This window comes from uncultured Chitinophaga sp., assembly GCF_937898475.1.
GTDB lineage: Bacteria > Bacteroidota > Bacteroidia > Chitinophagales > Chitinophagaceae > Chitinophaga.
The window spans coordinates 1-57,671 of sequence record NZ_CALEJS010000035.1 but is presented as its reverse complement, the minus strand read 5'-3'; the positions used below and the strand labels follow the sequence as shown (position 1 = coordinate 57,671).

42 protein-coding genes and 1 tRNA gene (1 of these 43 running past the window's edge) are annotated in these 57,671 nt (G+C 51.1%); 23 read left to right on the top strand and 20 right to left on the bottom strand.

Annotated features, from left to right (window positions below):
• The 3 genes in view from Q0577_RS21460 to Q0577_RS21450 are tightly spaced (at most 11 nt apart) and all read right to left on the bottom strand, a layout consistent with a single transcriptional unit that may run on beyond the window.
• On the bottom strand, window positions 1–2,140 hold the 5' portion of the coding sequence (locus Q0577_RS21460; RefSeq protein WP_298740015.1) for a response regulator. It extends 1,460 nt beyond the left edge of the window; only the first 2,140 of its 3,600 coding nucleotides appear in the window; its start codon is at window positions 2,138–2,140; its stop codon lies off the left edge, out of view.
• Between the two features lie 11 nt (window positions 2,141–2,151).
• Entirely contained in the window at window positions 2,152–3,351 is a 1,200-nt protein-coding gene (locus tag Q0577_RS21455; protein WP_298740014.1) for a response regulator, read from the bottom strand.
• The gene (locus tag Q0577_RS21450) at window positions 3,335–3,784 is read right to left on the bottom strand and encodes a response regulator (protein WP_298740013.1); all 450 of its coding nucleotides are present in this window, start codon (window positions 3,782–3,784) and stop codon (window positions 3,335–3,337) included. The genes Q0577_RS21455 and Q0577_RS21450 overlap by 17 nt, the downstream gene beginning before the upstream one ends.
• Before the next feature lie 166 nt (window positions 3,785–3,950).
• On the opposite strand from Q0577_RS21450, the gene Q0577_RS21445 reads away from it, so the two are divergent.
• Window positions 3,951–5,984 carry a beta-L-arabinofuranosidase domain-containing protein gene (locus Q0577_RS21445; RefSeq protein WP_298740012.1) on the top strand — a complete coding sequence of 678 codons (2,034 nt, stop codon included), beginning with the start codon at window positions 3,951–3,953 and terminating at the stop codon, window positions 5,982–5,984.
• 172 nt (window positions 5,985–6,156) lie between these two features.
• On the opposite strand, the gene Q0577_RS21440 is transcribed toward Q0577_RS21445, so the two are convergent.
• The gene (locus Q0577_RS21440; RefSeq protein WP_298740011.1) at window positions 6,157–7,866 is read right to left on the bottom strand and encodes a GMC family oxidoreductase; all 1,710 of its coding nucleotides are present in this window, start codon (window positions 7,864–7,866) and stop codon (window positions 6,157–6,159) included.
• A gap of 18 nt (window positions 7,867–7,884) precedes the next feature.
• Window positions 7,885–8,412 carry a gluconate 2-dehydrogenase subunit 3 family protein gene (locus tag Q0577_RS21435; protein WP_298740009.1) on the bottom strand — a complete coding sequence of 176 codons (528 nt, stop codon included), beginning with the start codon at window positions 8,410–8,412 and terminating at the stop codon, window positions 7,885–7,887.
• 171 nt (window positions 8,413–8,583) lie between these two features.
• Between Q0577_RS21435 and Q0577_RS21430 the strand changes: the two genes are divergently transcribed.
• Window positions 8,584–9,555: a nucleoside hydrolase gene (locus Q0577_RS21430; RefSeq protein ID WP_298740008.1), complete on the top strand. Its 972-nt coding sequence runs from the start codon at window positions 8,584–8,586 to the stop codon at window positions 9,553–9,555.
• 25 nt (window positions 9,556–9,580) lie between these two features.
• Here the strand turns inward: Q0577_RS21430 and prfH are convergent, their stop codons facing one another.
• The 4 genes from prfH to Q0577_RS21410 form a co-directional block, all read right to left on the bottom strand.
• Window positions 9,581–10,195, bottom strand: a complete 615-nt coding sequence (prfH, locus tag Q0577_RS21425; protein WP_298740007.1) for a peptide chain release factor H — start codon at window positions 10,193–10,195, stop codon at window positions 9,581–9,583.
• Window positions 10,196–10,201: 6 nt separating this feature from the next.
• Window positions 10,202–11,602, bottom strand: coding sequence for an RtcB family protein (locus Q0577_RS21420; RefSeq protein WP_298740006.1), 1,401 nt, complete (start codon window positions 11,600–11,602; stop codon window positions 10,202–10,204).
• Window positions 11,603–11,852: 250 nt separating this feature from the next.
• Complete coding sequence (locus tag Q0577_RS21415; protein ID WP_298740004.1) at window positions 11,853–12,560, bottom strand: VTT domain-containing protein; 708 nt, start codon at window positions 12,558–12,560, stop codon at window positions 11,853–11,855.
• Window positions 12,561–12,631: 71 nt separating this feature from the next.
• Window positions 12,632–13,972, bottom strand: coding sequence for a M23 family metallopeptidase (locus Q0577_RS21410; RefSeq protein ID WP_298740002.1), 1,341 nt, complete (start codon window positions 13,970–13,972; stop codon window positions 12,632–12,634).
• A 96-nt stretch (window positions 13,973–14,068) separates the two neighbouring features.
• Between Q0577_RS21410 and Q0577_RS21405 the strand changes: the two genes are divergently transcribed.
• From Q0577_RS21405 to Q0577_RS21395, 3 genes are all read left to right on the top strand, one after another.
• Window positions 14,069–14,821 (top strand): MBL fold metallo-hydrolase, encoded by a 753-nt coding sequence (locus Q0577_RS21405; RefSeq protein ID WP_298740000.1) that lies wholly within the window; start codon window positions 14,069–14,071, stop codon window positions 14,819–14,821.
• A 12-nt stretch (window positions 14,822–14,833) separates the two neighbouring features.
• Entirely contained in the window at window positions 14,834–15,715 is an 882-nt protein-coding gene (locus Q0577_RS21400; RefSeq protein WP_298739999.1) for a Nif3-like dinuclear metal center hexameric protein, read from the top strand.
• Between the two features lie 178 nt (window positions 15,716–15,893).
• Window positions 15,894–17,513 carry a glycoside hydrolase family 71/99-like protein gene (locus Q0577_RS21395; RefSeq protein ID WP_298739997.1) on the top strand — a complete coding sequence of 540 codons (1,620 nt, stop codon included), beginning with the start codon at window positions 15,894–15,896 and terminating at the stop codon, window positions 17,511–17,513.
• A 52-nt stretch (window positions 17,514–17,565) separates the two neighbouring features.
• On the opposite strand, the gene Q0577_RS21390 is transcribed toward Q0577_RS21395, so the two are convergent.
• The gene (locus Q0577_RS21390; protein ID WP_298739995.1) at window positions 17,566–17,802 is read right to left on the bottom strand and encodes a helix-turn-helix transcriptional regulator; all 237 of its coding nucleotides are present in this window, start codon (window positions 17,800–17,802) and stop codon (window positions 17,566–17,568) included.
• A 3-nt stretch (window positions 17,803–17,805) separates the two neighbouring features.
• Window positions 17,806–18,285, bottom strand: coding sequence for a DUF2975 domain-containing protein (locus Q0577_RS21385; protein WP_298739993.1), 480 nt, complete (start codon window positions 18,283–18,285; stop codon window positions 17,806–17,808).
• A gap of 255 nt (window positions 18,286–18,540) precedes the next feature.
• Here Q0577_RS21385 and Q0577_RS21380 point away from each other — a divergent pair, with 255 nt between their 5' ends.
• Window positions 18,541–18,933: a VOC family protein gene (locus Q0577_RS21380; protein ID WP_298739991.1), complete on the top strand. Its 393-nt coding sequence runs from the start codon at window positions 18,541–18,543 to the stop codon at window positions 18,931–18,933.
• 39 nt (window positions 18,934–18,972) lie between these two features.
• Entirely contained in the window at window positions 18,973–21,567 is a 2,595-nt protein-coding gene (locus tag Q0577_RS21375; protein WP_298739990.1) for a BamA/TamA family outer membrane protein, read from the top strand.
• Window positions 21,568–21,808: 241 nt separating this feature from the next.
• Here Q0577_RS21375 and Q0577_RS21370 read toward each other — a convergent pair whose 3' ends face one another.
• The 5 genes from Q0577_RS21370 to Q0577_RS21350 all read right to left on the bottom strand — a co-directional run bounded on the left by Q0577_RS21370 (window position 21,809) and on the right by Q0577_RS21350 (window position 30,659).
• Window positions 21,809–23,494 carry a glycoside hydrolase family 32 protein gene (locus tag Q0577_RS21370; protein WP_298739989.1) on the bottom strand — a complete coding sequence of 562 codons (1,686 nt, stop codon included), beginning with the start codon at window positions 23,492–23,494 and terminating at the stop codon, window positions 21,809–21,811.
• Between the two features lie 36 nt (window positions 23,495–23,530).
• Window positions 23,531–25,252 carry a RagB/SusD family nutrient uptake outer membrane protein gene (locus Q0577_RS21365; RefSeq protein WP_298739987.1) on the bottom strand — a complete coding sequence of 574 codons (1,722 nt, stop codon included), beginning with the start codon at window positions 25,250–25,252 and terminating at the stop codon, window positions 23,531–23,533.
• 19 nt (window positions 25,253–25,271) lie between these two features.
• Window positions 25,272–28,349, bottom strand: a complete 3,078-nt coding sequence (locus tag Q0577_RS21360) for a TonB-dependent receptor (protein ID WP_298739985.1) — start codon at window positions 28,347–28,349, stop codon at window positions 25,272–25,274.
• A 13-nt stretch (window positions 28,350–28,362) separates the two neighbouring features.
• On the bottom strand, window positions 28,363–29,259 hold the full coding sequence (locus Q0577_RS21355) for a carbohydrate kinase (protein WP_298739983.1): 897 nt from the start codon (window positions 29,257–29,259) through the stop codon (window positions 28,363–28,365).
• A 77-nt stretch (window positions 29,260–29,336) separates the two neighbouring features.
• On the bottom strand, window positions 29,337–30,659 hold the full coding sequence (locus Q0577_RS21350) for a sugar porter family MFS transporter (protein ID WP_298739981.1): 1,323 nt from the start codon (window positions 30,657–30,659) through the stop codon (window positions 29,337–29,339).
• Window positions 30,660–30,859: 200 nt separating this feature from the next.
• Here Q0577_RS21350 and Q0577_RS21345 point away from each other — a divergent pair, with 200 nt between their 5' ends.
• A complete protein-coding gene (locus Q0577_RS21345) occupies window positions 30,860–33,610 on the top strand; it encodes a substrate-binding domain-containing protein (protein WP_298739978.1) in 2,751 nt (916 codons plus the stop codon).
• 33 nt (window positions 33,611–33,643) lie between these two features.
• Window positions 33,644–34,291 (top strand): NAD(P)-binding domain-containing protein, encoded by a 648-nt coding sequence (locus Q0577_RS21340; RefSeq protein ID WP_298739976.1) that lies wholly within the window; start codon window positions 33,644–33,646, stop codon window positions 34,289–34,291.
• 20 nt (window positions 34,292–34,311) lie between these two features.
• On the opposite strand, the gene Q0577_RS21335 is transcribed toward Q0577_RS21340, so the two are convergent.
• Together Q0577_RS21335 and Q0577_RS21330 are read right to left on the bottom strand one after the other, a co-directional pair.
• Complete coding sequence (locus tag Q0577_RS21335) at window positions 34,312–34,659, bottom strand: nuclear transport factor 2 family protein (protein ID WP_298739974.1); 348 nt, start codon at window positions 34,657–34,659, stop codon at window positions 34,312–34,314.
• Between the two features lie 119 nt (window positions 34,660–34,778).
• On the bottom strand, window positions 34,779–35,342 hold the full coding sequence (locus Q0577_RS21330) for a Crp/Fnr family transcriptional regulator (protein ID WP_298739972.1): 564 nt from the start codon (window positions 35,340–35,342) through the stop codon (window positions 34,779–34,781).
• 71 nt (window positions 35,343–35,413) lie between these two features.
• Here Q0577_RS21330 and Q0577_RS21325 point away from each other — a divergent pair, with 71 nt between their 5' ends.
• Complete coding sequence (locus Q0577_RS21325; protein WP_298739970.1) at window positions 35,414–37,378, top strand: glycoside hydrolase family 97 protein; 1,965 nt, start codon at window positions 35,414–35,416, stop codon at window positions 37,376–37,378.
• Here Q0577_RS21325 and Q0577_RS21320 read toward each other — a convergent pair.
• Window positions 37,362–37,799 carry a phosphohydrolase gene (locus Q0577_RS21320; RefSeq protein WP_298739968.1) on the bottom strand — a complete coding sequence of 146 codons (438 nt, stop codon included), beginning with the start codon at window positions 37,797–37,799 and terminating at the stop codon, window positions 37,362–37,364. The two genes, Q0577_RS21325 and Q0577_RS21320, sit on opposite strands and share 17 nt — an antisense overlap.
• Before the next feature lie 176 nt (window positions 37,800–37,975).
• Between Q0577_RS21320 and Q0577_RS21315 the strand changes: the two genes are divergently transcribed.
• From Q0577_RS21315 to Q0577_RS21270, 10 genes are all read left to right on the top strand, one after another.
• On the top strand, window positions 37,976–40,795 hold the full coding sequence (locus Q0577_RS21315) for a sugar-binding domain-containing protein (protein WP_298739966.1): 2,820 nt from the start codon (window positions 37,976–37,978) through the stop codon (window positions 40,793–40,795).
• A gap of 45 nt (window positions 40,796–40,840) precedes the next feature.
• Window positions 40,841–43,903 (top strand): TonB-dependent receptor, encoded by a 3,063-nt coding sequence (locus Q0577_RS21310; RefSeq protein WP_298739964.1) that lies wholly within the window; start codon window positions 40,841–40,843, stop codon window positions 43,901–43,903.
• Window positions 43,904–43,922: 19 nt separating this feature from the next.
• On the top strand, window positions 43,923–45,452 hold the full coding sequence (locus Q0577_RS21305) for a RagB/SusD family nutrient uptake outer membrane protein (protein ID WP_298739963.1): 1,530 nt from the start codon (window positions 43,923–43,925) through the stop codon (window positions 45,450–45,452).
• Between the two features lie 78 nt (window positions 45,453–45,530).
• Window positions 45,531–46,019 carry a hypothetical protein gene (locus Q0577_RS21300; protein WP_298739961.1) on the top strand — a complete coding sequence of 163 codons (489 nt, stop codon included), beginning with the start codon at window positions 45,531–45,533 and terminating at the stop codon, window positions 46,017–46,019.
• Between the two features lie 36 nt (window positions 46,020–46,055).
• The gene (locus Q0577_RS21295) at window positions 46,056–47,600 is read left to right on the top strand and encodes an MFS transporter (protein WP_298739958.1); all 1,545 of its coding nucleotides are present in this window, start codon (window positions 46,056–46,058) and stop codon (window positions 47,598–47,600) included.
• A 148-nt stretch (window positions 47,601–47,748) separates the two neighbouring features.
• Window positions 47,749–48,894, top strand: coding sequence for a glycoside hydrolase family 76 protein (locus tag Q0577_RS21290; RefSeq protein ID WP_298739956.1), 1,146 nt, complete (start codon window positions 47,749–47,751; stop codon window positions 48,892–48,894).
• A gap of 88 nt (window positions 48,895–48,982) precedes the next feature.
• The gene (locus Q0577_RS21285) at window positions 48,983–49,750 is read left to right on the top strand and encodes a rhomboid family intramembrane serine protease (RefSeq protein WP_298739954.1); all 768 of its coding nucleotides are present in this window, start codon (window positions 48,983–48,985) and stop codon (window positions 49,748–49,750) included.
• 47 nt (window positions 49,751–49,797) lie between these two features.
• Window positions 49,798–51,129: a BamA/TamA family outer membrane protein gene (locus Q0577_RS21280; protein ID WP_298739952.1), complete on the top strand. Its 1,332-nt coding sequence runs from the start codon at window positions 49,798–49,800 to the stop codon at window positions 51,127–51,129.
• Window positions 51,130–51,145: 16 nt separating this feature from the next.
• Window positions 51,146–51,979 (top strand): sulfurtransferase, encoded by an 834-nt coding sequence (locus Q0577_RS21275; RefSeq protein ID WP_298739950.1) that lies wholly within the window; start codon window positions 51,146–51,148, stop codon window positions 51,977–51,979.
• A 201-nt stretch (window positions 51,980–52,180) separates the two neighbouring features.
• Window positions 52,181–53,602 carry a sulfatase-like hydrolase/transferase gene (locus Q0577_RS21270; protein WP_298739948.1) on the top strand — a complete coding sequence of 474 codons (1,422 nt, stop codon included), beginning with the start codon at window positions 52,181–52,183 and terminating at the stop codon, window positions 53,600–53,602.
• On the opposite strand, the gene Q0577_RS21265 is transcribed toward Q0577_RS21270, so the two are convergent.
• Window positions 53,599–54,162 (bottom strand): dihydrofolate reductase family protein, encoded by a 564-nt coding sequence (locus Q0577_RS21265; protein ID WP_298739947.1) that lies wholly within the window; start codon window positions 54,160–54,162, stop codon window positions 53,599–53,601. The genes Q0577_RS21270 and Q0577_RS21265 overlap by 4 nt on opposite strands.
• 241 nt (window positions 54,163–54,403) lie before the next feature.
• On the opposite strand from Q0577_RS21265, the gene Q0577_RS21260 reads away from it, so the two are divergent.
• The 3 genes from Q0577_RS21260 to Q0577_RS21250 all read left to right on the top strand — a co-directional run bounded on the left by Q0577_RS21260 (window position 54,404) and on the right by Q0577_RS21250 (window position 57,631).
• A complete protein-coding gene (locus tag Q0577_RS21260) occupies window positions 54,404–55,978 on the top strand; it encodes a hypothetical protein (protein WP_298739945.1) in 1,575 nt (524 codons plus the stop codon).
• Between the two features lie 99 nt (window positions 55,979–56,077).
• Window positions 56,078–56,161 (top strand) — tRNA-Leu (locus tag Q0577_RS21255).
• Window positions 56,162–56,569: 408 nt separating this feature from the next.
• Window positions 56,570–57,631, top strand: coding sequence for a site-specific integrase (locus Q0577_RS21250; RefSeq protein ID WP_298739943.1), 1,062 nt, complete (start codon window positions 56,570–56,572; stop codon window positions 57,629–57,631).
• The last annotated feature ends 40 nt before the right edge of the window (window positions 57,632–57,671 follow it).

Here is a 57,671-nt window from a genome sequence, read left to right as displayed (position 1 = left end):
CGCCGTATTTACGGCGGGTAGAACCATCTGCCTGCTGGAAGGCCTCGAATATTGTTTCCTGCTTGTCTTTAGGAATGCCGATACCTGTATCCTTCACTGCAAAAACGATGGTGTCTGCCTGCTGGCTGATCCGCAGCGTCACACTGCCTTTAGCAGTGAACTTGAGCGCATTGGAGATCAGGTTGCGGAGTATCTGCTGCAGCCGCTGACGGTCTGTTTCTATCATCTTCCCGGCTACCATTGCTGTTTCCACGTTAAAGGCAATGCCTTTGTCTTTTGCCATTGGACTGAAGAGTGTGTTCATCTCTTGGCCGATATCTTCTACGCCGGTCAGGTTAAATTCCAGCTGCATTTTACCTGATTCTATCCTGGAAAGGTCCAGTATTTCATCTATGAGTGTTAGCAGGCCGTTACCGGAGCTTTGTATAACGGTAGCGTATTCAATCTGTTCTTCCGTAAGATTGCCCTCATGGTTCTCTGCCATCAGGCGGGACAGGAGCAGGATGGAATTCAGCGGTGTACGCAGTTCGTGCGACATATTAGCCAGGAATTCCGATTTGTAACGGGTGCTGGTAGCCAGCGCTTCTGCTTTTGCCTGTATTTCAAGATTACGTTCCAGTATCAGCTCATTTCTTTCTTCCAGCAAACGGCTTCTTTCTTCCAGCTCCTGGTTGGTTTGCTGCAGTTCTTCCTGCTGCACTTTCAGCTCTTCTTCAGATGCCTGCAGCTTCAATGCCTGTGCTTCCAGTTCTGTATTGATGTTTTCCAGCTCGGTATGCTGTGTCTGCAGTTCTTCTGACTGTGCCTGTGTTTCTGCCAGCAGCTCCTGCAGGTGCTGATGATTTTGTGCGCCCTGGATAGCGATTCCTGCATTGAATGCCGCCGCTTTCAGGAACTCAACTTCCCGTGGAGTAAATGACTGCAGTGTGGCCAGTTCAATGACGCCCTTGATCCTTTTTTCGTGGAATACCGGCATGGCGATAATGGCCGCGGGTTGTATGCTGCCGGCGGTATAGTTGATGGTCAGCAAAGTGTTGTCTACCTGTTCCAGCAATATTTCCTTGCCGGATAAGGCGCTTTGCCCGGCAATGCCTTCTCCCATACTGATCTCCTGTTGTATCCGGTCTTTATCAATGGCCAGGGTGGCGCAAAGCGAGAGGCGTTCATCATTCTTCAGTATATAGAAAGCGCCCACCTGGGCCTGGATATATTGCGTAACGAACTCCAGTATATTGTAGGTAAGAACATCGAGGCTTTTTTCCCCGATCATTTTTTCGTTCAGGGCGGCAATGCCGCTTTGCAGCCATTCGCTTTCTTCCAGCCTGCTGAAAGACCGGTCTAAAGAGATGGCCATTTTGTTCAGTGAAACTGCTACAGAGCCCAATGCATCTGTTTTGGCATCGTCTACCCGTATCTTGTAATCGCCGGAAGAGATCTTGTTGGCCACTCCTTCTATGATGTTGATCCGCTGGCTGATATCCGCATCTTTTTGTTCCAGAGCCAGCTGCAGTTCAATTCTCTTTGTAAAGTCGCCGTTGATCCTGATAAATGAGGCAACGGTCACCAATATAGACAGTAAGGCAGCGATGAGGATGAGCAGTGATGTGTACATGGCGAATTTGTTGGCGGTGCCTGTACGGCTCGCCAGCAGGGCCTGCTCACGTTGCTGCATCTTGTCTATCAGCTGCCTGATGGCGTCCATTTGCACTCTGCCGTCTTCCAGCTCTTCTGCGCCCGGCGTAGTGCCTGCGTTTTTAGCGTCAATATGTTGCTGCAGTAAAGTAAACCTCGCGGAAATCAGGTTGCGCAGTTGTATAATGGAATGTTGCTGCGCCGGGTTGTCAGCTGTCAGTGATTCAATATTGCCGATAACGCGGTTGGCTTTATCCAGCGCCCCGGTATAAGGCTCCAGGAATTCAGGTTTGCCGCTGATCAGGAAGCCCCGCTGGCCCGTTTCCGCATCCTTCAGGATGGAGATGGTATTTTCCAGTTTAAGGATCACTGAGTTGGTATGGTCTACCAGTTGCTGGCTGGTTAACAGGTTCCGTATGCTGATATAGGAGGTGATAGCGCTGGCTAAGACGAGTAAAAGAGAGACCGCGAAGCTGATGACCAGGTTTTTCTTAAATCCTTTGTTCATGTATCGTTGGTTTACGGCAGTTCTGCAGGTTGATTAATAACAGGCTGTTTCAGGGGCAGCAGTACAATGAATACGGTACCTGCGCCTTCCTTGCTTTCTGCGGTGATCAGTCCGTTGTGACGCTGGATGATCTTTTTGACGATAGACAGGCCGATGCCGTTGCCCTCATATTCATCTTTGCCGTGAAGGCGCTGGAACATTACAAAGATCTTATTCAGGTAGATTTCGTTAAACCCGATGCCATTATCTTCGATGTAGATGCGGCAGTAATCTCCCTGTTCCTGTACGGGTGCGCTGAGTGATTTACCGGCTACCCGTTCTCCGCGAATGTTCAGCACCGGCGGTGTATCTTTCCTGGAAAATTTCAACGCATTGCTGATCAGGTTCTGGAACATCTGTCGCAGCCTGTCTGGTATACCCTCTACTGTTGGCAGGGGGGCCGTATTAATCTGGGCCTGCTTTTCGCGGATGAACAGCTCAAGGTCTGTAAGCGCATCCTGTAATGCCTGGTCCAGGCTGCAGGGAACGAACTTCGGCGTATCAGACAGTTTTGAATAATCCAGCACATCATTGATGAGCTTCCGCATTCTTTCAGAAGCCGCCATTACTTTGCTCATATAGACAGCGGCCTGGGGAATACCGGCCAGGAAACGGTCTGATACCAGGCGGCTGAAGGTAGTAATCTTCCGTAAAGGCTCCTGCAGGTCGTGCGATGCGATATAGGCATATTGCTGCAGTTCTCCGTTGCTGGCTTCCAGGGCTTTGTTGGCTTCCACCAGGGCAGCCGTTCGCTGTTCCACTTTCTGCTCCAGCGTTTCCCTGATCTCGTTCAGCTCTTTGGTTTGCCGGTACAGCCTGGTGAAAGTCTTTACTTTCAGCAGCAGTATATCCGGATCAAAAGGTTTGGTAATATAATCAACGCCGCCGGAAGCATACCCCTTTGTAATAAAGCGCTTATCTATATTTACGGCAGAAAGAAAGAGGATCGGGATGTCCCTGGACCTGCTATGCCCGGTCAGTGTTTCTGCCACTTCATAGCCATCCATTCCCGGCATTTGTACGTCCAGGATGATCAGTTCATACTCGTTCTTCAGAATCTTTTTCAGTGCTTCTTCTCCTGAGTTAGCTGTATCAGCATCATAAAGATGCAGGCGGAGTAGTGCTTTTAAAGAATATAGATTCTCTTGTTTGTCGTCAACTATCAGGATCATAACAATAAATATGCGCTAATGCCCCTTTAAGATCGCCATGTACATGTTGTGCGATCATGGTTAAAATATTATGCAACTCGCATGTATCCGTAGGTTTAGTGATAAAACAGGCGGCCCCGTTCTGCATCGTTTGGCTGATGTCTTTCGGATGGGCCGATGTTGTATAAATGACCACGGGAATATGCTGTAATGCCGGGTCATTCTTTAATTCAGACAGGCACTGCCTGCCATCCATCCTGGGCATATTAAGGTCCAGGAAGATCACATCGGGCAGCTGTGTATCTGCTGCCCGCAATTTGTCAAGGGCCTCCTTTCCGTTGATAGCGTTCTGGAAAGTTACGGTTGGGCTCACTTGCTGCAACATTTCTTCAAACAGAAATGTATCGTCCAGGTCATCGTCTACAAGTAAAAATACGGGTGCCAGGCGCTCCATTTAATAGATCCGTTCAGGTTAGTTTTAAGATCCCAAAGATGCTAATTATTTTTATACTATCTCATAGAATTTAGCCAGGCTGAACAGTAGTTTCAGGCTTTTGCTGGAAATCAACAAAGTTTTTTCTATCTTAAAAACTCATCAATAAAATGTAGGGAATCGAATAATGACTAACACCTTCAGGAGCATAGTGTTGCTCACGCTCTGTACCACCCTGGCATATGCGCAACCAGGACCCGCCGGTAAGCCGGTGTATGTAGCGCCGGTATATCAGCCTTTACCCCTTGGCGCCGTTAAACCGGAAGGCTGGCTGCGTAACCAGCTTTCCATCATGCGCAATGGCACCAGCGGCCATCTCGATGAAGTATACGGAAAAGTAAAAAATGATAACGGCTGGCTGGGCGGCGCAGGCGATGGCTGGGAAGAAACGCCCTACTGGCTGGATGGCGCCCTGCCACTGGCCTGGCTGCTGGATGATAAAACACTGCAGGATAAAGTAGGCAAATATGTGAACTGGGTGCTGGAGCATCAGCGCCCTTCCGGTTATTTCGGACCCATCACTAAAGAAGAAAGGGAAAAGCAGGTAGCCATTACGCCGGCTAACTGTGCCGCAGGCGACGACTGGTGGCCCAAAATGGTGATGCTGAAAGTATTGCAGCAATACTACAGCGCCACTGCCGATAAAAGAGTGATCCCTTTTATGACAAAATACTTCCGCTACCAGCTGGAAGCGATCAAAACCTGCCCGGTGGGTAAATGGACAGAGTGGGCCACTTCCCGCGGCGCTGATAATGTACTGATGGCACAATGGCTGTACAGCATTACCAAAGCGCCTTTCCTTTTGGAGCTGGCTTCGCGGCTGGAATCACAGTCCTTTCCCTGGAGCCGCTGGCTGGCTAACCGCGACTGGGTGATCAACGCCGCTACCTATCAGAATGATGAACACTGGATGCAGCGCCACGGCGTAAATGTGGCGATGGCACTGAAATCTCCCGCAGTGAATTTCCAGCGTACAAAAGACAGCGCCTATCTTAAAGGCCTGGCCACCGGCTTTCATGATCTCATGACCCTGCACGGCCTGCCCATGGGCATCTTTTCTGCGGATGAAGATCTGCACGGCAATGATCCCGTACAGGGCACTGAACTCTGCGCCATCGTAGAGGCCATGTACTCCCTGGAAGAGATCATCGCCATCACCGGGGATCATCGCTATATGGACGCACTGGAAAGAATGACCTTCAACGCTTTGCCTACGCAAACCACAGATGATTATAATGCCAAGCAATATTTTCAGATAGCCAACCAGGTGCAGGTAACAAAGGGTGTGTTCAGTTTTTCCCTGCCCTTTGAAAGAGAGATGAATAACGTGTTCGGTATGCGGAGCGGCTATACCTGCTGCCTGGCCAATATGCACCAGGGCTGGACCAAATTCACCAGCCACCTCTGGTACGCCACCCGTGATAAGGGTGTGGCGGCACTGGAATACAGTCCCAGTACACTCAGCACAACAGTAGGTAAGAACGCCGTTCCCCTTACCATCCGTGAGGTAACGGCCTATCCTTTTGAAGAAACCATCCGCTTTGAGCTCTCGCTGGAGAAAGAAGCGGCCTTTCCTTTACAGCTGCGCATTCCCGCCTGGTGCAATGAAGCGCTGATCTCTTTGAATGGCACGGAACTGCGTCGCGAAAAAGGCGGACAGGTCATCACCATCAACCGTACCTGGAAGAATAATGACCGTCTTACATTACAGCTGCCCATGCAGATGAGCACCTCCAACTGGGGCCGTAACTCCCGCGCCATAGAAAGAGGTCCGCTCGTGTACGCCCTCAAACTCGAAGAGCAATGGGAGAAAGGTCATGATGAAAAAGAAGGAGACTATTTTAACGTATACACAAAACAAGACTGGAACTACGGCCTGCCGGAAAGCATTGTCAAAGACCCGGCCGCCCATCTGCAGTTAAAAACATTACAGCCCGTTTCAGATACTTTTGTGTGGAACCAGGCACATGCCCCGCTGGCCATTATCGCCACCGGTAAAAAGATCCCTTCCTGGAAAATAGCAGACGGCATTGCACCCCAACCGGTAACGGATCGTACGGGTATTTATCGTGGAAAGGTGAATGAGGAGGAGGAGCAGATAACCCTGATCCCTTATGGGTGTACGAAGGTGAGGATAGTGGCGTTTCCGGTAGTGAAATAGTTCGTAAGTATCATCATTGCGGGGAGCCGCGCAGGCTTAGTGCGGAGCGGGACGAAGCAATCTTTTAATCGGCAAACGTATAAACGAAAACCCGCCATTTAACATAGAAGATTGCTTCGGCGCCCTGCGCGCTGTGCTCCACGACGCCTCGCAATGACGTTGGATGAAGACTTTATATCTCCTTCTTCTTCAGCTGCCCCACCGCATAATCCACTGCTCTTGCCGTTAATGCCATATACGTCAAACTCGGGTTCTGTGTAGACGTAGACGTCATACAGGCGCCATCTGTTACAAATACATTGCTGCAGGCGTGCAGCTGGTTCCATTTATTGAGCATGGAGGTTTTAGGATCACGGCCCATACGTACGCCGCCCATTTCGTGGATATCCAGTCCGGGCGCCTGTTTGGTGTCCACTACTTTAATATCCGTGAAGCCGGCTTTTGTAAACATTTCTGTCATCTGCTCCTGGTAGTCCTTTATCATCTTTTCATCATTATCGTCATAGCCGATATTGATCTTCAGCAAAGGCATACCCCATTCATCTTTTTGTGTGCTATCCAGTGAAACGCCGTTGGATGCTTTGGGGATGGTCTCACCCATCATATGCGATCCTACATACCAGGGGCCCATTTGTTTTTGAGACAGCTGTTCTTTCAGCTGCAGTCCAAAACCGTCGGTGTTATGGTAGCTGGAGCGGTATGCGCCAAAGCCGGCAGCGTATCCGCGAAGGAAGTCGGTCTCCTGTTTGTATACATTGCGGAAACGTGGCAGATAGGCGCTGGTGGGCCGTCTGCCTTCATCCCGCACATCTTTGAAATCGTTGCATACGGCATTGATATGTGTGCGGTAATTGTGGAAGGCTACATATTTACCCAGCACGCCGCTGTCGTTGCCAAGACCGTTAGGGAAGCGCTGTGATGTGGAGTTCAGCAGCAGCAGGTTGGTGTTCAGCGCACCTGCATTTACAAAGATGATAGCAGCATAGTATTCCACTACTTCCTTGGTGTGGGCATCAATTACCCGCACGCCGGTTGCTTTGTTCTTTTTATCATCGAAGATGATCTCCTGTACCACACTGTCCGGACGCAGGGTTAGGTTGCCTGTTTTTTCAGCCCAGGGCAGGGTAGAGGAGTTGCTGCTGAAATAGCCGCCAAAGGGGCAGCCGCGCTGGCATAGCGTACGGTTCTGGCACTGCACGCGGCCCTGGTCCAGGTGAATCTGCTGGGGCTGAGTAATATGGGCGCAGCGCCCGTAGATCACATGGCGGTCCTTATAGTTTTTGGCTACGCTTGCCTTGAAATATTTCTCCACGTCATTCAGTCCTACGGCGGGTAAGAATTCACCATCCGGCAAATTGGGCAGGCCGTCCTTATCTCCGGATATACCGGCAAACTTTTCCACATGGCTGTACCAGGGCGCCAGGTCGCTGTAGCGGATGGGCCAGTCTACTGCAAAGCCATCGCGTGCCGGGCCTTCAAAATCAAAATCGCTCCAGCGTTGTGTTTGTCTTGCCCACAGCAATGATTTGCCGCCTACCTGGTAACCGCGTATCCAGTCAAAGGGCTGGTCCTGCACATAGGGATGCTCCTTATCTTTTACAAAAAAGTGCATGGCATCTTCCTTGAAAGCGTAGCACCGGCTTACTACCGGGTTTTCCCGGGTGGTCTCCAGCGGCACTTCGCCGCGGTGGGGAAATTCCCAGGGCATCATATTGGTAGTGGGATAATCTTTCAGATGCCGTACGTTCCTACCACGCTCCAGCACTAATGTTTTTAATCCTTTCTCTGTAAGTTCCTTGGCTGCCCAGCCGCCGCTGATGCCGGAACCTATCACAATGGCGTCGAATGTACGCTGCTTGATGGAATCGTTCATGTTACTCATACTGTATCAGTGATCAAACTATGCTTTAACGCTGCTGATGTATTTACCCGGAACCAGTTTATATACCTGTACCTTGGTAAGATAGTATTCAGAGCTGGTGAAAGCCTGTATGGTGAGACGTTTGAAGGTGTTAAAGAAATATGCGGCATCATCGCCTGCATCTTTTGCAGCGATGGCTGCGGTCACGATCTTTTCCTGTTCCTGTGCCGTGCACTTGTCATAGGTTTTGCCGTATTGCTGCTGCACCTTGTCCTGGAACTGTTTCAGCCCCTTCACAAATTGTTCTCTTTGTTCAGGTTTGCTCAGATCATTCACCATCCGCAGGGCAAAGCGGTGCGCCGCTACTTCTTTTGCGCCTGGTGTGTCGGTGGTAGGAATGATGGTGGCAGCCAGCGCTTCCAGCATGGCTTCATCCTTTGTGGTAACAGGGAGATTGCTGAAGGCGGAAGCGGCGGGCTTTTTATCATTTACGCAGGCGGGCAGTATGGCTGCTCCCGCGGAGATGATGAAAAGCTGCCTGATCGCTGTTCTTCTGTTGATATGCATGTATAAAAAAGGTGTTTTTAACAAAATAAAAGTAAGCCGTCAAAATAGCAAGATCGGGATAAAAAAGTACAAGCTTATGCCGGAAATCCATAATTATCCTAACTTGTTGTGGTCCACGGTATGAAAATAGCATAAATTATGATGCATAGGTTTACAAAACAGCTAATATTCATGTGTTTCGTTTCCCTCAGTGCTTCGGCACAGGTACCGGTGATCCTGGATACGGATATTGCCGGCGACTATGACGATGTAGGCGCCATGGCCGTGTTGCATGCGTTGGCAGACAAAGGGGAGGCAAAGATACTGGCCGTTGTCTCGTGTAATGCCTTCGAAACCACTGTTCCTACCATCAGTGTACTGAATACCTATTTCGGGAGGCCTGAGCTGCCCGTAGGGATAACGGAGGGTAAGAAGCCCTACCTGGATTGTCCCCAGAAATGGGCGCAGGCCATCATCGCCATGTATCCGCACCGCCTGTCTTCCAATAAGAACGCTGAAAAGGCAGTGGCATTGTACCGCCGCATCCTGGCCGCAGCGCCGGATAGCTCGGTAACCATCGTCAGTGTGGGCTTTTTTACCAACCTGGCCGCCCTGCTGGCTTCCGGTCCGGATCAATATTCCCGGCTGGATGGCAGAAGCCTCATAAGGCAAAAGGTAAAACAGCTGGTATCCATGGCTGCCAGCCTGCCCCCCAATGCAACAAAAGGGCGGGAGTATAACGTGTACATAGACACCAAAGCCGCCCGCATGGTGTTTGAACAATGGGAAACGCCGGTGATCCTCAGTCCCCTGGAAGTAGGAGAGCAGATCCACACCGGCGTTCCGCTGATCAGGGACGAAAACATCCGCAACAGCCCCGTAAAAGATGCCTATGCCATTGCCCTGGGTAAAGACAAGAACACCAGCGGCCGCATGAGCTGGGACCAGACCGCCGTGCTGGCAGCCATCAGGGGCATTGAGCCCTGGTTCAATGTACGTAAGGTGAATTTCCGCATCGAAGATGATGGCAGCAACAGCCTTATCCCCGGAGAACGTTTCAGTCTGCTGGAATTGAACGACAGGAGAGATGAACTGCAAACACTGATAGAGCAGCTGATGCACCATCAGCCATTAGCTCCATTATCCATCCGCTCCAATCACTAACAGCTAACAGCCAACAGCTCAACCCTCACAGTTCCGCCTCAATCACCTTCACCGCGTTCCCCCGCTCCAGCACATTATGCTCGTGCCACTGGTCTTGCTGCTGCTCCAGCAGTTGTGCGGTATGCCAGGCTATTACTTTCGCCTTTAAACGTTCCATGCCCAGCTGCTTGTTCTGCAACTGTGAGCGGCTGTCTGCCGCCAGTACCTGTATGCCGGAGGGGATATGACTGCAACGCACGGCTGTTTCCACTTTGTTCACATGCTGGCCGCCCGGACCGGAAGCCCGGCAGGTTGCTACTACCACATCTTTGGGGTTCCATAAAGCCTGCTCCTGCAGGGGGAATATACCTACACCCACAAACCAGTTCTTACGTTTATGGAACCTGCGGTAAGGGCTTCTGGCAATCCACTGCACGGTGCCCTGCCACTCATCGATAAACGGCTGCAGGTTATTGCCTTTAGCCAGGAAGGTGGCAGACAACAACGCGCCTTTCAGGTCAGCCTGTTTACTATCCAATACGGAGATCTCAATACCTTTTGCTTTACATTGCTTCAGCATCATCTCCTGCACCCGGGCAACGGCCCGGCAACATTCTGCCGGTCCACGGCCCGAGGTGATCTGTACAATTATTTTGTCCATAATGATCTACTCTTTGTTCATTCTTACAATGCAGGGCATAAATCGTCCCTGCGTTTCCACTAATGCCGTTTGTGCGGCAATTACTTTTTCAATGTCCTTATAGGCCAGCGGATTTTCTTCAATGCTGCCGCCAATAAGGGTAACGTTGGACTGGCTGAGCATTTTCTTCAGCGCAGACACGGTCATACTTTCCCTGGCGCGTTGCCGGCTCATGGCCCGCCCGGCGCCGTGAGACGCGGAGTACAGCGCATCGCCCGCACCTTTGCCTGCTACCAGGTAAGCGGCGGTGCTCATGCTGCCGGGGATGATGCCCAACTCGCCTGCATGCGCAGGTGTTGCGCCTTTACGATGCACAATGGCGGGCGTGCCGTCTGCCAGGGTTTCCTTCCATGCAAAATTGTGATGGTTCTCTACCGTTACTAATTTTTGCAGCCCAAGCGCCTTCAGCAGGTTGGCATGTATACGGTCATGACAGGCTTTTGCATAATCGCCTGCCAGCTGCATGCTCAGCCAGTACTCCTGTCCGGCTTCGCTGTCCATATCCAGCCACGCCAGCTGCTGTGCAGATCGCGGCAGTCTGCAGGTATCCATGGCGATCCTGGTATAGTGCTGTGCAACACTGGCGCCCAGTCCGCGACCGCCGGAGTGGGATAAGAGGGCGGTATATCTGCCGGGTTGGAGCGCTAATGCATTGTGCGCATACAACTCTATCACGCCTACTTCTACAAAGTGATTACCGCTGCCTGAAGAGCCCAGCTGCCTGGCCGCTTTGCTGTGCAGTTTCTTTAACAGGTCTGTTGACTGAAATGCGGGGCTATCCAGCACTGCATGCTCCTGTGCAAATGCAAGTCCTCCTTCCATGCCGAAATGCGTGTATTCCTTCAGCGCAGTTTTTACCTGGTGTGCGTAGCGTTTTACATACTGCTCGTTTTCATCCAGGATGGACAGCGCCATTCTGCAGCCAATGTCTACACCTACGGCATGTGGTATCACCGCATTGCGGGTAGCCAGTACACCGCCTATGGGCAGGCCGTAGCCCACGTGGGCGTCGGGCATCAGTGCGCCCTGTATGGTAACCGGTAATGACATGGCCAGTTCCATTTGTTGTTTGGCGGCATGTTCTATTTCCTTACTGCCGTAAATTTTTAACTGGCCTGTTTGCTCCAGCAGCTCAAATGACTGGAAATTACAGGCGGCTTCCTGGTCTGCAAAGGTGGCCGCGATCCTGCCCAGCACTTCATCATGCAGGTAGGCTTGCGGATCGTGCTTAACATGGCTCAGCAGCGTAAGGATGTCTGCTTTGGCCGTGTGTTTAAAATGTTTTGAAATGATATTGATCACCAGGCTCCTGGCCTGGTCGTTCGTATATCCTATCTTACTGAGTTCTTTTGTTTTTAAATTGCTCATGGCTTTTTGGTATTGGCGATGGAAATGGCAATAGCCGTCGCTGCCAGAAAAGCGGGCAAAAGATAACCGTCATGATCATTATCAATGATCAGGCAATACTGTTCCGGTAAGTAAAAGGAAAAGGGGTAGCTTTTGCCCTTAGGCAGCTAATGAAAGAGATGATATGTAGAAGTGTTCAAGCATAATTCCTATGATTTTAAAAAGTGAAACAATCAGGAATCGGGCGCAAATGTATATATTTATTTTTAATTCACGCTGCCTTTCTTTTCTTCCTGCGTTTATCAATGATGATGTAAGCCACTAAACCTGACAACGATAATGCCGCTACCCATATCAGCGCCTTTTCTATCTGCCCGTTATGCCCGTATAGGGCCAGCAGTATCACCAGTGGTGTAATACCACCCATGGTGGCCAGTATATAGCGGTGGTATTTCATTTTGAGGATGCCGGTAACAAAGCTGAGCGAGTCGTTTGATAAGGAAGACAAACGGGTAATGGCGATAGCTGGTACGCCATATGCCCTGATAAATTCGCTGATCTTTTGCTGTGTTTTTACGCTCACGAATTTGTTCACGATGGATGGTCCCAGCATCCTGCCTATTACATATCCAAAGGAAGAAGAGGCAAATACGCCCAGCAACGAAATAACAGCGCCCCATACAGGGCCATAGCCAGTAATAGCCACCATCATCACCAGTACATTGGGCACAACAAAAAGGAACATCTGTACCACCATCAGGAGGATCAGCATTGCTGGTCCGCCAAGGCCAAACTGTTTCACCCATTCCCTGATGCGGTGCTGATCTTCGCTGGTAAGCACTTCATAGGCTGTTTTTATGCCGTGCTGAAAAGCAGGTATCAGCCAGTAGCACAAGCCCAGTATAGCCAGTATGGAAAGGGAGATAATAAACGGGAGCTTGCTTGTTTTTGTATCATGTATCCGGTTTGCAGCAGTCATAGATGCGTCTGTTCTTTTCCATAACTGCTTCAAAAAGCATACTAAAACCGTTTTGAAGAGCCTGGCGCAGATCAGTTGCTGCCTCCGGCAGTAGATTGTCTGATCCAGCCGTTCTGCGTATTAAACCGCACATACTGATAGTCTCCATATCCTCCCAGCACTTTGATACTGCTGCCTTCAGGCATGGTGGTCATCACCGCATTGATACTGTCGGGCGCATCCAGCAGGGGGGCTGCATTTTTCAGTACCAGCGTACGGGCGGCACGGTCTGTAACTGCGGTGCTTTCAATATAGCCTTCTCTTGTATCGGGTAGCACCACCTTGTACCAGTTGCCCGTGGCAGCCAGCACCCGCATCACTTGCCTGGAAGACAGCCTATCCAGTGTCATGCCGTTTCTGGCGGGCGTTACGCGAAGCTGTGCGGCGGCGGGATTGTGTACATATTGCTGCAGCAGTTCCAGCGGTGCGGTAATGGCTGCCGGTTGTGCCCTGTCAGGATTCACAAAGGGTAAGGGATCGATAGCGCCTCCCATGGTATAAACGCCGAAATGCAGGTGTGTAACGGTGTTGCGCGCATTGCCGGTATTCCCCATCAGTCCCAGCGGCTCGCCTTTATTTACGCGCTGGCCCTGCCGTACCAGTTGCTCATCCAGGTGCGCATAGTACAACGTATAATCTTTACCGTCAGGTTGCAGGAACACCACTTTGCCGCCCAGGTTGTTTTCACGCACACTGCTTACATACCCGCTGGCGGCCGCTACCACCGGTGTTCTGAACTTACCGGAGATATCAATGCCTTCATGCCTGCGGCTGCCTTTGTCCCTGCCATCGCCCCAGAAACTGATGATCCTGTAAGTAGCATTGGCCTGTACCGGGAAACCCAGGCTTGGGCCGCTGGTGATCACTAGGGTATATTCTCCGCCACGTAACAGTTCCGGCTGTACGCGCATCAGTAAACGGCCCGTTTTCTTCACTTCATACTGCAGCTGTAAGGCGGTAGTATCAGCAGCTTCCAGTAATGATGGCGTACCGCCCTCTGTACCGCTTTGCCATAGTTCCGTGAAAAGCTGGAAACTGCCGTGCGGTTTGATACTTACCTGTATGTTGATCTGCTCTCCCCGTTTTACGGGAAAAACATAACCGGATGCATCTGGTTTTTCAGCAGCAAAGTAGCCGGTTTCGCGGTATGGCAGCGTGATGGTCAGGGGCCGTGCCAGCGCCTTTTCCCCTGCGGCAAACCATAGTTTGCCTACCGTAGTGGTTTGTAGTCCAGCATCGGCAATACGGCCGGCATATTGCTCACGCGCCGTCTTTTTGGCGAACACTCCTTTTTTGGAAGCAGAGCAGGCAAAGATCATCGTTGCTGTGAATAGTAACAGTATTGCGGGCTGGTACTGATCAGTTCTTTTCATATAGGCAGCAGTTTCCCGGAGAGCCGGCACAATTGTCGCGCCAATCGAAGAATCTACCCGGAACTTTTCTATTTTTATACAATATAATCCATCATTATGAAATTCAGGAACCTTGCATTAACGCTTCTTCTTATTTCCGCTAAGGCGCTGGCGCAGCAAAGCTCGGCCGATACATTGCAAACCGCCAAAGGTGTGCTGTCTATCCAGCCCGTGCAGCATGCCAGCCTGGTGCTCACGGTGGAAAGCCTTACCATTTATGCCGATCCCGATGGGGGAGGAGATAAGTACAAAGGCTATAGCGAGCCCGATATTATCCTGATCACCGATATCCATGGCGATCATTTCAACCCGGCTACCATTGCCGCCGTTAAAACAGTGAAGACATTACTGGTGGTGCCGCAGGCAGTAGCCGATAAACTAACGGCGGAAGACAGGGCAAAAGCCATTGTGCTCAGGAATGGGGAACAAACTACACAGGCTGGTATCACCATCACCGCTATCCCGATGTATAACCCGCCCGGCGGGCCCGACGCCAAACATCCCAAAGGCAGGGGCAATGGCTATGTGCTGAATATCGGCGGCAAAAATATTTACCTCTCCGGCGATACGGAAGATATTCCCGAAATGCGCGCACTCAAAAATATTGATGTGGCTTTTGTTTGCATGAACCTGCCCTATACCATGGACGTAAACCATGCGGCAGATGCCGTACTGGCTTTCAAACCCCGCGTAGTGTATCCTTATCACTACCGCGGACAAAATGGCCTGAGCGATGTGAACGTGTTCAAACGCCTGGTAGAAGAAGGCAACAAGAACATCACCGTCCGCCTGCGTAACTGGTACAACTAAAACCCATCCCTCATGCTTGCCAGAAGAACATTTATCACTACCATCGCAAAAGCGGCAGGCGCCGCCGCCGTATTAAGCGTTCCCGGCGCCGCTATGGCCGCCCGGAAAAGCTATACCGTACGTGAAGTGATGGATATCATACTGAAAGATATTCCCGGCGCTCCCTTTCAGCAAACGGTAGACACGCTCAAAAGCGGCAGTGATACACAGGTAGTCTCCGGTATCGTTACCACCATGTTCGCCACCATTGCGGTGATTGAAGAAGCTGCCAGACGGAAGGCTAATTTCATCATTGCCCATGAGCCTACTTTCTATAACCACCAGGATGATACGAACTGGTCCGGGCAAAACCACATCGTACGCCGCAAGCAGGAACTGCTGAAGCAACACAATATAGCCGTGTGGCGCTTTCATGATTACTGGCATACACACCGCCCCGACGGAGTAGGATATGGGGTGCTGAAAAAAACAGGCTGGCTGCAATATTATAAGCCCGGTAACACCATCCTTCACCTGCCGCCTGCTTCATTGCAGCAGGTGGTCAGTACCCTGAAACAATCCCTGGGCATCCGGCAGCTGCGGGTGATAGGCGACCTTTCACAAAGCTGTGAACGGATAGCCCTGCTGCCAGGGGCTGCCGGCGGACAAAGACAGATTGCCCTGGTGGAAAAAGAACAGCCCGATGTGCTGATCGCAGGCGAGGTACATGAATGGGAAACCGCAGAATACATTCGCGATGCCCGTCAGCTGGGATCAAAAACCGCCCTCATCGTGCTGGGGCATTCCCAGAGCGAAGAGCCGGGAATGGAATGGCTGGTAGACTGGCTGCAACCTAAACTGCAGGGCGTAACGGTAACGCATATTACCTCCGGTAATCCTTTTACATTCGTTTAAAAGCATCAATAGCCTTATATTTTTCTTATACTGCCGGTTTACTAAAGTGATGAATACCAGGGGGAAAGTGGCTGAAAGCACATTTTCTCCCTATATTTTCCGGATATTATTATGCTGCCTTGCAGCGTCTCCCTATTTTTCACGCTGAAAAACCTATTCATCACTTAAATCCCTCTTAATGAAAACCATCTCCTGGATCTGTTGCTGTATCCTGTTTTTATCGGCATGCACTAAATCCTTACTAAAGGAAGATCCCTCATTGCCCGATGCCTCCGCCCTGCAAAAAGTATCGGCCAATGCGCTTGCAGTGAATAAAACAACCGGCAAGAAGATCTTCATCCACTGGATGCCCTGGTTTGAAACGCCGGCCTCCAGGGGCGCCTGGGGATATCACTGGAAGATGAACACCCAGAACCCGGACATTATCGTGAACGGCAAACGCCAGATCGCCGCTTACTTCTATCCTAAAACGGGCCCCTACGCTTCCGGCGATCCCGATATCATAGAGTACCAGCTGCTGCTCATGAAATATGCAGGGGCAGATGGGGTATTTATCGACTGGCCGGGTACCCGCCAGCGGTATGATTACCCCGACAACCTGGCTAATTCCAACGCCCTGATCAGTAAGCTGAATGCGGTGGGCTTACAATTCTCTATCGTACATGAAGACAGGAACTGGGATCCCGGTCAGACCTCCGGCGCCCATGGCGATTTTGTGTACATGCAAAACAACTATTTTGCCCAGCCCAATTACCTGAGAACGAATAATGTGCCGGTGGTGCTCAATTTCGGGCCTATTACCTTTCACCAGTCGTCCGAATGGGACCAGATCCTGAACGGCCTCTATCCTCGTCCTGCAGTGATACCGCTGTACGGTTTTACCAACCAGGTAGGCGCGCACAATGCAGGTGGCGAGTTTCCCTGGATCTACCAGGATCATCCCACGGTAGTGGATAACTATTACCGGCAGCTCAGCAGCTTTGCCTTACCCATCGGCGTGGTGTATCCCGGCTTCAAATCTTTCTATGCCGCCGGCGGGGCAGACGGCCCCACCTGGCAGATCGCGCACAATGGTACCGCTACTTTTGCTGCCATGCTGGATAAAGCCCTGAACTCGGGCGTGGGCATCATCCAGTTCGCAACCTGGAACGATTATGGCGAAGGTACCATGATAGAGCCTACTGAAGAATTTGGCTATTCTTTCCTTACCACCATGCAGCAAAAGTTAGGTGTTCCCTACGGGCAAAATGAGCTGGAGCTGATCTTCCGCCTTTACCAGTTCCGTAAACAATACAGTGGCAACAGCGGCGTACAGCAGCAGCTTAACCAGGTGTTCAGTTACCTGGCCAGCCTGCAGGTAAGCAATGCGGAGAGCCTGCTGAACAGCATTGGTGGCGGCGGGAATAATCCTCCGCCCGCAGGTAACGGTGTATACATTAAGAACAGGTGGCTGAATACTTACCTGTATGAAGACAATGGCCAGGTGAAATACAGTACCGGTAACACGGGTAACCAATACAAATGGGTACAGGAACAGGTGAACGGTCACACCCGCTTTAAGAACCTGGCCACCGGTCATTACCTGAACATAGAGCATCGCTACCCTTACGCTGAAAGCACGGATGTGCCCAACACCTTCTGGAGCAGTTACTGGGTGTTGGAGAGCTATAACGGTTACGTACGTGTGAAAAACGAATGGCAGGGTACTTACCTGAACCTGGAGAACCAGAGCGGCTTTGCGCAATGTACGGCAGTACCGGATTACTTTGAGAGCGGACAGTGGGTGTTGCAGCCTTAACGGCCTTCTCTTTCAATTGCGCATACGCTACCGGGCGTATGCGCAATTGTGCTTATGCATTGGAATCTTTGCCGGCGCTTATTTCGTTATGTACATATTCCAGGATGTCTCCCGGCTGGCAGTCCAGGGCTTTGCAAATGGCGGCTAATGTACTGAAACGGACTGCCTTTGCCTTGCCGGTCTTCAGGATGGAAAGATTGGATAATGTCAGGTCAATTCTTTCAGAAAGTTCATTCAGAGAAATTTTCCGCCTGGCCATCATCACATCTAAGTTGACTATAATCGGCATCTCTTAAATTGTTAAGTCATTTTCAGATTTCATATCTATGGCATTCTGCAATAGTCTTTCAAATATTGCAGCAGCGGTGGCAATTACAATAGCAACAAAAGTGGTCACGATACAGACGGCAATAAAACCTGCAGGGTCATCTTCCTTGTTATGCCAGATCCTGACGTACAGCCCTGCCAACACAATTAAAGCGCTGAATACGATCGCGCAATACTTTATGCTCTTCAGGGTCTTGACCGCGTTCGGCGAAAATACCTGATGATGCCCGATATAGCCCAGTAATCTGAACGCCTTGTACAGCGCAACAAAGAAAGCAATGGACGTGGCGTATCCATACAGGATGAAGGGGTCAGCATAAATGCTGAACAGGTCCAGGTTGGCGGCTCTGCCTTCCATTAAGGGAAGGCGTATTAAAAGGGCAAGGGCCACTATGCCAATGAGCACCACCACTGCCTGGAGGAATATGATTGAAATTCTTTTCATAATGATGTTATGATTAAGCCGGTACTCCAAAAATAATAAAAAATTATTGATAAACAATAAATATTTAGTGTAATATAGAAATATATGGGAGTAGTTCATTAGTTACAGTAGGCATTTCCTGGTGTTTTATTAGAAAAAGAACTTATGTGCTAATTTAGTATCAGTATGGTGCACTTAACAGTTAGCTGGTAATATGAGCGGCTGTACTGAAGGTTTTGACGTCTATTCTTTACCTTTAGCCTAAATTATACTGTCATGCAAAAAGTAGTTCATTTTGAAATACCCGCAGATAACCTCGAGCGGGCAAAGAAATTCTACAGTGACATTTTTGGCTGGCAATTACAGGATTGGCCCCTGCAGGATGGTTCCATCTATACAGGCGCCAGGACAGTGGAAGTGGATGAAACCACCTTTATACCTAAGGAACCGGGCGCTATTAACGGCGGCATCGTACAGAGGGATGCCTTCGTTAAAACACCCCAGGTAACAGTGAACGTGCCCTCCATTGATGAATATGCGGAAAAGATCACAGCAGCCGGCGGCAGCATCATTAAAGCAAAGCAGGAGATAGAAGGCGCCGGGTACTATGCCTACGTGGCCGACAGTGAAGGAAACCTGTTGGGCCTTTGGGAAGACATCAAAAAATAGTTGGGAGCGGGTAGACTTTTAAGATTCTAAATTCCATAAATGATCATTTTTTACGGGCAGTGCAACACCTGCAGGTTATATCGGCTGATATTACTGGCTATATTATTGACATCATTCTCCTCCCGCGCGCAGGAACACATTGCAAATGACAGTGTTGAAGTGGCCATTGCCCCCTGGTATAATGAGGCAGGCAGTTTACATCGTTTCTTTTTTGGCGCCAACTACAGGAAGCTCTGGGCTATCCCGGTGAAGCTCCGCGTTATTCATCTTGCCACTGAAAAAGGAGGGCTCAGCATCCTCCAGGAAGGCGGCGGACAGCAAACCAGGTCGCTCAGGCTGCGTGATGCCGGGGGCCGGGAATGGGTATTGAGAAGCGTACAGAAATATCCCGAACGCCAGCTGCCGCCTAAGCTGCGGAAGACAGTGGCCCGCGACATCCTGCAGGACCAGGTGACCACGGCCAATCCCTTTGCCGCCGTTACCGTTCCACCCCTGGCGGCAGCGCTGGATATTCCCCATTCCAACCCGGAAATAGTATACGTAGCCGCAGATCCTGAACTGGGCCAGTACCGCGAAGAATTTGGCAACAAGCCTTTCCTGCTGGAAGAACGTGAGCCATTGGAATCGCAGGATACGGACAACACCGGGAAAGTGCAGGAGAAGCTGAAAGACGATAACGATGTGTCTGTAGATCAGAAGATCGTTTTACGGGCAAGGCTGCTCGATATGGTGCTGGGCGACTGGGATCGTCATGAGGATCAATGGCGCTGGGATAAAGTGAAAGACAACAAGGAAACCAGGTACACGCCCGTGCCCCGCGACAGAGACCAGGTATATTACAATACCTCAGGCGTATTTCCCTGGATTGTTGCGCACCAATGGCTGAAAGCAAAGTTCCAGCCCTATAAGGAAGAGATCCGCGACATTAAAGGCTGGAACTTCAACGCCCGCTATTTTGACCGCTATTTCCTGAACCAGCTCAGTGAAGCAGACTGGCGCGAAGAGATCACCTATGTTCAAACGCATCTTACAGATGCAATGGTTACCGCCGCGCTGAAACGCATGCCCGATAAGATCTACCAGGCAGCCGGTGTGGAAACGGGCCGCATTCTCATGGCTCGCCGGGATAATCTCATGCACCAGGCCCTGGAATACTACCGCTTTATTGCAATTTATGTAGACGTGCCGATGTCTGACAAACGCGAGCGTTTCAACATACAGGAAAATAACGGGCAGCTTGAGCTCAGTATCCTGAAGCTGAAGAAAGATGCTTCCCGCCACGAGGATACCATCTACCACCGCATTTTTGATCCCGCCGTTACCAAAGAAATAAGGCTCTACGGCTTTGGCGGAGAAGATGAATTCAATGTGAACGGCCCCCTGACGTCGCCCGTTAAGATCCGGATGATAGGCGGCAGCGGTAAAGACAGCTTCTCTATAGACAGCGCCACGCACGATAAAAAACACCTGTACATTTACGACCGCTCAGATAAGAAGAACCAGCTGCCGTCCCGCTCCCTGGCTAAGATCAGGACCTCACGGGATACTGCCGTGAACGACTTTAACCCCCAAAGTTTTCAATACGACCGCTTTGAACCGCTGATCCTGGCGCACTACAACAATGACTACGGCATCAGCCTGGTTACCGGTTTTGCGCTGACCAAACATGGCTTCAGAAAAGAACCCTATGCCTTCCGCCACCAGTTGATGATCGAATATTCATTTGTACGCAAGTCATTCCTGATCAACTATACCGCGGATTATAAAAAGGTGTTCGGCAAGAATGACCTGAATATTAATGTCTTTTCCCGCGGACCCAATAACATGAGCAATTTCTTCGGTATAGGCAATGATACTTACTTCAGGGAACGCGATGGAAGGATCTCCTATTACCGTAACCGTTACGACTATGTGCAGGGAGATGTCAGGATCAGCCGAACGTTGAAAAACCTGACCCTCAGCGCCGGTCCGGGTGTCCAGTTCTATAACAGTAAACAGTCCGGCAACGACGACAAGTTCCTCAAAGACTTTAACCTGCTGGCGCCCGGTGAAGACGTATTCAGCGATAAATGGTATGCAGGCCTGGTAGGCGCTGCTGTTTTCGATACCCGCAATGACAGGTCGTCCCCCACGAAAGGCGTACGCTGGCGCACCACCCTGACTGCCATGCAGCAGGTGTCGCACGGCAGTAAACGTTATGGGGAGTTGCTGTCGGAGTTCAGCTTCTACCTCAATCCTGACCAACGAAATATTGTAGTGATCGCCAACCGTACGGGCGCAGGTACCACCTTTGGTGATCCTGCCTATTTCCAGCTTTTAAAGGTAGGCGGTCCGCAAACATTGCGTGGTTACCATACCTGGCGTTTCTCCGGTAAGACGATGGTGTATGATAATTTTGAGCTGCGCCTGAAAGTATTGGACTTTAATTCTTACCTCTTTCCCGGTTCCATCGGTGTGATCGGGTTTAATGATATCGGCCGGGTATGGATGCCGGGAGAATCTTCTGCTACCTGGCATGATGGTTATGGCGCGGGTATTTACTTCATCCCGAATGAGCTGGTATTACTGCAGTTCTCAAAAGGGTATTCAGTGGAGGGGTCTATAAATTATCTTACGCTGGGGTATAGGTTTTGAGTAATTTTTTTACGTTATGGCAATTCATGGTGCAGATACAAGGGTCTTCATCCAATGTCATTGCGAGGCTCAGCCGAGCTCTGTGGGAAGCCTGGACCGAAGCAATCTTTTAAATTCAGCTTTTTTAAATAGCAGACGGGTCTTCAGACACGTTTATCATTTAAAGGATTGCTTCGTCGCGCTCCGCGCAAAGCTCCGTGCAGCTCCTCGCAATGACGTATGCTGAAGACCCTTCTTTGGCTTACCAAATACCCTTCAACTCATACACCGTCATCTGCTTCAACGCCGCCGTACCGCCTTTTACAGACAGCCCCAATGCCTTGTTCTCACTATCAATATTTACATTCACCGGCATAAATAACAACCCATCAGCTGTAAATACCTCCACGCCTATACGGTCTGCATAAATAATCAGATCCAGCGTCCCCTTTGTCAGTGGCGCGGGAGCACGTACGCCGTCTATTACCAGCTCCTGTTTACTTACATCATAGGTAATCGGCAAACCATGTATATCCAGTACCACTTCTTTTGCTTTTCCAGGTTCGATGGAAGCCCTTATTTCTACCAACCCTGCCTGGATGCCGGCTAAGGGATTGGCATCTCCTTCCTTCAGGCGGCGGGCGCCGACAGGATAGCTGGCTGCCCGTAAAGTTTCCAGTTCCTTCACTGGTGTACGGCTCAGGCGGATACCCCTGGGCGTACGTACCAGCTTCAGTTCCATGGGAATGCTTTGCGACTGGTTAAAGCTATTATCTGCTTTATTGGTATGCGTTCTCCACCAGCCTATTTCAATACGCCGGCCTTTGGGTTCATCGCTGATGGTTTGCGCGGCATAATAATCCCTGCCGTGTTGTCCCTGCAATCTTTCTGCTTCCGGTGTAAAAGTAGTACCGTCAAAGGTACCTACTGCATACTGGCTGTTGGCCGCGGTCAGCACCCATTTCTTTTCACTACTGCCTTCCACCGGCAGCTCAAAGAATTCAGGACATTCAAACAGGTAACGGTCATCGCCAATGCCGCCTTTTACGATGCTTGTGGGCGTCCAGTGCAGCAGGTCGGGAGAGGTGAGGAACTGTATGGTATGTTGTCCCTTATCCCGCTCTACCCACAATACCATCACCCATTTTTGGGTAGGCGCATGCCATATCACTTTGGGGTCGCGGTTATCTTTGTTGATCCTTGGTACCACGGCATGCCCCAGCTTTTTAAAATGGCGGCCATCTGTGCTCCAGGCAAGGAACTGTCCCCAGGCGCGGGCGGCGGTATAGAACAATACCATAGCCGGTTTGCCCGGCGCTCCCAGTCCGCTGGTGTTATTGCTGTCTACCACAGCGCCCCCGCTGAACATTGGTCCGGAGTGGTCGGGGTGCAGCACATCGCCCATTTCCTGCCAGTGTACCAGGTCTTTGCTCACGGCATGCCCCCAGGTCATGTTACCCCAGTTCACTCCATAGGGGTTATGCTGGAAGAACAGGTGATACTCGCCATTGTAATATACCAGTCCGTTCGGATCGTTGGTCCATCCCCGTTTGGGTGAGAAATGGAACTGTCCACGCAGCTTTTCCCCGTACAGCGGCCCTGCATTGGTATCCTCATTACTTTGCCTGATGGGATGAAAGGCGGTGGATGATGCGCTCAGTTTGTCCACCCGTAATTCGATCTCCTTGTCCTTCCAGGCGCTGATGTCAATATAAGCCAGCCAGTCCGGTGTGCCGTCTGCCAGTTCGATATCAAACCAGCGTTCTTCCACGCCATCTATCCATAGTTCAACATTCTTTTTGGGGGCGCCGTTCTTTACCGGTAATACCAGCCATTTATCAGTGGCTTTGAACACCTGGCTGAAGCTGGGTTCATTATTGTTGTTTTGCCCCTTAACTGTTGCCAGCGAAAGCAAACACAATAACAACCCTGTCAATACAATCTTCATATTTTTTTCTTTTTACTTTTTGCATGTTTACTTTTTCTACCATCCCGCATTCTGCTCATACAATCCCCTGCTGTAATTGATCTGGTTCAGCGGAATGGGCAGGTACTCATCCCTTCCCTTTCTGAAAGCGGCATCATTCAGATGGGCGGCCCGTTTTTTCTCTACTGTAAAATATTCATTAATATACGTTGCCGCAATACCCCAGCGTACCAGGTCAAAGAAATGATAGCCTTCGGTGGCAAATTCCAGGCGGCGTTCCCAGCGTAATGCCTGCCGGGCAAAATCCTGTGTCCAGGTACAGTTCACTCCCGGCTGATAGGTGGTCATGCCGTAATTGGCGCTGGGCGTGCCGTTGAACAGTTTCAGCATGGCCGTACTGGCTGCCGCGCGGCTGCGCAGCTGGTTGATCAGCGGCAGTGCTTCATCCTGGCGGCCAAGTTCTATCAGGGCTTCTGCCTTGAACAGCAGCACATCATCATAGCGGATAATGTCCCAGTTCTTGGAGCTGGACATGAAAGGCGGCACTTTCTGAAAAGAGGGATCATCCGGTGTAACCACTTCCTTCAAGCTGGCAAATGCATCGTATACTTCGGGTGCGCGTGCCCATGAGCGCTGGAATACAAAGCCCTGCGCATATTTATAGGGCTTGCCGGGTATTGCAACCGTATGATTTAAACGCGGGTCAAATGTATTGGTCTGGTAATCGCCAGCTGCAGCTACATCGTTATCATTATAGGTATTGAACATGGGCAGTCCGTCAGCCCCGGTTTTAAAGGCATTGATCAGGTCGTGGCTGGGTACATGAAAACCACAGCAGCCATACTCCTGGTTCATCGGGTAGTTCAGTGCATGGCCGTAGTCCAGCCGTCCTTTGGGCGTTCCGTCATCCCGGGAATATTGAATGGCAAACACGGATTCTTTACTGTTCTCATGCGAGGTAAGAAAATTATAGCCGTAATCGGTATTCAGTATGTAATAACCGGATTGGATAATTTCATCGCACAGGCTGTTCACTTCGGCCAGCTTGCCGGTATTGATGCGGGTTACACTGTTGTTCTCATCCTGCTCATAGGCCTGGTACAGCAATACTTTAGCCAGGTAAGCTTTGGCAGAGAGCTTATTGGCCCTGCCTGCCTGCGGTTGTTCCGCGGGCCCGGGCAGCTGTGCCGCTGCAGCACGGAAATCATCTGCGATCCTGCCCCAGAGTGAGTCATTAGACAGCGCCCTGTTGGAGATCGTTTCATAGGCTGTTTGGGGGATGGTCTCATCTATATAGGGCACATACTTGAAAAGGATCTTGGCCAGGAAATAAAAATGGCCCCGCAGGAAACGCATTTCACCCTGTCTTTTAGATTTATCGGGATAGGCGCCTTCATCCATTATTTCTATCCTGCGCAGGGCGTCATTGGCCCTGCCTATGCCAACATACAGGCGAAACCACAGCTCATCGGCCAGCCCGTTGTCAGACCTGTTCAGCGAGAAAGTTTCAAACAGGTGAAACTCGCTGATATCGCCGGGACCATCGCCGCCTTTATAGGCGTCCCCGCCGCGCACGCTGCCATAGGGCCACATACTGGTGTACGGAGAGGTGTAGTGATCATTGCCAAGAGAGGAGTATGCGGCAATCACCATTTTCTCCACGTTCTCTGGCGTGTTGAGATCATCGTCAGATACCACGCCCTGCGGCGTTTCATCCAATGCTTTTTTACAGGATAATAAGAGTAAAAAAGAAATCGCTAATAATATGACGTTTTTCATAACAGACGTGTTTGCATGATTAGAATGATACATTAAGCCCTGCGGTAACAATAGCCGGAATAGGGAAAGCATTGTCCGGTGTTTCCGGATCTGCGGCAGTAAAGCCCTTGCTCTTGAAGGTGAGCAGGTTGCTGCCCTGGATATATACCCGCGCGTTCTGCACTTTGCCGTTGCCGAAGAGATGTTTGAAACGATACCCCAGCTGTATGTTACGCAGCTTGAGATAAGAACCGTTCTCGTAGAAGTAGGTGGATGTTCGGCCCTCGTTGTTCCTGTTCACCAGTGTGAGCGCAGGGATAGTGGAGCTGGAATTTTCCGGCGTCCAGGCGCTCAGTGTTCTTTCTCCCCAGTTGCTGCCTACCCAGAGGGAAGAGAAATCAGTAAAGGTCTTGAATGTATTATTCACATCGATACCCTGTACACCCTGGAAGAAGAAGCTGAGGTCAAAGTTCTTATAGTTCAGCTCTACGTTCATCCCGTACAGGAAATCAGGATTACCATCGGCAATAAAGTCGCGATCCTTGTCATCGATCACCTTATCGTTATTCAGATCGCGGTACCTGATCCTCCCCAGTCCTTTACCTACCTGCGCCGGTGATTCATCCAGCTCCTGCTGTGAGGTGAAAAGACCATCGGCCACATATCCGAATACGGAATTGATGGACCGTCCCAATATGGTTTTATCGGTACCATTACCGGGGTAGGAGGTAAGCACCTGGGTGGGTAAACTGGTTACCTCGTTGCGATAGGAAGAGAAATTACCGGTTAGGGTAAAGCCCAGTTCACGGGTTACATTGCCGGTGTAGGTGAGGATCACCTCAATGCCTTTGTTCTGCATGGATGCGCCGTTGAACCAGTAGTTGCCGCCTTCACCCTGTACGGCCAGGTAACCTGGACTGATCAGGATATCAGACGTCTTTTTGATAAAGTAATCTACAGAGCCGGAGAGCTTATTGTTGAACAGACCGAAGTCCACCCCCATATTGATTTCTTTTGTGCCTTCCCATTTCAGTGAGTCGTTGCCCTGCTGTATACGGGTAAAACCCGATGGGAGCTGTCCGGTTCCGTTGCCGTCTATATCATAAGCGCTGCCATTGTCAAACGTCCAGGTAGGATCCACGCCATAAATGGCGGCATACAGGGCATAGGTAGCGTTGTTGGCAATTTCCTGGTTGCCTGATTTACCCCATCCAAACCTGAATTTCAGATCAGAGATCAGCTGCTGCCGTTTCATGAATGCTTCCTCGCTTACGCGCCATCCCAGGGAAAAGGCGGGGAACATACCATAACGGTTCTCTTTACCGAATCGGGAAGAGCCATCGCGGCGTAAGGTAACAGAAGCCAGGTAACGGTTATCATATACGTAGTTCACTTTTCCGAAGTAGGAAAGCAGTGCATAACCGGTGCCGCTGCCGCCATTGTCTTTGTTGGTAGAGCCGGCATCCAGGTAGGCATAATCGATGTTCTCCAGCGCATAGCCCTGGCGGGATGCAGAGAAGCTCTGGTTCAGGTACCTGATGTATTCATGTCCCACCAGGGCGTCAAAGCGGTGTTTGCCCAGGTCCAGCTTATAGTCCAGTGTGTTCTGCCACAGGTAGTTGCCGTCATAGATCTGCTGGGTAGCTGTCTGGTTGGAAGGATCAGACAGGAAACCCGATGTATAGGATTTACGTAAGGTGCGCTGATAGCTGCCATTGAAATCCACACCCACACTGGTGCGGAAATGCAGGTTAGGCAGCGGATACACATCTGCATACACGTTCCCGAACACGCGGTAGAAATGACTGGTATTTTGTTTATTGTCCTCGATCAGGCGTACAGGATTGTGGCGGTCTGTCATGCCGGGCGCCGGACCGCCCCAGCCGCCATCCACCGTATGCACCGGTACTACGGGCTGTTGCACCAGTGAGGTGAACATCACATCGCTGATCGGTATCAGCCGGTTACGTATATACGATACGTTGAGGTTCTCGCCGATCTTCAGTTTACCGTTCAGGAAATTATAATCCGTATTCAGCCTGGCGGTCAGTTTCTTGTTGTTAGACTCCTTTACAATGCCTTTGTTATCATAGTAACCCAGCGAGAACAGGGTAGTACCCCGTTCACTGCCGCTGCTGAGGGAAATATTGTATTGCTGAATGATGGATGTTTGCGCTATCTCATCATACCAGTAAGTATTGGCGGGCCGCATGGTTTTGGCCGCGTCTATGAACCCGGGATAGATGATCCTATTCAGCACAGGGTGATCAAAATCGCCGTTCCAGTCGTACTGGTAGATCTGGTTGTTATTAGGATTGGTACGGTCGTTCACAGCGGCCTGCCAGTAGGCTTTGCCGCGGCCATCTGCGTCCAGCGTTTTTTGCTTTTTGGTATAGAACTGTACGGAGGTGGAGGCGTCCACATCTATCCTGGTAAAACCTTTGCGTCCTCTTTTGGTGGTGACGATGATAACGCCGTTGGCTGCACGCGATCCGTAGATGGTGGCAGAAGATGCGTCTTTCAGCACCTGTATGGTGGCAATATCATCGGGATTCAGTTCCTGCAGACCGCGTTTGGTGGGCACACCGTCAATCACATACAGGGGATCGTTATTACCCAGGGTGCCGATGCCGCGCACCCGTACTGTGGCCTCGCCCGAAGGTGCACCGTTACTGGTAATGAACACGCCCGGTACACGTCCCTGCAGGGCCTTTACCGGGTTGCCCAGCGGGATGTCTTTGATGGCGTTTACATCCACTACAGACACGGCCCCGGTAAGGTCTGCCTTTTTCTGTGTCTGGTAGCCGGTTACTACCACGGCTTCCAGGTTGCTGGCATCTCTTTCCATTTCAAGCTGGATGTTGCCGCTGGATGGCACGCTGGCGGTAGCTTTTTTCATGCCTGTATAAGAGAAGGAGATCGTTTCTCCAGGTGCAGCGGTAATGGAAAACCTGCCTGCGCTGTCGGTAATGGCCGACTGGTTACCGGCTTGTATGGTAACACCCGGTAAAGGGATCTGAGTGCTTTTTTCGGTGACCGTTCCGGTCACCTTTTTCTGTTGTGCAACACTGCTGAAACCAATCAACAGGATGGCCAGCATAAGTAGACAATCTTTCATAGCAACGTGGATTTTAAGAAGGTTGATGTTCAGTTTCGTTGATGTCATAATCCGGGCAAGCGCCTTTATACGTAGTAATGGTGGCCGCCAGTCTGTTGGCAAAATCCAGCATGGTACGGGGATCGGACTTTTTAATGAGCATGGCGATGGTGGCCGCCAGGAAAGCGTCGCCGCTGCCCACTGTATCCGTCACAGGTACCTGGTACCCCGGATGCCGGTGCAACTGGCCTTCCATGTTCAGTATGGCCCCATGTGCGCCCCTGGTAATAAGAATAGTGGATAGGTGGAAGCGGTCCTGCACCAGCTGTATACGGTCTTCCATGCGTTGGTAGCGGGCAAACCAGCCGGTGACCAGCTCCAGTTCATCTGCATTCATTTTAAGGATGTGGGCCTTTCCCAGCAGGTCTTCTATCAGTGAGCGGCTGTAATGCGGCGCCCGCAGGTTGATGTCCAGCACACGGGTGTTGGCCGCTTCCAGCAGTGCAAACAGCGTATTGCGGGAGGTGTGGTTGCGGGCGGCCAGGCTGCCGCATATAAAGTAAGGACTGGCTTCCACCACCGCGGCAGCAGTGGCATCATGCACAATATGATCCCAGGCTGCAGGCGAAACAATATCATACTGCATGTCGCCCCGCGCATCCTGCTGCGCATGTACAATGCCGGTGGGCAGGTCATAGTCCAGCTGTATGTAGTTGGTGCAAACGCCTTTCCCCTCCAGGATATCCAGCAGTTTGCGCCCCCGTTCATCAATGCCTATGCGGGTGATCATGGCCGGATGGCAGCCCAGCTTATGCAGGTGGTATGCCACATTCATGGGCGCCCCGCCGGGCTGGGGGCCGGAAGGCAGCAGGTCCCACAACAGCTCTCCGTAACATACGGCAAGGTGTGATTGTATCGATGGATGGTTCATATGAAGCTTTTAGCAGTTAGCGGTTGGCTTTTGGCATTGGCAAAAGCGTTAGGTGTTCAGCGTTAGGCGTGTAGCCTTCAGCGTTCAACTTTCAGTGCCAGTTGTTCCAGCGATTTGCCTTTCGTTTCCGGCATCACTTTCCATACAAACAGCAGCTGCAGCACCATCATGATACAGAAGAACAGGAAGGTGTGGCCCCCGCCCAGGTGTTCTGCCACTATCGGGAAGGAGAAGGCCACCACGGCGGCCATTACCCAGTGGGTGAGGCTGCCCAGCGTCTGCCCCTGGGCCCTTACCTGGTTGGGGAAGATCTCTGAAATAAATACCCAGATCACGGCGCCCTGTGAAAAGGCAAAGAAGGCAATGTATACCAGGAGGGAAACGGTAACGGCTATACCCCCCAGGTCATTGGTGTAAAAAGCACGGGATACCAGTCCCAGTGTAGTGATCAGTCCCAGTGACCCTATCAGCATCAGTGTTCTGCGCCCGATGCGGTCAATGAAATTGATGGCCACCAGGGTGAACACGAAGTTCACAAAGCCGATGCCCACACTCGACAGCAGGGAGGATTGCTTACCCAGTCCCGTCATCTCAAATATGCGGGGCGCATAATAAATAATGGCGTTGATGCCGGACACCTGGTTGAACACGGCAAAGGTCACGGCCAGGAATACCGGGAAACGGTGCTTGCGCGAAAAGAGCGATTCACCGGCGGTGTGCCGGTTGCTGTGCAGATCGTTCCGGATAGCGGCTATTTCCGCTTCGTAATCATCCGGGTTGATGATCTGCATGGTGGCAGCAGCCGCCGTGATATTGCCTTTCTTTACGATCAGCCAGCGCGGGCTCTCCGGCACTAAGCTTAGCAGCACCAGGAAAAGGGCAGAGGGCACTACCTGCACACCCAGCATCCAGCGCCAGGCGTTCTCGCCGTCCTGCCCGATGAGGTAATTGGACAGATAGGAAACGAGGATACCCAGCACAATGTTGAACTGGAACAAAGCCACCAGCTTACCCCTTGAACGGGCGGGCGATATCTCCGAGATATAGATAGGTGCGGTTACCGAGGAGGCGCCTACGCCAATGCCTCCCATAAAACGGAACAGCAGGAATACCCACCAGCTGGTAGCCAGCGCAGTACCCAGGGAGGCCAGCAGGTAAAGGGCCGCTATCCCCGTTAAAGTCTTTTTCCTGCCCAGCCTTTCAGAAGGAATACTGCCCAGCAGGGATCCCAGGATGGTGCCTACCAGGGCAATAGATACCGTGAGGCCATGCTGAAAAGGATCCAGCTGCCAGTACTGCTGGATAGATTGTTCTGCCCCGGAAATAACTGCTGTATCAAAGCCGAAAAGAAAACCGCCTAGCGCTACCACTATGCTCCAGAAGAAGACTTTTTTCATCATAACGTGAATGGATTTATCGCCAAACTATTGTAATGGTATCCAAATGCGCTATGCCTCCGTTTCAATCACTTTCAAAATTGTATCATCTGGTAATAAAACACTATACGTTAATAGTCAGTATAAAAAGCATCGGTTTATTTTGTAATTTTAAAAGCGCCTTTCAAATTTGTACCAGGGTTTTCCAGTTTAGTATCATTACTATGCCACGTTATTGTATACAGCTGCCAGTTATTTTATGGATCCTGCTGGCCTTTGGGGCCGGCTGCCGTCCTTCTCCTCCCGTTAAACATTACCGGATCGGTTTTTCGCAGTGCGGCGATGCTGACCACTGGCGTAAATCCATGCTGGCGGAAATGCGGCGGGAGCTGTCTTTCTACCCCGGTATTGAACTGATCTACAAACAGGCAGATGATAACAGCAATGTGCAGGTACGCCAGGTAAAAGAGCTGCTGGCGCAGGATATTGACCTGCTGATCATTTCCCCCAATGAGGCGCGTCCGCTTACCCCCGTGGTAGAGGAGGCCTATAACAGCGGTATACCCGTTATCGTGGTAGACCGTAAGATCGCTTCTGCTAAATACACCAACTATATAGGGGCGGATAATCACCAGCTGGGACAGATGGCCGGAGAATATGTGGCAGGTCTTTTAAAAGGCCACGGAAACGTGATAGAAGTAACCGGGTTGCCGGCATCATCCCCTGCTATTGAAAGAACACAGGGCTTTAAGGAAGCGATTGCCCGGCATCCCGGTATCCGCATTCTCAGCACCGTGCGTGGCAACTGGGTGCAGCACAAAGCAGAGGAGGCCCTGGATCATATTGCCGCAACACTGACCCGGGCCGATCTTGTTTTTGCCCATAATGATGTAATGGCCCGCGGCACCCGTGAGGCCAGTCAGCGCGCCGGTGCAGCGCATATTAAGGTGATCGGGGTGGATGCGCTGCCGGGTAAGGGCGCCGGACTGGAAATGGTGGCCACGCGCACCTTAACCGCTTCCATGCTGTACCCCACCGGCGGTACGGAAGCCATCCGCAATGCCATCAGCATCCTGCAGCATAAGGCGCTGCCAAAGGAAACCTTCCTGCAAACACTGGTGGTGGACAGCACCAACGTGCGCATGATGCAGCTGCAAACCAACAAGATCATGGCGCAGCAGCAGGATATAGAGCGGCAGCAACAGATGCTGGCGGAACAGATCAGGGTGTATAACAGCCAGCGTACCATGCTCTATATACTGGGTATCACGCTGTGTGCTGCCATTGTTTTTGCCGGACTCCTTTTATACTCCCGCCATCTTAACCGGCGGATTAACCGGCAGCTGGCTTTGCAGAATGAAGAGATCAGCCGCCAGAGCCTTCAGCTGATAGAGATGAGCGCCGCCACCGCAAAGGCCAATGAAGCCCGTATCAATTTCTTCACCAATATCTCCCACGAGTTCCGCACACCATTAACGCTGATCATCACACCGCTGGAAGAGCTGCTGCACCGCTCCCGCCTGCAGGGGGCCGAACGCCAGCAGCTGTCTATCATCCGCCGCAATGCCATCCGCCTGCTGCAGCTGGTGAACCAGCTGATAGACTTCCGCAAACTGGAGTTCAATAAAATGCAGGTGAAGGCGGCAGCGCATGACCTGGTGCTTTTTACGGGCGATATCATCGAATCTTTTCAACCCACGGCACGGCAGCGCAGTATAGACTGCCGCATGATCACCACGGAAAGAAGCCTGCCGGTGTGGATAGACGCCGGTATGATGGATAAAGTGCTGTTTAACCTCCTGTCTAACGCTTTCAAATTTACACCGGATAACGGTACGATACTGGTGCGGCTGGAAAAGAAGGAGCAGTGCGCGGTTATCAGCGTGGAAGATACGGGTATCGGTATGACGCGTGAAGTGCTGGAACATGCTTTTGATATTTTCTACCAGGGCGGTTATGACAGCCATAAAGGCTCCGGACTTGGCCTGGCGCTCTGTAAAGAGCTGGTCAACCTGCATCATGGCACTATCACCGCTGCCAGTGAGCCGCACAAAGGCGCTGTCTTTACCGTATCCATCCCCCTGGGCAAACAGCACTTTGCACCCGAAGAACTCTGCCTGCCAACCGGTACCCCTGAGCTGCCGGAAACAGAACAACGCTACACCGCCGATCTGCTTCCCCTTGCGGGGGAAGAAACCACCTGCGCTGGTCCGCAGCAGGAAAAGGGCGTATTGCTGCTGGTAGAAGATAATCCCGAACTGCGCAGCTTTTTAAAGCTCCGTTTATCTGATGCCTACGAGATACTGGAAGCAGACAACGGACAAAAAGGCCTGCAGCTGGCTTTTGAATACCTGCCGGACGCTATTATCTGCGATGTGATGATGCCTGTAAAAGATGGTAACGCACTATTGAAAGAGATCAAGGCAGATGTGCGTACGGCGCATATTCCCGTAATCCTGCTCACGGCAAAGTCGGCCCCTGAGCAGCAGGTAGAAGGCTGGCAGAATAAAGCAGACGCCTACCTCACCAAACCTTTTGATTTCCAGGTGCTGCTGCATACTTTAACCAGCCTGCTGGCCAACCGGAGTCATTTGAAGGAACACTTCACGGCAGCCATGCCGCCGGCATTACGCACCACGGTATCCCGCAGGAACGATCTGCATTTTGTATCCACGTTCACCGCCATTGTTGAAAATAACATTGGTAATGAGGACTTTTCTATCGAGGATATTTATAAGCAGATGAACATCTCCAAGGTGCAGTTATATCGTAAGGTAAAAGCGCTGATGGGGGTCAATATCAATGAATACATCCTCGATACCCGTATCCGCAAAGCCAGGTATTACCTGCAGCATGAGGATCTGTCAGTTGCGGAAGTGGCTTATAAAACAGGCTTTTCATCGCCCGCATATTTCTCCACCGTATTTAAAAGTAAGCTGGGTATTTCGCCCACAACGTTCAAGGGTAAACGGTAATTTTTCGTTATATTCGTTTAAACACTCCCCGCTATGAAAATAGGTATTATAGGTTCAGGCGCGGTAGGCCAGACCCTGGGCGCTGCATTCCTGGCAGAAGGGCATGAAGTACTGATGGGCACCCGCGATACAGACAAGAAAGAAGTGAGAAAGTGGAAGCAGGAAAACGCCCGCGGACAGGCAGGCAGCTTTGAAGCGGCTGCACAATTTGGTGAGATACTGGTACTGGCGGTAGCCGGCAGTGCGGCAGCATCCGCTATTCAGCAGGCAGGCGCTTCCCATTTTGACAATAAGATTGTGATCGATACCACCAACCCCATAGCAGGAGTATCCCCCGAACACGGTGTGCTGAAATTCTTTACAGACCTGAATGAGTCGCTGATGGAAAAGACCCGCCGCCTCATTCCCCAGGCCCGGATGGTAAAAGCATTCAATACCGTTGGTAATTCCCAGATGTATAAGCCCGATCTGCCGGGCGGCCCGCCTACCATGTTCATCTGCGGTGATGATGAAGCTGCCAAGGCTACCGTCAGCCTGCTGCTGGCCGATTTTGGCTGGGAAACAGCTGATATGGGCCTCGCAGTGGCAGCCAGGGCCATAGAGCCGCTGTGCATGCTGTGGTGTATACCCGGCTTTCTGCATAACCAGTGGTCACATGCATTCAAGCTGCTGAAGCCGTGACCACCGGCTGTTCTGCTCCATTACTTCCCTGCTTTTTCCAGTAAAGGCCGCGGGTCAAATATCGCCCTGATCGTGCTGATCTTTCCGTTCACCAGCTGGTACCAGCCTGTTCCCAATAGCTTTTGCCCGTCCAGCACAATCTCGTATAACAGGCACGCCTGGTCGCTTTCACCAATCGCCTCCCTGATGGTATACTTTATCTTCATCCGCTCCATATCGTCAAAATAAGCTTTTGCGCCTTCGCGTGTGCCCATCACACCAATGAAAGCAAGATCATCATTCGCATATGTTCTTGCAGTGTCAAACGCTTCTTCATTCAGTGCTTTGATAAATGCCAATACGGTTTCTTTTGCGGTCTGCTGTGCCATTGTGCTTTGTTTTTAATTGTCGGTGAATAAAGGTTTGTTTATTGACCGCAAAGATCATTCTATACCTTCAGATCCGGCTGTGACGAATGTCACAAAATAACAAGGCAGGGTACAATGATTCAGCGTTTGGCCCGTATGCGGCTCAGCGTTTCCCTGGCAAGGCCCAGGTAGGAGGAGAGCTGTGTGAGTGAGACCCTTTGCAGTATTTCCGGGAAGTGGGCCGTCATATAAGCATACCGTTCTGTTGCATTCATTATTTTAAACATGGCCGCATGCTTTTCCTGTTTGGCGGCAATACGCTGCAGGCATTTCCTGCCCAGCGTTTCAATCTCCGTACTTTGTGCGGCGGCTTCGAATAAGCGGCGCTTATCAAATCTTACTACGCTGAGGTTTTCACAGGCCTGAATAGAAAATACGGAAGGTACGCCCTGGCCAAAGCTGTTAATGCTGGTAGCGATCTCGTTCTCGAAAAAGAAATCAGTATTGATTTCCTGCCCGTCTTTATCATAAAATGCACGGCAGTAACCCCGGCTGATAAAGAACAATGCATCGCATACCTGGCCGGTTTTCAGCAGGTAATCATTCTTTTTGTATGCCAGCTCGCTGAGCGCCGGCTGCAACAGTTCCCAGCCTCTGGCAGAAAGGCCGCTAAGGCCATCAATAAATGTAGATAGTGCGTGCATGCTTTTAATCGGGGAATCGGCTTAAAACAGCTAATTTACAGTATGCTTTCTGAATAAATAAAATCCACGATATGAAGACGCATTGCCTGGTTTCAGCCTTCCTGCTGCTGAGCAGCTTTTCAGGCGGAGCAGTGGTGAAAGATATCCACTCTCCTGATAAAAGGATCAAAGTACATATTGACATCGGCAAAGGCATTTTCTATTCCGTAGCCTTCAGGGGGCAAAACCTGCTGCGCCCTTCACAGGTAGCCCTGCAGATAGCCGGCATGCCCGCTGACCTTGCGGTTAAGCAGGTCACCAGCCGGGCAGTGAATGAAGTGATCACTTCCCCCGTGCCCGAAAAAAGAAAGCGGATCCCTGATGTGTATAATGAAGTCACCATCCGTTTTCGCCGTCCCTTCAGCATTACCTTTCGTGTGTATAACGATGGGGTAGCCTGGCGCTTCAGCACACATGCAAAAGATTCCCTCACTATCCGCGATGAAACCGCGCAATTCAATTTTACCGATGCTTATCCTGTATATTATCCTGAGGTGGTGAAGCGGGAAAATGCAGACAGCTTTCATACCAGTTTTGAAGAACCGTATCAGCATAAAACACTGGACAGCCTTACGACGAACACCCTTTGTTTTACACCGGTACTGGTAGCTGTTCCCAACGGCCCGCGTGTTGCTGTTACAGAATCTGACCTGGAAGATTATCCCGGTATGTTCCTTACGGGTGGTCAGCACGCCCTGCAGGGTAAATTTGCGCCCTATCCGCTGGAAGAAGAAGTAACAGGCGGTGAGTTTCCCCAGCTGGTAGTTACCAAACGGGCAGACTTCCTGGCCCGTACTGCCGGCAGCCGCACCTTTCCGTGGCGGGTATTGCTGATAGCAGCACAGGATAGTGAGCTGCCCGTTAACGACCTGGTATACCGCCTGGCTTCCCCTTCCCGGCTGCAGGATGTGTCCTGGATCGGGCCCGGTAAAGGCACGGATGAATGGATCATCGGCATCAATCTTTTCAATGTTCCTTTCAGATCAGGGATCAATACCGCCACCTACAAATACTATGTCGACTTTGCAAAGCGCTTTGGCTTCAACCGCATTATGATGGATGCAGGCTGGAGTGATTACAAAGATCTTTTTAAGATCAATCCCGCTTTAGATATGGAAGAGATTGCCGCCTATGCAAAAGCGCGCAATATCAGACTCAGTATGTGGACGCTTGCCATGACGCTGGACCAACAGCTGGAGCCTGCCCTGCAGCAGTTCAATAAATGGGGGGCTGATTTTATCATGACGGATTTTATAGATCGCGATGATCAGCGCATGGTGAACTTTACTCATCGTATTGCAGCCGCCTGTGCGAAGCACCGTATCATGATCATGTTCCATGGCGCACCTAAGCCCGCTGGCTTTAACCGCACCTGGCCCCATGCCGTAACGCGGGAAGGCGTACTGGGTTCAGAGTACAATATCTGGAGCAACAAAGCCACACCGGAGCATGATGTGCTGCTGCCCTTCATCCGCATGGTAGCCGGACCAATGGATTACGAGCCGGGCATCCTGGATAATGCCACCGAAAAAACCTTTCGCCCCATTGGCGATAAGGTAATGTCGCAAGGCACCCGTTGCCACCAGGGCGCTATGTTCATCGTGTATGACAGTCCCATGCAGATTTTTTCAGGTAACCCCTCGCAGGCCCTTACAGCGCCCGCTTTCATGGAGCTGCTGGGTAGTATACCTACTGTGTGGGACACTACGCTGGTGATCACGGCCGCATTGGGAGACTATATTGTTACCGCCCGTAAAAAGCAGGATGAATGGTTTGTCGGAGCCATGACAGACTGGACCCCGAGAGATCTTACTATTCCCCTGTCTTTCCTGGACGAGGGCGCTTATGAAGCAACGATCTGTGAAGACGGTATCAATGCAGACCGCTATCCCTCAGATTACCGAATGGATACCTTGCAGCTGGTGAACAAAGATTCGCTGCGTATTCACCTGGCCCCGGGTGGCGGTTATATGGCGCGGTTCAGGAAGCGGCATTAATGGCAGCAGTGACCTGCCGGTAAGCCTTCAGGTATTTATTCAGGCGTGGCACATCTGCTGCTGTGACCTCCGGCATGCGCCGCAGGTCCATATTATCGGTAAGATCATTCAGCTTTACCTGGCAGGCTAAGGGGTTGGGCAGTATGCGTGCGGTGAAATGATCATAATCTTCGTCGGGAGATAATTTTGTAACACAGCGCAAGGCTTCCAGTATCCTGTCGCTAAACCCTTCCGCCGCCAGCTGCTCAAATGTCCAGTCCGTATCTTCCACCACATCATGCAGTACACCGCAGATCTTTTCCTCTTCCGTTTTTCCCATGTTCATTACGCGGGTCACATGACCCAGGTAAGGCGCACCATACTTATCAGTCTGGTCTTTATGCGCCGCAAAGGCTATTTCAATGGCTTTTTGGAGTGTCATATCGTAAATATACCCCAAAACGCTATTTTTATTGATATTATGTCAGATTGACAATAAAATAGTCCATCATCCAGTTATATTTTCCATTGCGTACGCGGCACACTGTTGATAAATTTGTATACGCATATCCTTTTCCATCTTAGCACATAGTTGATCAACCACAGAGATTCCACATTATGAAAAAAACCAAGTTACTGATAGCCCTTACAGGCATCTTATGCGCCGGTATTTTTTCTTCGCATGCGCAGCAAAAGCTTCCCCTGGCGGGAGCATGGCATTTTAAGATTGATAGTACAGATACAGGCCTGGAGGAACAATGGTACCGGCAAACTTTGAAAGACCCGGTAAAACTGCCCGGCAGTATGCAGGCACAGGGCTATGGAAATGATCCATCTGTCCGCACACCCTGGATCGGTGATAAGAGCGAGCTGTTCCTGCAACAGGAAAAATACGCGCCTTACCGCAGTGATGACAATTATAAATTTCCCTTCTGGCTTACACCGGTTAAATATTACACCGGTCCCGCCTGGTATCAGCGGGAAGTCAACATTCCTGCCAGCTGGAAAGATCGGCATATCACCTTAACGCTGGAGCGTTGTCACTGGAGCACTACGGTGTTTGTAGACGATCAGGCGGCGGGGGCAGACAGCAGCCTGGCCACCCCGCATGTATACGACCTCAGCGCCCTGCTCACGCCGGGTAAACATATGCTCACTATCCGGGTAGACAACCGCTATCTGGTGGATGTAGGCGTGAATGCACACAGCATCAGCGATCATACCCAGGGCACCTGGAATGGTATTGCCGGCGATATCTCCCTTGAAGCAGGCAGCCCGGTATTCATCAAACAGGTGCAGGTGTTCCCCGATGTAAAAGCCAAGACAGCTACCGTGAAAATCCGGCTGGGGCATATTACTTCACAGGCGCCCGCAGGAAAGCTGACCCTGCGTGCGCAATTGCCAGGTAAAGCCGCACTGCCGCCGCTCACGCAACGCTTTACTGCAGCAGACAGCCTTGTGATAGTACAGTATTCCATGGGCGATGATCCGCAGCAGTGGGATGAGTTTCACCGGCAGCTGTACCAGCTGGCTGTTCAGCTGCAGACAGACGGCAGCCAGTACAAGGATGAACGTACCATCCGTTTCGGTATGCGTAGCATCAGCGCCAGGGGCGATAAGATCTTTGTGAATGATCGTCCCGTCTTTTTACGCGGTACACTGGAATGCGCCATCTTCCCGCTTACGGGCTATCCTCCTGCAGACACGGCTTCCTGGGGCCGCATCTTCCGCATTCTGCAGGCGCATGGCCTCAACCATATGCGCTTCCATTCCTGGTGTCCGCCCGAAGCTGCTTTTACCGCTGCGGATCATGCGGGGATCTATTTGTCCGTAGAAGTAGACGCCTGGGCCCGGGTAGGAGATGGTAAACCGGTAGACCGTTTCCTGTATGATGAAAGCAGGCGCATCGTAGCGGCTTATGGCAACCATCCTTCTTTCTGCATGCTGGTGCCTTCCAACGAACCCCATGGTGATAAAAAGCGCGATCCTTATCTCGGCGCCTTTGTGCAATACTGGCAACAGCAGGACAATCGCCGCCTGTACAGCGCAGGTTCGGGTTGGCCGCTCATCGCACAGAACGATTACCACATCACACCTGATCCGCGTATACAGGGCTGGGGCGAAGAGCTGAAAAGCGTGATCAATGCACAACCGCCTAACACCCTGTTTGATTTTAAAGAGAAGATGAAGCAGCTGCCCGCAGCCGGTAAACCCATAGTGGCGCATGAAATAGGGCAGTGGTGCGTATATCCCGATTTTACAGAGATAAAAAAATACACCGGTTTACTGCAGGCCCGCAACTTTGAGATCTTCCGCGACTTCATGAAAAAAGAACAGCTGCTGCCACAGGCGCATGACTTTTTCATGGCCTCCGGCAAGCTGCAGGCGCTGTGCTATAAAGCAGACATTGAAGCAGGTATGCGCAGCAATTATGCAGGTTACCAGCTGCTGGACCTGCACGATTTTCCCGGGCAGGGCACCGCGCTGGTGGGCATCCTGGATCCTTTCTGGAACAGCAAACCTTACTTTACACCGGCGGCATTTCACCGCTTTGCTTCCGCCACGGTGCCGCTGGCGCTGATACCGAAATTTACCTGGAAGAACAGCGAAACGTTCACCGCAAAAGTACAGGTGTCGCATTTCGGGAAAGAACGCCGGCAGCATACACCCCTGCGCTGGCGTATAACCGGAAAGGATAAACGCGTACTGGCCACCGGTACCCTGCATGCTGATCTCGACTTTCGTACCGATAACCCCGCCGGTGATATTGCTTTCAATCTTTCCCGGGTAAAGGCCCCGGAAAAACTGCACCTGGAAATAAGCGCCGGCAGCCTGGGCGTGAACGACTGGGACTTTTGGGTGTATCCCGACAAAGTGAACACCGCCCCTGCGCAGGTGATAATAACGGAAACGCTTACACCGCAAGTACAGGATCAGCTGCAGCACGGCGCCTCCGTACTGCTGCTGCTCAATGGAAAGATAAGATCGGGTAAGGGCAGGGAAGTGAAGACCGGCATGTCTGCCGTATTCTGGAACACCGAATGGACCAGCGGCCAGGGGCCGCATACTTTAGGCATCCTTTGCAAACCTGCTAACCCTTTGTTCAAAACCTTCCCTACGGAGTATCACAGCAACTGGCAATGGTGGGACCTGCTGCATACGGCGCAGGCGATGGACCTGCACGGATTTCCGGCATCACTTACACCGGCCGTGCAGCTGATAGACACCTGGTTCGACGCCAGGAAACTGGCCCTGCTGTTTGAAGCACGGGTAGGTAAAGGAAAGATCATGGTCAGCTCCATGGATCTTACGCATGACCTGGAGCATCGCCTTGCTGCACGGCAGCTGTACAGCAGCCTGCTATCCTACATGGAGGGAAAGGATTTTACACCGGATGTAGCACTGGATATAAAGGCCATACAGGCTTTGTATGAATAGACGTTTTCGCCCGCTTTAGATTTCTTCACTATTAAACCCACTTCTATGCAACGAAGAATGAACAGGTCATGCAACCTTATCTGCATGCTGTTGCTATGCCTGCTATGCACATCCCGGCTCCCTGCACAATCGGGATCAGTGGTGACAGGCACCGTAACAGATTCCGCCAGTACGCCATTGCCTGGCGTAAGCATTACAGAGAAAGGAAAAACAACGGGCACGGTTACCGGGCCCGATGGAAGGTACAGGATAAGCGTGAGCAACCCCAATGCAACATTAGTGTTCACATTCATCGGTTATCAGCCGCAGGAGGTGCCCCTCAACGGCCGTGCCGCCGCTAACGTACAGCTGCAGCAGGGCTCCAGACAACTGGGAGAACTGGTAGTGGTGGGTTATGGCACGATCCGCAAATCAGATCTTACAGGCGCCGTTGCTTCCGTGAAGGCCGGCGACCTGGTGACCGCCGGTATGAATAACGTGTCCAAAGCATTGCAGGGCAAGATCGCCGGTGTACAGATCGAGTCTGCCGGCGGCGATCCCGGCTCCGGTACCCGCGTACTGGTAAGAGGGGTAGGCACCCTGAATAACAACAGTCCCCTGTACATCGTAGATGGGGTGCAGGTCACCGGTATCAACAACCTCATGCCTTCAGACATTGCTTCCATTGAGGTGCTGAAAGACGCCTCTGCCGCAGCCATCTATGGTTCCCGCGCCGCCAATGGCGTGGTGCTGGTGACCACCCGCTCAGGCGCCGGAGGCAAAACAGCGATCAGCTTTAACGCTTATTATGGCGTACAGCAACTGGCCCGTAAAATGGATGTGCTCAATGCCAGCGAGTGGGCCCGGGTAAGCAATGCCGCCCATGACGCCGCCGGTGTGCCCCGCCTGGATATTGCCCGCAATCCTGATTCCCTGGGCGCGGGTACCGACTGGCAGGATGAAGTGTACCGTACGGCGCCCATACAGAGCTATGAGCTCAATGTAAGCGGCGGCGGTGAGAATGGCAACTACAGTATCTCCGGTGGCTATTTTAACCAGGAAGGAATTGTAAAAGTAACCGGTTATAACCGCCTTAATCTGCGCATCAAATCTGAAACCACCAAAGGACGTTTTAAGATAGGCGAAACCGTTATCATCTCGCGGGAGAAGACCATTACCATGCCCGGCGGCTGGGGCGGACAAGGCGGCAACCCCGTAGGGTCTGCCGTGAAGATGATCCCCGTTTTCCAGGTGTATGATCCCGGCGCACAGGGCGGTTATGCAGGCGCTTACGGCCCTGTGGTGAATGTAGCAAATCCCATGGCGCAGCTTAACCTGGAAAGCATCTGGAACAGGTATACCAATGTGATCACCAATGCGTATGCAGAGGTGTCATTGTTCAAAGGACTGACCTATAAGTTTAACCTGGGGTATATCTACACCGGCGGACAGGCATTTGATTATGCGCAGCGTTATAAAGTAGGAGAGCTGTTTGCACATGCTACCAACGATCTCTGGGAAAGACGCGATGAACGCAATTTTGTAATGGGAGAAAATACCCTGAACTACAGCAATACTTTCGGCAAACACCGGCTGCAGGTGTTGGCGGGTTATGCTTCGCAGGTAAGCCGCTTCCGTACAGACTCTGCCTCCGTGCAGGATCTGCCGGACGGCGTAAAAGTACTGGACGCCGGCGCGGGGGTACGCAGCAGCGGTGGTTACGAGCTGCAGAGCGGCCTGCTGTCTATATTAGGCAGGGTGGTATATTCTTATGATGATCGTTACCTGCTTACGGCCAGCTTCCGCCGTGATGGTTCTTCGCGTTTTTCTCCGGCACACCGGTATGGCAACTTTCCTTCCATCGCATTGGGCTGGAACATTGGCAACGAGGAGTTCTTTAAACCGCTCAGTAAGACCATCAGCCAGCTGAAGCTGAGAACCAGCTACGGTATACTGGGTAACCAGGAAATGGCCGACTACCAGTACATTGCCACCATCGCCACCAATCTTAACTACGTAACCGGTGTGGATCAGTCTAAATGGTACGGCGCTATTCAGCGTGCGCTGGTAGATCCCAATATCAAATGGGAAAATACTTCTACCTTCAACGTTGGTGTAGATGCAGGTTTCTTTGACAACAAACTTACCTTAACGGCAGATTACTACATCAAGCATACTACAGACATTCTCATGAACCTGCCCATTCCAGGCTCTGTAGGCGTTACCTCAGACCCGGTAATGAATGCAGGCGCCATCTACAACAGGGGCCTTGAAATAGCCGCTGCCTACAACGGGCGCCTGGGCGAACTTTCTTATGGGGTAAACGCCACCTTTGCATTAGACAGGAATAAAGTGGATAAGCTGCTGGGCGGCCTGCCGCTTTATGGCGGTCAGCCTACACATCACGGATCATCTACCACCACTACCCGGGAAGGCGGTTCGGTGGGCGCTTTCTACCTGATCAAAACAGATGGCATCTTCAATTCGCAGGAAGAGATAGAGGCGTACCGGGATAAGGATGGCGATCTGATACAACCCAATGCATCGCCCGGGGATATCCGTTTTGTAGACGCCAATGGAGACGGTATCATTTCTGATGAAGATAAACAGTATTGTGGCAGCGCCTTCCCTAAATTTTCTTATGGCTTAGGCTTCAATGCCCGCTGGAAAGGTTTTGACCTGAATATGTTCTTCCAGGGCACTGTCGGCAACAAGATCTACAACGGTCTGCGGATGGACCTGGACGGTATGAACCTGGAGTTCAATTATTCCAAGGCAACACTGAACGCCTGGACACCGGAGCGCCACACGGATTTTCCGCGTGCGGTGATCGATGATCCCAACTATAACACCCGGGTGTCTGACCGCTTCCTGGAAAGCGGTACCTACCTCCGCATGCGTTCCCTGCAGCTGGGGTATGCACTGCCTGGAGCATTGCTGCGCAGGGTAGGGGTGGATGGTCTCCGCGCCTATGTGAGCTTTGATAACCTGTTCACCATTACGGGGTACGACGGCTACAACCCGGATATTGGCCGCGGTTCGTCTATCCTTGACCGTGGGGTGGACTTTGGTCACGTAGAATACCCGCTGACCCGCACGGCTACCATTGGTGTACAACTTAATTTCTAACACACGCAAAGCGCTATTTATGAAACGATATATCATATATGCATGCCTGTTGGCACTGCTGTTCACGGCCTGCAGCAAAGACTTCCTCGAAAAGAAGAACCCGAACGCGGTAGCGGTGGACGATTTCTGGAAAACAGAAGCCGATGTGCTGGCAGCCCTTGGCTCTACCTATAACCTGCTGCGTAATGTAAACACCGGCTACTGGGGTGTACGGGGTGTGGAGCTGTCTAACGGCAGGGGAGACGATTTCTTTATCCGCAATGATGTAAAGGACCTCTACTCCCTTTCCACTTTTACCAATAACCCCGACAACGGTGTGCTGAACAGCCTCTGGGAAGGATCTTACCAGGCTATTTTCAGGGCCAACCAGATACTGGAACGTACAGATGGTATTGCCGCTGTCAGCGACGAGAACAAGAAACAATACAAGGCAGAAGCACGCTTTCTGCGCGCGCTCAATTACTTTATACTGGTCACTAACTTCGGGGATGTGCCTATCCGTTTAACCATACCGGCGGGTACGGAAGAATATCCCATCGCCAAATCTCCGGAAGCGGAGGTGTGGAAGCAGATAGAGGAAGACCTGGGCGCCGCCGTAACAGACCTGCCGGTGAAATGGCCTGCAGAGTGGACTGGCCGCGCTACCAAAGGCGCTGCGCTTGGCTACCTGGGCAAGGCTTACCTGTATCAAAAACAGTGGGCAAAAGCAGCAGCAGCTTTTCAGCAGCTGATGGGCGCGCCTTACGCTTATAACCTTACCGCCAGTTACGAAGACAATTTCACCGCTACCCGTGAAAACAATGAAGAATCCGTGTTCGAGATACAGGTGCAGGATGTGGGCGGCGCCAACCCATGGGCTACTTCCGGTCCGGCGGAATCTATCGGCGTTACCACCGCGCAGGAGTTTGCCCCTTCACTGGTATCCGGCTGGTTTGAGGCATATCCTACCAATAAGGTGCTCAACGAGTTTAAGAAAGAGCTGACCACCACAGGCGATTTTGATCCGCGTATGTACGCCACCCTGGTATGGCAGGGCCAGGAGGGCACTTTTTATAAGCAGCCCATCTCCCGGTTTTTCCCTACGGAGTATTCCTTTACGTCCCGCTTCAAAAAATACCAGAACTGGCAGAATGAAAATGAGCTGCGGGGCAGCGGTGGCGGTAACTATTCATCCAACATCAACGAGCGGGCCTTACGCTTTGCAGACATCCTGCTGATGTATGCCGAAGCGCTCACCATGCAGGGCCGCCCTGCGGAGGCCTATGCCCCGGTAAAACGCATCCGCGACCGCGCACAACTGGCCGCGCTGCCTGCCGGCTATACGCAGGAGCAGATGATGGCGGAGATCCGCCACCAGCGCATGATAGAATTCTGCCGCGAAGGCCTGCGCTTTTACGACCTGAAACGCTGGGGACTGCTGCAACAGGAGCTTACCAACAGCGATAAGGTGGGCAGGAATTTTTATGTACCTGAAAAGCATGATTATTACCCCATTCCGCAACAGGAGATCGATGCGAATGGCCAGATGAAACAGAACCCGCTCTGGTAAAAAACAGGAGGCTGTATCTTACTTTTGATACAGCCTCTTTTTGCTGAAATGTATTATTTTAGCCGGCAATATTCAGCTATGAGAACCATCTTTATGATCGCCGGCGTACTGCTGTTCTTTGCCGCCTGCAGGCAGGCGGGAACACCGCCCGTTGTTATATCCCTTAACTACACCCAGGAAGATATCCAGAAACAATTTGATACCCTGTATGACCACCAGCAAACGGCTGCCGGGGTGTATAAAGGAATCACGGAACAGGCGCTGGCTACCTGTCACGATAGTGTTACCAATGCTGTTACCAGTGTGCAGAATGTATTCTCCAGCATGTACCTCAACCATCTCAGTGGTATCTATGACTGCGTTACCACCACTGTTTTCCAGTTCCGGGAGGGCAGCATCACGGCTACAGGTGTGTTTAAGCTCACACCCGGCGATACCATTGCACCCAATCACGACTTCCCTATTACAGGCGGATCGGGCGTTTATGCCAATGTTTACGGCACCTATACACGTAACTACAGCAATGGGGTGTACCGCGTAAAGCTGCAGTTTTACAAGCTGCCGTAAATAAATCCCGTAGCTTTAGGCAGCAAACTTTTATAAATGCCTACCGTACCCCTTGCAAGCGCTGCCGGTAAATGGATCATGGTGTCTGCCATCATGGCTTCTGCCATGGCGTTTATTGATAGTACCGCACTGAATGTGGTATTGCCCTCCATACAGCAAAGCCTGGGCGCCAGCGGGCCGGATCTTTTCTGGATACTGAATGCTTACCTGCTCATGCTTTCTTCACTGATGCTGATAGGCGGCGCCCTGGGTGATAAGCTGGGCCGTAAGAAAGTCTTTGTTACGGGCATCGTTATATTCATTGCAGGGTCAGCCGCCTGCGGACTTGCGCCCAATGTACTGCTGCTGATCCTTTTCCGCATGCTGCAGGGCATTGGCGGTGCATTGATGATCCCCGGAAGTCTTGCCCTGATCTCTTCTTCCATCAATGAAAACGAAAGGGGCAAAGCCATCGGCACCTGGTCTGCTTTTACTACAGTAGTTACCATCGGCGGCCCCGTGCTGGGCGGCGCCCTGGCGGATGCAGGGCACTGGCGTTTCATTTTCTTCATTAATATTCCCATTGGCATCATCGCTACCTGGATACTCTGGAAGAAGGTCAGCGAAACAAGGGACAACAGCGCAGACCATGCACTGGACTTTCCGGGTGCGCTGACCGTTATGTTTGGTCTGGCGCTTTTTACCTTTGGATTTCTGCGGATGCCTGCCGAAGGTTTGGATCACTGGCAGGTGTATGGCGCTTTGGGCGTGGGTTTGTTATTACTGATCGCTTTTGTGATGATAGAGAAGAGAAGCCCGCATCCGATGATGCCGCTGCAGCTTTTTGCCAACCGCAGCTTTAGCGGTGCGAACCTGCTGACGTTCTTTTTGTATGCAGGATTGGGCGCCGGTATGTTGTTCCTCTCACTGAACCTGGTGCAGGTGCAGGGTTACAGCCAGCTGCAATCCGGTCTTACCTTTCTGCCCTTTACGATTCTGATGGTGCTGCTGGCGCGTTTTGCAGGCAGCCTGGCAGATAAGACAGGTCCCAGGCCCTTACTCATTGCGGGTCCGGCGGTAGCAGGAGCGGGGCTGCTGCTCTTGTCCTTTGTTGGCCAGACCCGCGGGCCCGCGGATTATTATACCACCTTCCTGCCGGGTGTGATGGTGTTGGGCCTGGGGATGGCGTTTACCGTGGCGCCGCTTACCGCCACCGTGATGGGGGCTGTCAGTGAACATTACTCCGGTACCGCTTCCGGTATCAATAATGCGCTTTCCCGTATAGCCGGTGTGTTTGCAAACGCTATCTTCGGCGCTATGGCCGTGTTGTTCTTTACTGCTTCGCTGCAACGTGACCTGGCAGCTTTACCGGTTGACAGTAAAGCCAAGCAACAGGTAATGCAGCAGTCTGCCGAATTGGGGAACGCCACCGTACCCGCATCCATCCCTGCAGCAGACCAGCAGCAGATCCGGGCATTGTATCACAGCAGTTTTATTACCGCCTACAGCAGGATCATGCGCATAGCCGGTATACTGGGCTTTGCGGGCGCATTGATGTCGTGCATCTTTATCAGGAGCAATGCCGTTAAAAAGCCTCGCTGAAGATCGTCGCCATATCAACATCCGGTAAGCACGGTTAACCTCCTGTTTTTTTTCATTTCCTGTAGGGAATTTTGATGTACCTGCCTGTCCTTCTATGGACAGGAAAACCCAATTCCACGTAAAACCCTCATCTGTAAAATCAAAGAACATGAAAATTCCGGCTCTCCTCATGCTGGTGCTCGCATTTTCAGCTTGCGCAAAAAAGGAACTGAACGTTTCCGAAACAGCCGCTACCAATGACAGTACAGTAAGACAGGCAACTGTGGAGGCTGTACAGCCCACCAAGGCAGAAGCGCTGCTGGCCATGCAGTGCTATAACAATGCCTTCTATCACCAGTATGGCACCTATGGCCCCTCCTTCAAGGCCTACTATTATTCAGACGTGACCCACAGCGGCAGAACCGATTTCTGGAAGTCGGCAGAAGCCATTGAAACCATCATCGATGCGGTGCTGATCCACAACGATCCGGATCTGCGCAACAAGATGGTATACCTCTACAATGGTATGCGCGATGCCTATGGTTTACTCTGGAATGCCAACAGTTTCAACGACGATGTGATCTGGGGGGCACTGATGTGCATCCGCGCATTCCAGATCACCAATGACGGCGGTATGAAAGACATGGCCAGGAACAATTTCGACATGGTATGGGCACGCGCCTGGGATAACAACCTGGGCGGCGGTTTATGGTGGACCACGGCCAACACCTCCAAGAACGCCTGTGTAAATGCACCGGCGGCCATCTGTGCCATGTACCTCTACCAGGCTACCGGCGACGCAGGCTACCGCGATAAGGCAAAGATGATTGTAGACTGGATGGTCAGCAAACTGTATGTAGCGGGTACCGGTGAAGTAAGAGGCGCCATGAATGCGGCGGGCGTTATTACAGAAGGCGCGCGTACCTATACACAGGGTACTTTTATCGGCGCCTGTAGTATGCTGCATAATTACTATCCCTCCGCCAACTTCAAGGCAATGGCGGCCAAAGCGATGGACTATACGAAAAATGTGATGTGCAATGCGCAGGGGTTATTGCCCGATGAATATGATAATGAAGACTGCCAGGGCTTTAAATCCATCTTTGCGCGCTGGGCATGCCGCTTTGTAAAGGACCATGGCTACCAGGGCACTTATGCCTCCTGGCTGAACTACAATGCAGCAGAGGCATGGGCCTACCGCAATTCCAATGGGCTGATGTGGGGGCAGTGGTGGCACAGAACCCCGGACAATTATGTGAACAGTTTTGAAACTACCTGTGGCGTAGCCATGATGAACGGCGTATGGCTGTTCTGATGGCAGAGCCCGTTCAGGAACCCCGCGATAACAGCCGTTACGCTTAGCCGATTTCAGGAACAGCATTTGTATAACAGAAAGAAAACAAATGCTGCTTCCAATCGGTGATGATAACAGGGACAGAAAGCGTACCCCGCTGGTGAACTACAGCCTTATCGCGATCAATATCCTCGTATTTATCTTCTGGCAACACTATGGGCTGGATGTGCGCACCATGTTTGCCTACGCCACTGTTCCCGGCGAAATATTAACGGGCCAGGATATTGTTACCCCCGGCCAGGTGCTGGTAGACCCCTACACCGGCAATACGTTTGAGATGCCGGGGCTGCAGCCTACCGGTGTGCCGGTATACCTCACTTTGATCACTTCCATGTTCCTGCATGGGGGCTGGGCGCATTTGGGTGGCAATATGCTCTACCTCGCCATTTGTGGCGATAACCTGGAAGATGCGCTGGGGCACTGGAATTACCTCGTATTTTACCTGCTTTGCGGCTGCCTGGCGGGGCTTAGCCATGTTTTTGCCACCCTGCTGCTGGGGCAGAACCTCCTGATACCGAGTATGGGTGCTTCTGGTGCGATTTCTGCGGTACTGGGGGGCTATATTGTACTGTTTCCACGAAAACATATCTATATCTGGATGTTGTTTTTTATTATTGCTGTCCCGGCGCTGGTGGTGGTGGGTCTCTGGTTCGTATTCCAGGTGATCAACGGCTTTGGGGCGCTGGGCGGACAGGAAGCGGGCGGAGTGGCTTATGCGGCCCATATTGGCGGTTTCCTGTCCGGAATGCTGCTGGTAAGGAGGTTCGCAAGGAAATACCTGGCCCTCCGGTCAGGGGCCACCCGCCGGTATCGCTGAACTATTCGGCAAAGCGCATGTTTTATCATAGACAGACAGGATCAATTATGGAAGCAAAGAAAAGAACGAAAAGGCTTTATTCACTACCAAAAGTGTTGTGTACACTTTTGCTTTTTGCCGGTGGCAGCCAGCTGAACGCCCAGGACAATGCGCCTGGCGATACTTCCCTTTCGGGTAACCAGGCTAAACCCATACAAAAGGCCGCCCCCCAAAACTTAAACGACCAGTACGACGTGGGCGACCTGTTTAATGATGTACTGCATCCCAAAAGGGCAAAAGATACCCTGCGTAAGCGGTCGGCCATTACGGTGGTGCCCAATATAGCGGCCAACCCTACCATCGGTTTCCAGCTGGGTATTAAGGCGGTGGCCGGTAAGGTGCTGGGATCAAAGCCCAACACGTATATGTCTGTAGCAGCTACCTCTGCTTCCATTACCACCAAAAAGATCATTTATTTCTACATCAGCCACAATGTGTTTACGCCGGGCAACAAATGGAACTTCCAGGGCAGCCTGGTTGCGGCAAGATCTGTTACGCCCGATTTCGGGCTGGGGATGCGGCATACCTCCAGCAATGATGAAGCAGACAAGATACTGGCTAATACCGACCGTAAAGCGTATGTATGGAATTCGCAGTTTTACCGCTTCTTTGAAAAGGTATACCGGGAAGTAAGGCATAACCTCTTCCTGGGTGCGGGGCTGGGTTTTGACATCAGGAGGCAGGTATCGAATGTGCGGAAAGATTCTGCGCTTACGCCTTACCAGGTATACAACCGCCGCTTTGGCTTTGATGATGATCATTACCTGTCAAACGGTTTCCTTTTCAATGTACAGTATAATACGCGGGATAATCCCAACCGGGCTTACCGGGGCATTTACCTGGATGCAGGTTTCCGCGTGAACCAAACCTGGCTGGGCAGCTCGCGGAATGCCTTGCAGTTCACCTACGATTTCCGCAAATACCTCAGTCTTTCCACTCGTACCCCCGAGCACGTGATCGCGCTCTGGACCTGGGGATCTGCCGTACTGGCGGGAGAGATACCCCTGTTTGAGCTGCCGGGCGGCGGCAGGGATCCCAGCTTCCGCAGCGGGCGCGGGTATGTATCCGGCTATTACAAGGGCACCAGGTACCTGTATACCGAAGCGGAATACCGCTTTCCCATTACCCGCAACAAGCTGTTCAGCGGCGTTACCTTTGTGAACATGCAATCTGCCAACAATGAAGCAGGCACAAAGCTGCTGGAGGTATGGAAACCAGCCGCGGGTTTAGGCCTGCGCGTCCTGTTCAATAAAGCTACCCGCACTAACTTATGCCTGGATTACGCCTGGGGCGCAAACGGTTCTAAAGGATTCTTTTTAAATTTGAACGAGACTTTCTAAATCTATCCTGTAAAACATGAGTTATCTTACTTTTATACAAGCCGGAGAGGCTTTTAACAAGCTGAATGATCCGGCCTGCCGCTTTATTGACTGCAGCTATGCCCTGGCAGATAAAAGCTGGGGTGCTGCCGAATACAGGAAAAGCCACATCCCCGGGGCTTTATATGCCGACCTGCATGAAGATCTTGCGGGGCCGGTACAACCGGGAGCTTCCGGCCGCCATCCGCTGCCTGCAAAAGAAGACCTGGTAAAACTGTTTTCTTCCTATGGGATAGACGAAAATACCCAGGTAGTGGCCTATGACAGTACAACGGGCTTTATGGCGGCCGCCAGGTTATGGTGGCTGCTGAAATGGGCAGGGCATGATAAAGTGGCCGTGCTGGCGGGAGGAAAACCCGCCTGGCAGGCGCAGGGTTTCCCGCTGACATACGAGATCACCACACCTGCCCCCAAAACATTCAAAGCCAACTTCCGTGATGAGCTGCTGGCCAGCGCTGATGAGGTGCTTGCCCTGGACGCAAACAGCAGCTGCCTGATAGACTCCCGCACAGCAGACCGCTACGCCGGGCAGAATGAAACCATTGATCCGGTGGCAGGGCATATTCCCGGTGCTGTTTCAAAGCCTTTTAATGCCAACATCGACCCACAGGGTGAGATAGCGGATCCCGCCGCATTGAAGGAATATTTTGCAAAGGATTTTGAGAAAGGCAATACCGTGTTTTATTGCGGCTCCGGTGTGACGGCGGCGTTTAATATTCTGCTGGCCGTGCATGCAGGCTATCCTTTCCCTAAATTGTATGCCGGCTCGTGGAGTGAGTGGATCACTGATCCGAAACGCCCGGTGGCTTAAACCGGTGTGAATACCATGTATAAGTCATGTAGTACCGTAGTATACAGCTATCATTTACGTAGATGTTATCTCCCTATATAGATACATAACATCTACATAACATCTACGTAACATCTACATAACATCTACATAACATCTACATAACATCCTGGCCTCTGTAACGACTCTTTATCGGCCAGGTACTACCTAAAACTGTAGCAGATGAAGCAAACAGCATCTTTAAAATGGGCGGCAGGCGTATTATTGGCAGCAGCGATCCTTATGCTGACCTTATGGAAAATGCGGCCGCCTGCTTATGCCGCAACACCTGTTCCGCCGGATAATCGTCCCAATATCATCTTCATTCTTACAGACGACATGGGCTTCAGTGATATTAACTGTTTTGGCGGCCGTTTTGTTCCCACCCCCAATATAGACCGCCTGGCAAAGAAGGGGCGTAAATTCACCCGGTATTACAGTGCTGCGCCTATTTGTTCGCCTTCGAGGGCGGGGCTGCTCACCGGTATGTATCCCGCCAGGTGGAACTTCTCTACGTATCTCGATAACAGGAAGCATAACAGGAATGCGCAGCAGGCAGATTACCTTGATCCGGCTGCACCCTCCATCGCACGGTTCTTTAAGGATGCCGGCTATGCTACGGGGCATTTCGGTAAATGGCACCTGGGCGGTGGCAGGGATGTGAAAGATGCACCGGGTTTTGAGCAGTATGGTGTGGACGAACATGCCAGTACCTATGAAAGCCCGGACCCTGATCCTTTGATCACCGCTACCAACTGGATCTGGTCTGATAAAGATAGTATCAAGCGGTGGGACCGCACTAAATACTTTGTTGATAAAACGCTGGATTTCCTGCGCAGGCATAAAGGACAGTCGTGTTTCGTGAACCTCTGGCCGGATGATATGCATACTCCCTGGGTGCCCCGCGTGGAGCACGAATATACGGGTAAGTTCCCGATGAACCCTGAAGAGGAAGCGGCCTTTAAACTGGTGCTGCAGGAATATGATGTACAGATAGGCAGGTTGATGGAAGGACTGAAACAATTGGGCATAGAAAAGAACACCATCGTTATTTTTACCAGCGATAACGGGCCTTTGCCCAGCTTCAGGGGCAGCAGGGCCGCCGGCTTAAGAGGCACAAAATTGTCCTTATATGAGGGCGGTACACGTATGCCTTTCATTATCAGCTGGCCGGGACATATTAAAGCGGGAACCGCTGATACCTCCTCCCTTATCACCGGCGTTGATATGTTGCCCTCTCTGGCGGCGCTGGGGGGCGTTACATTGCCGGATGATTATCCGGGTGATGGAGCCGACAGGAGCGCTGTGCTGCTGGGAAAACCTGCCGCACGCACGCAGGATATGTACTGGGAATACGGGCGCAATAACATTGCTTTCAGGTATCCGCGGGGAAGGGATAAAAGTCCGAACCTGGCGCTGCGTTCCGGCGAATGGAAACTGCTGATGAACAGTGATGGAACAGACATCCAGCTATTCAACATCGTAAAGGATCAATACGAAACCACCAATGTGGCAGACCAGCAACCTGCTATTGCAACAACACTGAAAGATAAGCTGCTGGCATGGTGGGCGGCTATGCCCAGGCTACCTGCATCCGCAGATTAAGCCTGTTTTTTTATTTCGTACCATAACTCCACCATACCGCTTTTGTAGGCGTTTACCGCTTTGAGATGCAAGGGCAATTCCTGCCCCAGCTGCTCAAAGAAGGGCAGTCCGTCGCCCAGGATAACCGGTAAAACGGACAGCCTGATTTCATCTGCCATTCCGGCGCGGATAAAGCTTTTTGCAAGCTGTGCGCCACCCACCAGCCATACGTTATTATAACGCGGTTGCAGGCGTTCCTGCATCAGTTGCTGCAGGCTGTCCGGATAAAGTTCAACATTAGGCCTTTCAATGGGCAGCTGCCTGCTGCTCACAACAATGGTGGGCGTATCTCCATATGGCCATCCGTAGGTTTTGGAAAGTTCCAGCGCGTGTTCATAGGTGCGGGCGCCCATCACATAGCAATCTATGGACTGAAGGAATTGCGCGGCATCCGGAGCGCTCATACCTTTTTCGTAGTGATCGGCGGTATCAAACCAGGTAATGCTATTGTCTTTTTTAGCGATCATTCCATCAAGACTGGCTACCATGTGGATGGTGAGTGTAAAGGAAGCTGTTGCCATTTAGCAGGATGTTTGGTAAGCGATGCGTGGTAAAAGTAGTAAGATTCGCTTATATGGGGATAGATCAGCGGAAAGTCCGAAGTAAGCAGCGTATTTACACGCTGATGGCATTTGGAGTATTTTACCTCTGTTCCGGCCCTTTTATTTGCATTTACTTTGCGCTAACGATGACCCTGCCAACAGAAAACAATACCTAAGACAGGCCTTATCCTCTCTCACATTACCATTAAAACTAACAACTATGAGTAACCTGAACACCAGCGACAACCCTATTGCCAGCATCAGCAACAACCTCGGATTTGATGTAGACATCTACGATGTTTATAATAGTACCGGCGATCCTAACGGATTGTACACCTACACCAAACTGGGAACGGTGAAAGCCAATGCCCAGCTGGTACAGATACAGACCATTCACCGGGCCAGCCAGCTGCAGGCGATGCGCACCGGGACTGTTGATGCGTTGAATGAGCAATACTACTACCAGTTCCCGGTAAAAGTGATGGCAGTATCAATGCTGAAAGACGATAACACATTTATCATTACCACTGATGACCAGGAAGGGATGGAGCAGTCCTTTATGTTCATTAAATACGTAACGGCAAACCTTGACTCAAAAACGGCAAAGGCTTTTATCACCGCGCTGTCTGATGCCGACAACCAGGAAGCAGCGGTAAATGCTTTTTTTGCTGGTACCGGAAGCTTTAAGAAGTGCACGCTGATCACCTGGGTAGCGGTTACTGCCTGGCAGGTTCAGTTTTCCAGTGCCTGGCAGGGTAATTATTACCTGTATAGTGTGGTGGATGGGCCTGTTACTGCTACCAATAAACCTGAACTGATAGCCACGGTGTCTATCGTTTCCACCAAAGATCAGCAATCTGCGACGTTGAAACTGTCTGGTCAATCAGATCTGTCCACGTCATTGTCAATGGTGGGTGACGGCACCATACAGGAATCGAATCCGGGCGACGACACACTGTCTGTATCACTTACACCTACCTGGTTGAATGTCAGACAGCGGAATGATTCGTCCGGTAAGCCGGTGAAGTTCGTGCTCGGGAGTGCGCTTGCGGGAACCGTAGGAGGCGTTAAGGTAGCCGGCACACAACAAAAGCTGGATCTTCCAGACGGCAACTCCAGTTCATCTTCCTCTATGCGTAAATTTCAGCTGGCACAAGGTATTATAAACAGCACTTTCCAGTTGACGGGCATACTGTTATCAATAGCCATGTTTGCGATCATGACGGTACAATTGATTCGGGAAATATGGTGGAAGAAAAATAATGTGGTAAATAAAGCAGATGGCAATTCGCCTCAGTTCAAACAGGATGTGGAAAAGGAGCAGATAGCGCTTGACAATGATTTAAAGGAAGAGATGTCTGGTAATGAAATGCAGGCAATAAAAACTGCAGCCAATGATGCGGCAAGTACCAGTGGATCGGTATATGGCCAGTTGAACAATAGTGAAATGACAAGTGAGCTTTCTGGTGCAATACAGAAGGAAGAAGGCAAAATAGAAAATTTGTTGGAAAGAGGGCCCGCTTCTCCAGCGCTGGAACAAACGGAAGGTGAGCTTAACCAAGCAGAGATTTATCTCGATGCTGATGATCCGGCTAAAGGCAAAGAAGTGGTGGGGAAAGTAGAAAAAGATATTGACGGCATGCTGAAAAGGAATAAGTCAAAGTTACAGCAACAGGAAAAAGAAGTATTAGAAAATGCCGAAAACACACTAAGCGAAGAAACAGAAGAGATAGAAGCCGTAGAAGCAGCGGAGGAAGCTTTGCCCACCTGGCAGGGAAAATATTGGGGTCGCTGAATCCGTCTAACTGGTAAGAGGGGCGCGGGTTAACGGATCTTTCAAAAAAAATTTGGTAAAACTGTATCAATTACTATCTTTGCAACCCTTAACACGGATGCCCAGATGGCGAAATTGGTAGACGCACTGTGTTCAGGTCGCAGCGCTCGCAAGGGCGTGCTGGTTCGAATCCAGTTCTGGGCACACAATAGGCTTGTAAATCATTGATTTTCAAGCCTATTTTTATTTTAGGCCAGTCAGTTTTTACCGCTTTTTAACTGTTTTTCCCGCCATTGTTGACAGTTAAATGACAGACCTAATGACAGACCAAATTAAACGGAAGTTACCCCGGCTCCACTTCGCCGCTTCCGTATTCTCCATCCACTTTGCCGCATTACATTTTCGTGGCAGTTTGACACTGACTTCTATGCAGCATCGCTTCAATGCTGGCAGTTCCGCTGAAAAATTTAACATTACCAGTTACATCCACATTTTAACGCATTTTCTTACTGACAAAAATAGTAGCACACAGGCTTATACAAAATGGCAGTTTTCCTGGAAAACGGCCCAGGTATTGAATCCCTATTTTATCATCATTAAAATTGTGCGGCTATGAATTTTTTGAAAGTTCCTAATAAGAAAGGCGATAAGATCATTTTCTATCATGATTTTGGACGTGGCCCTGGGCAAAGACCTTCGACCGGCATTTTTATTTATAATAAGCCGAAAAACCAGATTGAGAAAAACCATAATAAGGAAGCCCTGGCGCTAATAGAGCTTAAAAAAAGTCAGCTTATCATTGAGCGGCAGGCTGTCGGAACAGGATTTATCCCTGCCCATAAGATTAAAGCAAACTTCATTGATTATTTTGAAGAGTATGTGAAGCTGAATAAACGTACAGGAAACCGCCACTTGGAAAATAGCTTAACCCAATTCAAAGCCTTTGTGGACTCAGATTTCATATCCCCGGTCGATATAACGGAGAACTTCTGCAAACGATTCCGGCAGTACTTATTAGATAAATACACCGGAGAAACACCTGCTAACTATTATGCCAGGTTTAAATGGGCGTTAAATGCCGCGACAAGAGACGGATACTACAGGATCAATCCTACGGAACAGATAGCCTCTAAATCAAACCCCAGTACCATACTGAAGGAAGTCCTGGAGGTAGACGAATATTTAATCCTCCTTAAAACACCTTGCCTGAACTTAGAAGTAAGGATGGCTTTTATCTTTAGCTGCTATACAGGGCTAAGGTGGATAGATGTGAAGAACTTAAAATGGTCGGACATTCGGGGGAATACACTTGTTACAAGGATCATTCAAAAGAAAACGGGCCAGCCGGTAACGCTTACCTTGCATCCAATCGCCAAAGCTATCCTGGATAGAAAAAAGCTGGCAATAACGGAGGCAGGAGTGAACACTGAAGATTGCTTTGTTTTCAGGCTGCCCTCCCAGGACGGTTGCAATAAGGTATTGAAACAGTGGATCGGCAAAACGAAGATCACTAAACATATTACCTGGTCATGCGCACGGTTGAGTTTCTCCATTCTTTTGCAGGATGCGCTTGTAGATGATGCAACCGTTGCTTACCTTTTGGGACACACCACTACAGATCAGGTGCGCAAAAACTATAAACGGCATAGGCCAAAAGATGAGACTGTAAAATAAACTGTGTCAAAGGTTAAAAAATTATGACCTTTAACACAGT

Coding starts and splice junctions, on each gene's coding strand:
- Q0577_RS21295 (WP_298739958.1), top strand. CDS start 46,056: ATGCCTACCGTACCCCTTGCAAGCGCTGCCGGTAAATGGATCATGGTG.
- Q0577_RS21400 (WP_298739999.1), top strand. CDS start 14,834: ATGCTTGCCAGAAGAACATTTATCACTACCATCGCAAAAGCGGCAGGC.
- Q0577_RS21375 (WP_298739990.1), top strand. CDS start 18,973: ATGATCATTTTTTACGGGCAGTGCAACACCTGCAGGTTATATCGGCTG.
- Q0577_RS21315 (WP_298739966.1), top strand. CDS start 37,976: ATGAAAAAAACCAAGTTACTGATAGCCCTTACAGGCATCTTATGCGCC.
- Q0577_RS21405 (WP_298740000.1), top strand. CDS start 14,069: ATGAAATTCAGGAACCTTGCATTAACGCTTCTTCTTATTTCCGCTAAG.
- Q0577_RS21325 (WP_298739970.1), top strand. CDS start 35,414: ATGAAGACGCATTGCCTGGTTTCAGCCTTCCTGCTGCTGAGCAGCTTT.
- Q0577_RS21370 (WP_298739989.1), bottom strand. CDS start 23,494: ATGAAGATTGTATTGACAGGGTTGTTATTGTGTTTGCTTTCGCTGGCA.
- Q0577_RS21450 (WP_298740013.1), bottom strand. CDS start 3,784: ATGGAGCGCCTGGCACCCGTATTTTTACTTGTAGACGATGACCTGGAC.
- Q0577_RS21305 (WP_298739963.1), top strand. CDS start 43,923: ATGAAACGATATATCATATATGCATGCCTGTTGGCACTGCTGTTCACG.
- Q0577_RS21280 (WP_298739952.1), top strand. CDS start 49,798: ATGGAAGCAAAGAAAAGAACGAAAAGGCTTTATTCACTACCAAAAGTG.
- Q0577_RS21340 (WP_298739976.1), top strand. CDS start 33,644: ATGAAAATAGGTATTATAGGTTCAGGCGCGGTAGGCCAGACCCTGGGC.
- Q0577_RS21445 (WP_298740012.1), top strand. CDS start 3,951: ATGACTAACACCTTCAGGAGCATAGTGTTGCTCACGCTCTGTACCACC.
- Q0577_RS21270 (WP_298739948.1), top strand. CDS start 52,181: ATGAAGCAAACAGCATCTTTAAAATGGGCGGCAGGCGTATTATTGGCA.
- Q0577_RS21440 (WP_298740011.1), bottom strand. CDS start 7,866: ATGAGTAACATGAACGATTCCATCAAGCAGCGTACATTCGACGCCATT.
- Q0577_RS21420 (WP_298740006.1), bottom strand. CDS start 11,602: ATGAGCAATTTAAAAACAAAAGAACTCAGTAAGATAGGATATACGAAC.
- Q0577_RS21415 (WP_298740004.1), bottom strand. CDS start 12,560: ATGACTGCTGCAAACCGGATACATGATACAAAAACAAGCAAGCTCCCG.
- Q0577_RS21285 (WP_298739954.1), top strand. CDS start 48,983: ATGCTGCTTCCAATCGGTGATGATAACAGGGACAGAAAGCGTACCCCG.
- Q0577_RS21395 (WP_298739997.1), top strand. CDS start 15,894: ATGAAAACCATCTCCTGGATCTGTTGCTGTATCCTGTTTTTATCGGCA.
- Q0577_RS21265 (WP_298739947.1), bottom strand. CDS start 54,162: ATGGCAACAGCTTCCTTTACACTCACCATCCACATGGTAGCCAGTCTT.
- Q0577_RS21250 (WP_298739943.1), top strand. CDS start 56,570: ATGAATTTTTTGAAAGTTCCTAATAAGAAAGGCGATAAGATCATTTTC.
- Q0577_RS21260 (WP_298739945.1), top strand. CDS start 54,404: ATGAGTAACCTGAACACCAGCGACAACCCTATTGCCAGCATCAGCAAC.
- Q0577_RS21335 (WP_298739974.1), bottom strand. CDS start 34,659: ATGGCACAGCAGACCGCAAAAGAAACCGTATTGGCATTTATCAAAGCA.
- Q0577_RS21355 (WP_298739983.1), bottom strand. CDS start 29,259: ATGAACCATCCATCGATACAATCACACCTTGCCGTATGTTACGGAGAG.
- Q0577_RS21455 (WP_298740014.1), bottom strand. CDS start 3,351: ATGATCCTGATAGTTGACGACAAACAAGAGAATCTATATTCTTTAAAA.
- Q0577_RS21360 (WP_298739985.1), bottom strand. CDS start 28,349: ATGAAAGATTGTCTACTTATGCTGGCCATCCTGTTGATTGGTTTCAGC.
- Q0577_RS21410 (WP_298740002.1), bottom strand. CDS start 13,972: ATGAAAAGAACTGATCAGTACCAGCCCGCAATACTGTTACTATTCACA.
- Q0577_RS21435 (WP_298740009.1), bottom strand. CDS start 8,412: ATGCATATCAACAGAAGAACAGCGATCAGGCAGCTTTTCATCATCTCC.
- Q0577_RS21310 (WP_298739964.1), top strand. CDS start 40,841: ATGCAACGAAGAATGAACAGGTCATGCAACCTTATCTGCATGCTGTTG.
- Q0577_RS21345 (WP_298739978.1), top strand. CDS start 30,860: ATGCCACGTTATTGTATACAGCTGCCAGTTATTTTATGGATCCTGCTG.
- Q0577_RS21300 (WP_298739961.1), top strand. CDS start 45,531: ATGAGAACCATCTTTATGATCGCCGGCGTACTGCTGTTCTTTGCCGCC.
- Q0577_RS21385 (WP_298739993.1), bottom strand. CDS start 18,285: ATGAAAAGAATTTCAATCATATTCCTCCAGGCAGTGGTGGTGCTCATT.
- Q0577_RS21330 (WP_298739972.1), bottom strand. CDS start 35,342: ATGCACGCACTATCTACATTTATTGATGGCCTTAGCGGCCTTTCTGCC.
- Q0577_RS21290 (WP_298739956.1), top strand. CDS start 47,749: ATGAAAATTCCGGCTCTCCTCATGCTGGTGCTCGCATTTTCAGCTTGC.
- Q0577_RS21390 (WP_298739995.1), bottom strand. CDS start 17,802: ATGCCGATTATAGTCAACTTAGATGTGATGATGGCCAGGCGGAAAATT.
- Q0577_RS21350 (WP_298739981.1), bottom strand. CDS start 30,659: ATGATGAAAAAAGTCTTCTTCTGGAGCATAGTGGTAGCGCTAGGCGGT.
- Q0577_RS21275 (WP_298739950.1), top strand. CDS start 51,146: ATGAGTTATCTTACTTTTATACAAGCCGGAGAGGCTTTTAACAAGCTG.
- Q0577_RS21380 (WP_298739991.1), top strand. CDS start 18,541: ATGCAAAAAGTAGTTCATTTTGAAATACCCGCAGATAACCTCGAGCGG.
- Q0577_RS21320 (WP_298739968.1), bottom strand. CDS start 37,799: ATGACACTCCAAAAAGCCATTGAAATAGCCTTTGCGGCGCATAAAGAC.
- Q0577_RS21365 (WP_298739987.1), bottom strand. CDS start 25,252: ATGAAAAACGTCATATTATTAGCGATTTCTTTTTTACTCTTATTATCC.
- prfH (WP_298740007.1), bottom strand. CDS start 10,195: ATGGACAAAATAATTGTACAGATCACCTCGGGCCGTGGACCGGCAGAA.
- Q0577_RS21430 (WP_298740008.1), top strand. CDS start 8,584: ATGTGTTTCGTTTCCCTCAGTGCTTCGGCACAGGTACCGGTGATCCTG.